The organism is Kiritimatiellia bacterium (genome assembly GCA_018001225.1).
Taxonomy (GTDB): Bacteria; Verrucomicrobiota; Kiritimatiellia; order CAIQIC01; family JAGNIJ01; genus JAGNIJ01.
On the sequence record JAGNIJ010000030.1, the window covers coordinates 1 to 54437 of the forward strand.

Consider the following 54437-nt stretch of genomic DNA (forward strand, 5'->3'; position numbering starts at 1 on the left):
GGCGTAGAGATCAGCACGGCCCAGCCAAGGGTCTGCCCGATGGTGGGCCGAAGGACGTAATGCCACACGTCCGGCGGGATGCTCGCGGCCTCGTCCACCACGATCCCCTGGAACCCATAGCCGCGGATGTTGTCCGGGTTGTCCGCGCTCAAGAACCAGATCCGCACCGGGCCGTGAAGGCCGCGGAACTCTACGCGCGTGGGGGTCCGCCCCGCGACGGTGACGAAGCCCTCGGCGATCTGCCGGAACGCTTCTATTCCCCGCTCGGTAACGTTGTAGGTCGGGGCGATCCAGCCGTAGTCGCCTGCCCGCTCGGTTCCGCCCCGGTCGAGCAGCTCGCCGGCAAGGCACAGGGTCTTTCCGAATCGCCGGCCACAGCAGACGGTGCGGAACCGGTATCCTCGGGCTCGATGGATTTCAAACTGGGCGGCGTGGGGGCGATAGTTAAGAGTGACTGCCATTGGATGATCCCTTCCGCGTCGATGCGAAGACGCGTTTCGTTGGGCAGCAGCGGCATGATGATCTGGCGAAAGAACCGCACCGGCGATTTCTTGAAGTACGTGACCAGGGCATTTTCGAGATCGGCTTGGAGATCCTCGCGGGCCAGAATGCGGTCAAGCGTGAGCAGAGCCGTGATCCGCCCGCCATAGGAGCCTTTCGGCCGACCAGGACCCGGCAGATTGTGGAAGTTATTCATACCGAAAAAAACTATGCTATCGTTATATATTTGTCAAGTAATATCTGTGGTGCCGCCCCCAAGGTCCGCCATGACCGCCGCCCCGTTGCGGGGGCCGCAAGCCCGGAGGGCGGGCGGGGAGCGCCGGTCGCCCATAAAAGGAACAGTTGGCGGCGTCAGCTTGCTGACCCGGTATCTGTTCCTGGCGGCCGGCAGAAAGGGGCGGCGCACCATGGCGGGCGCGGATCGCGCGGAGGCCAGCGAGGGCGGCGTTCCTGGAGGGCAAGCGCCCAAAGCAGTCCGTGGAGAACGACAGATCGAACACGGTCTGCGACGGCGCGACAAAGACGGCCCAGGCCATGAAGTCGAGCCTCCTGGCGGCGGCGGACACGTGGAGCAGCGCGTAGGCGGGGCGGTGGTCGTGGGCGAAGACCGGAGCGGCACCGCGAACGCGGGGCACCACGTACGTGAAGCGAGCGTGGTAGCGGAGTCCCGATGCTGCATCGGGATAGAACGCCGACATGCCGGAGCGGGCGACACAGGGTCCGACGCGACTTGATGGTCGGGATCAGGCCGGCCGGCTCCCGCCCTGGGCGGGACAAGCCGAAAGCCTGCCCCGCGTTGCGCGGGGCCAGCCGCACTCGCGTTCCCGCCGGAGGCGGGCAAGTCCCGTAGCGCGAGCCCGGCCGCGATGGTGCGCCGTGTGGGGGAACTCTTTCCCCCACCTCATCCGCGGAGGCCGGAAGCGGCAGGCCGCAAAAAGCGAAGGACCGAGTCGCGAGGTCCGTTTTGCGGCCGGTCGCTGGAGGCCGACCAACGCGCCTCCCCCTCGAGGGGGAACGGCGCAAGGGGTGGTTAAGCGTCGGGCGCCTCTGCCGGACGCGGAAACCCCATCGGGGCGCGACCGAACCCGCCCTGAAAAACAACCCGACAGGGCGGCCTGCCGCGGGCCGTCGGCGCCTCAGCGCCGATTGTGGGCGGGTTCGCTTAGGTAGTCGCGTCGCGTGTTCCCCCGGAAGGTTCCCCAAGACAGTACCGCATTGAAATGGGGGCGAAGGGAGGGGTTTGGGGAACCGCTAGGGGGAAAACGCGATTTCCGCTTCCGTGCAGAGGCGCCCGACGCGCTACATCCCCCGCCGCGGGGGCTTGGGGGTTTCCGCGCGAAAAGTCCGCGGGGCTTCGGGCGTGGCGATGAATTGCGCGAGGGTTGTATAGGTGCGCGCAAGAAGGGCCGCGGGCTTTCGCGCGTCCGCGACCGACGTCCAGGAGGGCGCGTCCTTACGGCGAGCGGCCCAGCGAGCCGGGGTACTGGCGGCATTCGCACCACCACGCACAGAACGACGATAGAGCAGGTGGCTATCCCGGTCCCGCTTTCGCCTTGGCCTTATCCATCAAACGGTCGAAATCGTCCCGCAGCAACGCTGACTTCGCCACAGCGACGAAGGCCTTTGCAACGGCGATCTCGAGCCGGCCCTGCTTCAGCCGCGCGTTGACCTCGCCCAAGACCTTTCGGATCTCTTCGCGCTCGCGGGTGAGGTGCTTGTCCTTGTCTTGGGCTCGGACCTGCCAGGCGCGGTCGCGGGGGCGGCCCTCCTCGTGGGCCCGGACGTTGGCCTCGTGGACCTGGGTCTTGATCTCTCGCTTGATCTGGTCGATTTCGTTAATGCGCTGGATCAGAAGCTCGCGCAGGTCCTCGTCGGGCAGGCCCTCGGGGATCGTCCAAGGCTCATGGTCTTCGCGGTAACGGGGCTTCGGTGGCCGGGGCGGCCGCGGTTTCCGTGGCTGGTGCAGATGGCGTTCGTTGCTCGGCATGGCTTCAGTTCTCCCAATCAGTGGTGAAATTTCAGGCAAACGGCGCGGCTTGTCAACAGGCCTCGGCAGTTGCAGGGCGGGCCGCGGCCGGGTAGCGGCGGAACGGCCAGCGGAACAGGGCGATCCGCTTATCCGGCCGCCCGATGATCGTGGCCCTGTGCCCGGCACGGGTGAAGCGCCAGCGCTCCAACTCGAGCCAGATGCCGAAGGGCATGGGGCCGCGGGCTGTTTCGACGAGTTCGTCCGGCTGGTGCCAGACCGTAACTTGGATCTTCTTTTTCATCTGAGTCCTCTATCGGGTGGGCGAACGAACAGCAGCCCTTCCCCTAAAGGGGAAAGGGGCTGTTCGTTCGGGGGTGGTGTTGTTCGTTCGCGAACATGTTCGGCTAGATAGCATCTGGTTAATAGTGAACATGTTAAAAGGGAATCTCCCGTTGAACGGGACGAACATGCTCGCCAGTGAACTCAAGAATGCCGTGTTCGATCGCACTGGCCGTCTTGCCGGTGATCCATCGGCGGCGAGTGACACCCAGGGCGTCGTCCGTAGCCGCCTCGGTGATGCCCATCTCCTTGGCACGACGCATGACCTCGGCCGGCGGAAGCCCGGCCTCCCGCTCGGTATCCGTCTTGAACACCTCCGGGAGGCGCCTGTAGCCCTCCTGGGCGCCCTTTTGGTTGAGGCTCTGGACCTCGGCAAGGTCCGGTTCACGCCAGTAAATCTTGCCCGGCTCACGGGCGTGGGCGATGAACCGGTCGAGCGTGGGCTTATCGTCGGCATCGCGCCACCCAAGCCGGCCGCCACGCTTGGCGACGGTCAGGAGGTAGATGCCGGGGATTTGCGTCCTCTGCAGGCCGATCACTGCCCGAGCCCAGTTGGCCCACTCCGCGGAACCGGCTCCGAGGTACGCGAAGTCGCTCCCCTGCCAGGTATCCTTCTTGTCCTTCCCACGGAGGGGCTTGTTCGTGTGATGGGATAGAAGAAGGCAGACCCCAGTATCCATCAGAACCGGGTTGATTTGGTTGCGGAGCCAGAGGGAAACGTCCTTCTGGCTCGATGCGTCTGCGCCAAGGTACGAGAAAGCCGGGTCCACCAGGATAAAGTCAGGCTGATACTGCGCCGCGATCTCCCGGAGCAGGGAGGCGAAGTCGGCCCCGGTCCGGGTGGTTTCGCGGAAAAATACGAGGTTGGCATGGATGAGGGCAATGTCCGCCGCCGCCAGCGGCTCCACCCCCGCACCTCCGGCTTCAAGGGAGTAGAAGACCCCCTGGAAGGATTCAGCGAGGTCGCCCTCGTCGTTTTCCGCCTGAACGATGACCACTTTCATAGGCCGGGCAAAGCGCATACCGAACAGATCTCGCTTCACGGTGGCGTGAATGGCGAACTGCATCAGGAACGATGATTTCCCGACGCCGGTAGGCCCGGCGATCAGGACAGAACCACCCTTACAGAGATACCGGCGCGGAATCAGTTCCCCAGGGTCAGCGTCGGGCTTGAAGTCGAGAAGCTGAGCCGGCGTAATCGGGACCGGAAGCCTGGGCCGGTTCTCGTCCTGCCAGGCGCGGAAGGCTTCAGGCTCATGCCGGAGGAATTCGAGAAGGATTTCGTTGGCGTCCATGGCTCAAAGAACCTTGGGGTTGAAGTACAGGATGTCCTGGCGTTTGCCGTTCTCGCGGCGCCCGCCGGGCATGCGGACAAGCTTGGACCGGTCCCACAGCGAACGATCAGCGCCGATATACACGGCCAGCTCGAAGAACCTTTGCTTGAGAAAGGCCGGAAGCTTACGGGCGGAAAACCAACCGTGGATGGACTTGCCGCCGGAATAGACGGCCATGACCAAAGGCATAAAGGCCATATTCAGACTGGATAGTACGGCGACCTGATCCTCCAACGGTTCGCCCTGGTCGAATTCCACAACGAGGTAGCGGCGATCTTCCAGGGTGCAGGCGTTGTCCAGGCTGCGGGCTGATTCACGGCCCAGGACCGTCTTGCCCGTGGCCGCGCGCATGGGATTGGCGACGATGTAGGCCATGGCGGAAGCGACCGGCAGGACGGATTCGAGGGGCTGGGTTATTGCATGGAAAGGATCGGGGGCTATGCAAACCAATTCGCCCGGCTTATAGAGCCGGGGCAGAACGTCTTCGGAAGTCAGCCCTATGGGGACAGGTTTAAAAAGCGGCGTGGTATAGGCTCGGTCACGACGTTCTTCATGGTCAGGGTCCGGCCACTTGATTGACGGTTCGATGGGCAAATCGGCTTCAATCTTCGCGACGGCTTCGACGATCTCGCTTTCGAAATCTCGGTCATTCCATCCGTATTCATCCGCAAGACGGCAGAGAAAGCGCCGTACGAAGTCCGGGTTGAAGTTTTTCAGGAGCCCGGAGGCAACACGGAAAAGCCAGATATGGCGACCCTGGCCGGCTGCCGGAGGATGGGCCAAAAGTTCAGCCGTATGGCGACTATAGGGGAAAAGGCGGCTCATTTGCAGTACTCCTGGGCTTCAGTCGTTTCCACGGACAACGGCAGGGCTGCGGCCCACACAGGCGGCTGGCACATGATCCATGACACGGCGCGCGGATCAGCAAAGGGGCAATTGGCTTGGGCCTCGACCACAAGCTCGTCGTGGACGGAGAGGACGACACGGTAGCCGGCGTCGTGCAGCCGGAGCCAGGCGGCGGCCATAATGTCACGGGCGGTGGCCTGAACCTTGTTCTCGAGGAGCCGACCGCCGAAGATCTTCTCGCGGCGACCACCGCGGACCGTGGTGCAGGTCATCGTCTTGGCGTCCACGTTGAAGTAGCGGAGATAGCGCCCGGAAGGCAGATACATGAAGTAGGTGCCGCCATCATGGGCTCGGAAGTCCGATTCAAGCGTTCGCCACAGGCGGACGATCAAGGGGTTGGATTGCCGGTATTCCCGGACCACGCGTTCGGATTCGGCCAGGTCGAGTTCAATGCCGCCGAGGACCTTGGCAACTTGGACGAAGCGCGCGGGCCCGCAGCCGAAACCAAGCCCCAGGACCCTGGATTTCGCCAGGAAGTATGTTTTCGGGTCTTCTTTTTTCAGATCCTTTCCGCTCCACCCCATCGTCTTGACGGCATGAACTTGGTACACGCTCTGCCCGGACCGGATCGCTTCGAGGGCTTCTGTGTCGCCGGCCAAGAATAGGGTCACGCGGGCCTCGATCTGCGCGTAGTCGGCGATGATGAACTTGTGGCCGGACGCCGGGACTATTAACCGGCGGATGTCGACGCCCTCGCAGTCTGCACGGTTCAGGTTCTGGGCATTCCAGCCGTTGGAACCGGACCAGCGCCCGGTCTGGGTGGCGCCGAAGTAGAGAAGCTCGTAGGCCAGGCGGCCGTCGGGTTTGATCCGTGTCCGCATGGCCTCGAGAACGGTCTTTGCACGGTTGATGCGGCGATACATCTGCATGGTGCGGACCCAAGGGAATCGCCTGCCGTATTCAGCAGCCCATACGTCGAACTCGGCGCTGGTCTTGGCCGTGGACGGCGGGGCCGGGATGCCGGCGGCCTTGCAGGCGGCGGCAAGGGCGATGGGGCTTGTAGGGGCGTGAGTCTTCGACCAGGGGATCGCTTTCAGAGTTTCATCCAGCAACACGTCGAGCGTGACGATCGCCGAATTTAAGGCCGGGCGATTGATCGCAAGGCCGTAATCCCCCATGTCCATCGTCAGCTCGGACAGCCGCCGCTCGGACTCCGGCCAGCGGTGGGCGTGGTTGCGCCAGATGGCGTGGCAAGCCCCGGCATCGGCGCGAGCGTAATCGGACATCTCGTCGGACAGCGTCAATTGCCGGGAGTCCTGCCCCTTGGCCCGGCGCCGGGGGTTCTTGTCGAGATTGAGGCCGACAAGAGCGCGGGCCGCGCCGGCCAGATCGCGCGGGGCCTGGAGGTAGGCCGCAAGACTGGCGGTGCAGAGCCAACGGGAGGGAGCCACATCGGCCGGAATGATGCCCAGCTCCTGCAGCCGGCGGAATACCGCTCGATCGAACCCGGCGTTGTGGGAGATCCACAGCTTGCCGGAGATCGAGCGCCAGTCGAAGTCCTTCGGATGGCAGGCGCTGGACGTGGAACCATCGCACACCGCGACCAGGTAAGCGTTGAACCTCGGGTCGGCGCAATAGGCATGGTGGCCAAGCATGCGAACGGTGTAGGCCGCCGAGTACTCGGTCTCGAAGTCCACGGCGACAGCCGGTTCATGCGGCGGTGCGGCAGTCACGCGGGTCGTACCCCTTGAACGCCCGCCAGATTGCGCAGGCGTGGAGGAACGTTTCGTAGAGTTCAGGAAGATTTTCATGTTTGCAGACCTCCATCCGGCCGGGTTCGGTTGAGCTGATATAGACGTTGGCCGCCAAGACCTTGGGCAGGGCCTCGGGGCCATAATGGGCGGCGGCGTAGGCGGCGAGTTGCATACCCTGACCATCGTAGGGAGTGACCTTCTCGCCCGGCTTGGTCTTGCGGGTCTTCCAGTCGATGATCCCCTTCCCGTCCTTACCGAACGAGAAGAGCGCGTCCACGCGGCCAGCGTAGCCATCGGCCTTGTTGACCAAGACCAGCTCGCGGGCGGTGAACACGATGCCGGTCTTCTTCACCCATTCCGCAACGGGCAGGATGTAGGGCGCATATTGCGGATCGAAGGGCTCGCCGGACATGGCAAGATCGAGCGCCTCATGGATGCCGGACCCGAGATCCACCGCCGCCTCGACCTGGGCGAAGGCCGCGTCCATGACGCGCTGGGTCCAGTACTCGGGCGTCTCGGCGGGTTGGCGGGGGTTCTCGCCGGCGGCCAGGATCGCTTGCTTGATCTTCCAGGTTTCAAGCCCCGGCTTGGCAAAGATGCCGAGGACGGACGTGACGCTCGGGAAAAGGTGATGCACCTTCGCGTCCCGGATCGTGGTGGGCCGTGTGCCGCGATCGTCGTTACGAAACTGCTCGTGCGCCGGACGGCCGTCGGCGGTGTACCAGTGCGAGGCGGCAGGACTCTTACCTTTTGTCAGGATCGCCATGGTTGTTTCCTCCCGGGGCGGGAGCCCCCGCGGGCCCCCGCCCCTTGCTGTTGGTTCAGAACGGCAGTTCGTCATCCCCCTGGGCGGCGGGAGCGGCAGGAGCCGGAGGCGGCTGGCCGGGGACTGCGGGCTGGAACCCCTCGGGCACAGGGCTGATCGAGGCGATCCCCGAGAAGACCTGGCCGGGATTGCGCGTGGACGGGACGTGCTCCACGGTGATGAGGGCCTTCCGGCCCCTCATCTCCATGTAATCCCAACCCATCCTCGGCGGTTCGCCGAGCCAGGCCTTCAGGAACGCAAAGAGGCTGCTCTTTTCGTTCCCGCTGATGCGGAAGGAGCGGGAGGCGACCTTGTGCGCCTGGCCCGACTTGTCCCGGAACCCGAAGAGGAAGCCGGTCAAGTCAACCTTCTCCATCTCCTCGGACTGGAACTTCCGACGCTCGACGCCGAACACGTCTTTGACGTCGATGCAGGTGGCGATGAACGTCCCCTTCGGGGCGAGGTCGCCGGTCTCGAACATCTGCGCGGACTTGGGTGCTGTCAGTATGGCCATGACTGCTTCTCCTTATGGTTTGTGTTTGGCCTTCCTTCGTGGCGGTCTGCTACGAAGCCCGTTTCCCGAGCGCGTAGGTCAGCAGGCCCAGCGCGTCGGCGGTGGAAAGGGTGATCTTCAGGTGCGGGTAGCGGGCCTGCATGAGGCCCTTGATCGCGTTCTTGCGCTCGCGCTTGTCTTTCGGGAAGGCCCCGAGCGCCTTCATCCAGACGGTCGGCGAGACTTCGATAAGGGGGATCGAGAGCGCCATGATCGCGCCCTCCAGGAGCCCGCAGCCGCGGGCGAACTTGCAGGCGGCGGGGCCGCTGTTGCCGGGGACATAGCCGCCGGTCTTCTCCAGGTAGGCGGTGACATCACGGCCAGTGGCCTTGAGCATCCGCAGATGGTCAATGATGTCGCCGGCCGTGGGCGGCATGTCGGCGCTGTTAACGATGCCGTCGTCGTCCATCCAGGCGATGCCGCCGGATTGGCCGGGATCAATGGCGAGGATCACGATGCGCCCCCTTTCTGGACGTTCTTCCGGGGCCGGCCGCGGCGGGACTTGTAGGGGGTCATGCCCAGCTTGCCGGCGGCCAGCGCCTCGATGTCCGTGCGGCGGACGCGGTAGGACCCGGGGAAGAGCTCGATCTTCGTGATTTTACCCGACTGAAGCACACGCCAGAGCGTGGGCCGGCTTACTCCGAGAAACTCCGCCGCCACGCCCATTCCGAGCAGGAGCGGCCCGATGGCAGGATCCTCGGCCGTTTGAATCGGTTCACCACGCAGGACCTTGAGCGCGGTTTCCTTATGCTCCTCGCTGGCCGTCAGCAGGGCCTGCAAGATACTGTTCGTCAGTTCGCTGTTCATCCCCCACCCCAGTTCGGATCAGGTTTTCACCCTATGGGCGTTTGCCACACGAGCCGGGGGATGACGTGGCGTGGTGTGGCGGCGAACAAACGGCGCAGGAACGGATTAAGAAAAGAGGCGTGGGAAGCGTGGCGGCGTGGGGCGCCACATCAGGCGGGATGTGGCAATAGATGCCACACATGTGGCAAAAAACCCGGACACGGGTCCGGGCATGAATGGCGACGATGTCAGGCGGATTATATGGGTTTCACGATGGAGTCCGGATGGACACCCTTGCGATGGCTAGTACGAACGGAGGCAAAGAAACGCTTCAACTCCGGGTATTTGGCCTCAAGCGCGTGTTTGCGGCGGCGAATGGTTTCATCCGAGCATCGAAGCTGACGACCGATCTCGGCCAGGGAATAGACCTTCCCCCTGGCCGGATCCTTGTGGGACATCAGGAGATTTGCCAAGACCCGCTCATCCGGAGTCATTTGCGGAGGGAGATCTCCACCGGTGATCAGGAGCCCGGATTGCAGGGTACGCTCGGCGACAGCGAGCCGCTCTAGATGCTCCGAGGGCTTGGCTTCCTGAAGCTTGAGCGCTTGCTGGTGATGGCGGGGATTTGTCGCGTGGACGGAAACAGAGGCGATTTCATCGCGCGTTCGCCAGACAAGGCGGGCGTCACGGAAGGTGCCCAAGCCGCGCACGGGAGTGATGATACGATCCGGAACCTGGAACTCCGCCTCCGGCGCGTTCGTAACCACTCGAAGCGTATGCTCGTGACCAACCAGACGCAACCGGTGCTCCTGGACGATGATCAAGTGACGGGGCCAGCCATTGGCATTGTATTCCTTCTGCTTTTCGGGGGGGACAGGATGAGCCTGAATCACATGAGTGCGGCGCCGAATCGGGAGGATGGTATGAAACACGAGGTCATTCCATAGAATAACCACGAGGATGAAGGGATCCGGCTGCAGTCCGGGCAGTCCAAGCTGTTCGGTGCTCATCGCGGCCTCCAAACTGGGGGCCGGACGGGCTTTCGAATCGAGTCCCACTCCAGCGTCCCGAACAGAGGAAAATATACCCACCTGCGGGCGTGGCAACCACAAAAAGAAAATAGCTGTAACCCCTTATACAGAAGTGGAATAAAGGCTTGTTGATACGTGTTGATGGTGTGAATAACTTGGAGCCCTGCAAAGCCGGTTATCCAACAGGCGTAGCAACAGGATGTAACCGAGAGAGCTACAAGGTCGCGCCACGCCGGGGCCTTTTCATCTCGCACAATTTTTTCATCCGAATTATCCTGAACCGTACTGGAGGGTCCTTTGCAACTGACGAGCGACCAGAGACGCTGGGCATCAAAGCGCCGACAGGGCGTCCCCGCCGGAACACTCCGAAAGACACTGATCCGGCAGAAAGGCCGATGTGCTGTCTCCGGGGTCCAGATGATTTTCGATAATGCCGAAGGCACTCCCATCACGGGCGGCCGGGGTTGCCATCCGCTGTACCCGGCCGTTGATCACATTGATCCGGGCAATCCTCATGGCGGGCACCAGATCATGTGCTACGCGCTCAATGACCTGAAGGGCCACTTGCCGACGGAGTGCTTCAAGGCACTCAAGAGAACCAAGGCCTGGCGGACACTGATGGCCAAATGGCGCAGGCAAGCGGGAAGAAACACGCGGGACCGGGTCGCCTTCATGAAGCTGCTGCGGCCGAATGCGAAACCGAAGAAGCAGAAAGAAGAAAAAGACTGAATTTCGCACCACACAAAGGGACTCCTATGAAGCCAATCGGCACCTTCCCATTCGGCCAGCCCATTCTGCCCGTGCGGCAGGAGGACCGGGGCCCGAAAAAGGTCTTTGTCCTGGGCGTCTATGCGAGCGCGGTTCACGCCCGGTGGATCGGGCCAGATGGTAAACAGCTGATTAGTGCCGTCGGGGTCGCGTCCGAACCGGAGATCTTCTGGCGCGGCGACAAGGAACAGGCCGCGGAGATAATTCAGAGGATTTCACTTCCCAAAGGGGCAGGGAGCCTTGCGCCGGCAAACGAGCAACACAACGGGCCGTCAGGCCGGGCGCTAGATGAACTTATTCTGCAACCGCTCGATCTGAAAAGATCAGATACCTGGCTCTGCGACCTTGTGCCGAACAGTTGCATGAATCCCGGGCAGAAGAGAGCGCTGAAGAGGGCTTACGACCCGTTGATGACAAAACTGGGGTTGCCTGCTTACAACTGGCCAGACGTACCTGCGATACTTGCCTGTAAAGAGAGAGTCAAAGAGATCGAGGCGGAGCTTATCGAATCGAAAGCCGAACTCTTGATCACGCTGGGCAACCTACCCCTGCGATGGTTTGCCAGCCTGTATGGAGCCAAGACCACACTGGCTGAATACGGGAAGAAGCAAGGCGAATACGGGCAACTTAATCCAATACGCATCGGGAACCGCAAACTGCATTTGCGGCCGCTCGTGCATCCACGCCAGGCGGGAAGACTCGGTCAGCATTCACGGGAATTGGCAGAACTGCATGCAGAATGGATTGCGCTCTCGCGATCCGCACACACGGTTGAACCAGACGCTCACCGTGCTGTCTTTTACTTGAGAGCCAAGTGAATAGGTACAGCCTGACCTCGATTTCTCAGATGGAAAGTTGCTGGGGGACGCCGGTATACTGGCCATCAATGGACAGCGTCTTGTTGTAGTGATTGCAATGGCAGGCTCCGCCCCCGCGCAGAGCGGCATGGACCGAGGTTCAACCGTTTGCCTTCGGGAGTCGGCCCACTGAGGCAAAGGCTGAACGTGCAGCAGAAGCAGGCCAACAACTTAATGGTGTACAACGGCGGCTCGACCGCGAAGACGGCGCAACAGGCTTTATCGCACAGAGTCTCAAAGGAGGCGCGGCTGACACGACGTGGAACATGGTTATAAACTTCTACCCGAATCAGGGCTATGAGATAGTCTGTTTTGGCGAACACGCAAGACTCGCAATCGATGCGGAGGATGGCTATGGAAATACGTTTTCAAGAATGGGGATACGAGATCCCCGACGACATGCTTGTCCGCTATGGCAGCCCGTATTTCTCACGTCCTGATGCAGGTAGCGCGCTACGAGAACAGCTCTTGGCAAACGCTACACTGGTGAGCTGCCAGGTGCTAACTTTTCAGGAACAGCAGGTTATCTGTGCAAATGAAGCCTTCCCGGAAGCTGCAGTTTCGGACCCCTTGGCTGACTTGCGAGTCTGGGATGAGTGGGAAACAGGCCATCGGGTGTTTCCCTACCCAGGTCGTTTCAGCAGGCTGGGATTGACCCGTCAGGAAGGCAAGACCTCAAGTCCATCGAGTGTGGGAGTCTTAGGCGAGATCTTCGCAGGGCTGTTTGCGCAGGCGTTCATTGCCCCTCAGGTGCTTGTGCGTGTAATCAGGCATTGGCCTGACCTGATCTTCTACTCGCACGACGAGATATACGCATTCGTGGAGTCCAAGGCATTTACCGAGAAGTTGGATGGTCGTCTACTTGGCGATCGGATCCCGGATCGTCTTCTCAAGGATCTGCTTTGTGATTCCGTGGCGCAGCTCAACGCCGATCCCCATTTGGATGTATGGGGAGCGTTCACCGGCATTCTCACAATACAGCCAGATTTCTGTCTCACGGTAACGTTCCTGCGGCTGACGCCGTCCGAAACGCGGAGAGGTGCCAATCCGCGGGACTGTCTCCCTCCGGCTGTAGTGAAGGGAGTTGCGGAGCGGGCCATTGCACAGGCGGCTGCCAAAGCCGACGCCGAGGTTCTCTTGGCACTGGGTGACGGTGGGTCGGGGGCACAAGCGCGGCAACCCGGGGGTGGATCGGGTCACATCAAGAGGCTTTCTAGGGCTGATGTTGAGGCTATCCTGGTGGAAGCGGCAATGCGCGAAGCTGAGGAGGTATTAGCAGTGTCGGGTACCGCTGTGGCTGTTGCGGGTTCTCGGGGAGAGATTGAGCAGGAGGTGCGGCGCCTGGTTCACGAGTCGCGACCTGCTGAGCTACAAAGCGGGCGACGATTCTTCGAGATCAAGCAGGCGGTTGAGGGGTCGGTTCTTGAGAAGGTGCGGATGTTGGGGGAGGACTGCATATTCATGGCGAATCTGTCACACGCCGATCTCCACGAGATCGAAGCTCATTGGAGACCGTCTTGGGAGAAAGCAGCGGAACCCCTCACAATCATCGAAGGGTACCCGGTATGGCGCGGAGGTGGGGCCGCTTACTGTATTGGGCCTCAAAGCCTTGAGCACCGATCACTGCGGATACGGCACGTATAGTGGTGGCCATGATCTACCTCGATTACAATGCCACAACGCCCATCGCGCCTGACGTTTTCGAGGCAATGCGCCCCTTCCTCACCACTGAGTGGGGAAATCCATCGAGCGCGTATGGTTTGGGGGTGACAGCCAGGAACGCGGTCGCGAAGGCTCGAGAACAGGTCGCACAGTTGGTGGGCGCGCATCCTGGCGAGATTCTGTTCACCTCTTGTGCGACGGAGAGCAACAACGCGGCGATCCATGCGGCCCTGATGGCAAGGGCGGAGAAACGTCACATCATTACGTCAGCCGTGGAGCACTCATCGGTTCTTCAGTTCTGCAGGTTCCTTGAGCAGGACGGTTATCGGATTACCTACCTTCCCGTTGACCGTGAAGGCTTGCTCGATATCAGCGACCTCGAAGCCAGCATTGGTGATGACACGGCGCTTGTATCTCTGATGTGGGCCAACAACGAAACGGGAGTGTTGTTCCCGGTAGAGCAGATTGCCGGGGTGTGTCACGAGCATGGGGTGTTGTTTCATTGCGATGCCGTTCAGATGGTTGGGAAGATGAGCGTGAACGCAGAGCGCACAGGGGCGGATTACTTGTCTCTGTCCGGACACAAGTTTCATGCCCCAAAGGGGGTCGGAGCGCTGTACGTGCATCGCAAGGCACCCTTCTGCCCTTATCTGCACGGCGGGCATCAAGAACAAGGCCGGCGCGGTGGCACGGAGAATGTAGCGCTCGTTGTTGGCCTGGGAGTAGCCGCAGAGCTCGCTCTGACGAGGGTCAACGATTACGAGAAGCTGATCCGGCCTCTGCGCGACTCGTTGGAAAGCGACATTCTTGGGGGGGTGGAATGTGCGGAGCTGAATGGTCACCGAACGCTCCGTTTGCCCAATACAACGAATATCAGCTTTCGGGGGGTTAGCTCAGACGCGCTCGTTTTGGTGCTCGAGGGAGAGGGCGTTTGCGTGTCATCTGGGTCAGCTTGTCTTGCCGACTCGGGCGAGCCCTCACATGTCATCAAGGCGATGAAGCCCGAGATTGGAGACGCCAGGCAATCACTGCGGCTGTCACTTGGATACGACAGCCTCAGAGAAGCTGTGGTGATTGCCGCTTCTGCAATAGTCGCATCCGTCAAAGGACTTCTGGAAATGCGCGGAGCGTGAGGGTTGTGCGCGTTACTTGACGTTCTCGCCCCAGCACTGCACTCGCTCAGGATTCCTTCCTGGAGCCTTCACGAATGCCACTCCCTTGGGAAGGTGTGCACTGGAGAACTCTTCCGGCAGCACTTTGCGTCCGAACACGCCGATCATATTTCGCAAGCCCTTCTGTGACTGAGCGCACGCGAAGGAAACAATGACGCCGAGCTGACGAGTGAAGTCATCTACCTCGCCCTCGAAGTCGCTCGGATCCTGAGAAAGCAGATTCACCGTGACGCCTTTCGATCGGCCGCGCCTAATCAGATCAACAAGAGACTCTGAGCGCCGATCACGAAGGACCTTCCTTGCTTCATCGACGATGAGGAGATGTCGCAAGGAGCGGTAGTTCCCTGTCGAAGGCACCTCTGGCTGGTCGAGCAGAAAGCTACTGGTGGCATCCAGAAGTAGAAGGGTCGCGAGTCGCTTCAACTCCTCGGGCAGATTCAGGGTTACGATCCACGACTGCTGGAAAAACTCCGCCGGCTGGAGGTCGGGAGAGAATGATTGCAGGCTCGTGAGTTCATTGAGACGACTGACAATGCTGTCGTCCTCTTTGCCCTCACTACGAAGGCGTTGCTGATAGGTCTCGAGTATGTTCTGCAACCCTCGTTCACCACGACTAGTGATCACCTCCTCAATGGCATCGCGCAATACGTCCCGCTGACGATCCCCGGGGCTCCGACAGCACATTACGAGGCTGTCACGTAGCCGCATCGCAGAAGTCTTGATCTTGTGAGTGGGGGCGTCGGCTGGAGGAAGGAAATCTAGCGGGAGTGCTTCTTTGCCAACTTCGATCCTGCGAGCCCTCCTCGCGAACTTCTGGAGATCGGGGTGAAGATTTGATTCAGTGGTGAACTCGGGTTTAACGTCAATGAAGATGAAAGGTATTTGCGTCTGTTCGATGATCTGTTCAGCCAGTTGCACGCAGGTGAGGGTTTTCCCGCCCCCGGTCGATCCCATAAAGGCGATGTGGGGAGGTGCTCCTTGGGCGTTAAGAATGAAATCAAAGGGCTTGCCGCCGGGGAAGGTCTTGCTTACGGGACCAAGCTTAAGACGAATCTCACCCGACTCTCCGGTTCCCTTTGCTGCAGGGATAGACCCGAGTCCGCTCGTTTCTGGGAGGTAATCTGCCAGGCGGGCAACGAGCTTAGTGTGGCTTTTGTCGCAGTCGTCCAGTTCATCTTTGATGAGACGGAATCCACGCGCCCAGTGTGCTTCAACAAGCGATCTGAAATCTTCGAGCGTGGAGGTCGGACTGAGTTTGCCATCCACGATAAGGGCGCACAGCCAGATATCTGATTCATCGCCAAAGAGGGCTTCGCCGGGGATGGAGGTTTTGAAGTACTTCGTCGATGGCGGAAGTGGGTCTGGGGCTTTTCGCTCAGCCAGAGACCGGCCGATTAGGAGCTGAGCGGACTCGTAGCGTGTTTGAAGGCCAAATGTCGTCCGGAGCCGCGCTTCGAAGTCCGCAGCCTCCTCTGTCGGAGTGAAGTGCGCTTTCCAGACTCTCTCTTTGAATTCAGGGTTCATGTCTACTCTGGAAAATATGTGTCGGGGTGGACTAGCGAAATGCGGTCTGCATCCTCATAGACCACCAAGAACTGCTGGCTGACCTGACCGCGGATTGACTCGACGAGGTCCAGGGTGACCTCCTTATCGTGAGTAAGAATGATCACTTGATCCAAGTCAAAACCAGCCAGGGCCTTGAGTGTACGCGGACGGTATTTGGAGTCTGCGTTGCCAAGAGGTGTGTCAATCACGAGGGGGACACGGCGCTGCGTGATCTCAGCTAACGCCAAGCTGTAGGCAATACCGAATGCGCGCCGCTCGAATCCGCTATTCGTTTCCAACAGCATGTCTGGACTCCCGTCACTGAAAATTAGCTGCGGCGGTTGCCCGGGAGCCAAGCTCACGACGGCGTTACGAAACCTTCGGTCAGCGATGTTGGTGAAGTGTCTTGTTACATACGCCTCGAGCCTGGAGGTCGTCACCGGCTGCAGATTGCCCTGCAACTCCTCCAGGGCGCGGCACACGCGTTCAGCCACGGCCATGCGCTTCTGTTCTGGCCCGAGGCGAGAAAGCTGCTCTCTCAGTTCGCCGATACGCTTGGTCAGCTCATGAAGTTCTGCCTTCAGTGCCTTCAATTCGTTTTCGAGCGCCCCGATTCCGTGGATATCCTGCTGAATCTCCGAGTTCAGGATGTCAAGCTTCTCGCGCACCTCTTGGGTAGCTTGTGGCACGTCCTGCAAACGGTTCTTTCTGCTCTTGGCGTCTTCGAAGGAGTCCCGTGCATCGCGTGCTCGTTTGGCTGCCGCCCGGATCTTCGCTGAGCCCAGGGAATGAGCTTGTGCGAGCAACTGGAGGGCGCGAACGCGGGAGTCGCCCTTCAAGTGTCCCAACAAGAAGGTGTCTGCACAGTTCGCAGGAGGCGGGTTGTAGATGCTTTCAAGGGCTTCGGCGAAGCGGTTTCTCAAGGCTGAGCGTGATTGTGCGGACAGTTCGCCGAGGATTGGGTCTGGGTCCGGCAGTGCTGCATCAAGGACCTTCTCCCTGTTATCGATAGTGCCTCTCTTGAGGCTCTCCCAGTCTTCCCGCAGAGCCTCACTCCTCAGCCGGTTCTGAATGGCGGGCGCAAGTCGGGACGTCGCAAGTGCCAATCCAAGCTGCTTGACCAGATTAGCCAAGGCCTTCTCTGCTTCCGTCAACTCCTTCTCGGCCACGACATAGTCGCGTTCTGCCTGCGCGTACGTCATGTTGTTTATCCCGCCCATGCGGGCCAACTCTTCCTGAAGCTGAGACCGCTGCCGTTCCTTCTGTTCCTTGTCAGACTCCAGCTTCTGAAGGTCGGTCTGCTTCTTGCCGATCCTCTCGTTAAGGACGTCCTTTTCTTTGAGCTTATCGTCGCACTCCTTTTGCTGGTCTGAGCACTTGCGTTTGCCGCCGGTCGTCTGCCGCATGCGGAAGAGGTACTGGTTCATTGTGTCAGACAGTTCTTCGACGACCTTTGTGCCAAACATGACCTCGACGGCCTTCTTGAGACCTCGCTCGCCCTGTGACTCGATGAGCTTCTGAGCCTGCTCGCCATCAAAGAAGAAGGCAGGTGCGACGTGTGCCTGAAAGAGGCTCCTCTCAATGCGTTCATGGGCGAGAACAATCGGATCCTTGTCTGCAGGGCCTCCGCTCTTCAGTTTGCCCCCGATGTAGACATCGACCTCCTCAAAAGAATCACCCTGTTTGGGTTCATTGCGACCTGAGAAGAACCAGCGGCGAACCACACGGACTTCATCCTCGTCCTTGGAATCCCGCCACGAGGGAGTGAAGGTGATATCGATGACCGTTGGCTCGGATGAATCAGCAGTATTCCTGCGAAACCTCGCGATAGCATCGCGATATGTTTTGATGTCCTGATTTGTATCATACCGGGCAAATCCTTCGCAGTGCCGCAGCCCAAAACGACCAAACAAGCCCATATAGAGAGAAAGAAGGAAACTGGTCTTACCATGTCCGTTCAGGGCCCCGACGAGTACAACGGATCGGCGTTCCGAGGGGGCCTTGAAGTCGAATGTGGCGTCAGCATAAGTGCGCCAATTCTGCAGATGTAATCTGGACAAATACACCTATGACTCCTTGGAATTCTTGATGAATCGGTCCAAGACCGCTTCGATCTCTTCGGGCAACCCGAATCGGCGGCCTGAACCCGCATACGAATTCACGAGTTCACAGAGATCCTTGAGAAGATCGATGTCCACGCGATGTTGCTCGCAGATCTTGCGGATGACCTTCTTGCTCTCTGCATCTTCAAAGCATGGAGGGGCTTTCATAGCTTCAGGCACACGTTGTTTCGCTCGGGATTGCGAGCCTAGCCAAGTCGCGGAACAGCGCATCCGACTCGTCCACTGCCCACTGCTCTCTTATCAGGCGCACTTCTGTGGTCGATATCAACTCAAGCCCGAGTTGAGCCTGAATCGCCAACAGCTCGTCCAAGAGCATCTTTCTGGCATCCATTGTCAATGGGCCGAGACCTGGCTGTCCCGTTCGCCGCACTTTATTCCTGTAGTCAGGATTATCCGATACCTCCTTGAGGCGTCGCCGGAACTTAGACAGTGGCTCCAGATGTTGATGTCCAGAAGTGATCAGGGAATCCAACGAGTTGTCCTTCTCGATCACAGTACAGGTCCAACAGCCGAATCGGGCGGAGTTGGTGCCACACGAAGGGGCGTCGTTGGTGCTCATGACGAAGGGACACTCCCCCGCAAGAGCATCTTTGTACAGACTTATGAGTTCCTTGTAGTCTCCTCCCCATGGTGGCCTGCTGTTCAGGAGGAGTGTCCAGACCTCATTGGTTGTTAGATCCTTTATGGGGGTGAAGACATAACAGCCTTTGAAGTCAGTGTGAGGCGAAAGACGACCTTCGGTTGCGGCATCATGCTTTTCTAGGTTTCGGGCGCGTTGCTGCGATTCCGCGCGTCGCACGCCGAGCAGAAGAATCGCTTCGCCGTTCTTGCTGACTTGGTCACGGATGAACTTCGAGGTGGGCCTGATCTTCATCCTGTCCGTGCACCAGCGAAACATGCGATTGGGTGCCGGGTAGCCACGACCGAGAAGATTAACCCAAAAGGAGTCCTCAACCTGTGGCTTAGTCTTGACGATATCAACGGGAACGCGAAGGGCGGGGATATTCTCGGCCATGTGGTCAAGAAGCCGATTCACGAACGCTTGGAATACGGGGGACTCAACGAGTGTGTCATTGCTTACAACGTAGACCTGACGCTTGCGCTCGTCAGGGGGGATTGTCAGTAGGCATTCGAGAACGAGGTGCGCGAGAAGCGACGAGTCCTTCCCTCCAGAGAATCCGACAATCCACGGCCGGGCGTCCGACCGGAGATATTCCTCGCGTATATCGCGTCGAATCTGCTTCAGCTTCGTAGCGAGCTCAGAGATCATCCCTCTCCATTGCACCTGCTTTAGAAATCAGACATATCGTACCGAGGATCGTGGGGCACCGCAAGAAGATTGCGCAACGCAACAGACGATTGCGCTTATCGCGACACAAGCGGCGTAGGGGTGCGAAGGGCGGGAGCTGCTCGGGGCTTTGGTTACAAGTTGACACTAAGGCCGATACGTTGTTACAGGATGAATGATCATGGCGGAGCGGGTTGAATCTGGCGTCTTGGATGCGCTGCATTTCAGCGAACAGGTCAGAGCACTTGCCGGCGGGAAGCGCACGGAGTCAGCAGTTTATGTGCACGTTTCTGCAGAGGGTTTGCTTCCCCTTGAGTTGCACAGGATCGTATTGGCATGTCGCCAGAAAATGCGTATCGGCGACGAGTACAACGTAGTGAAGTTGTCTCGTGGCGAATTCAGACTCTCCTTTCTGAGTTACCCCGATTTTTTCGAGTGCCCACACCCCGCGTTGGCGTATTCTATCAGCGTGGACCTGGCAACGGGCCGCGTTCGGCGATTCTCATATGAGTCCTCTACGAACCGCCCCATCCTTCACCGCAAGGAGGAGATGCTCTCGAAGGACCATCCGCGGCATGCAGAGTTCGAGACGCTAACTAGGTCTGAAGTGGCATGCGGCCTGTTTGAGATGTCAGCGTTGATCGGCATGCAGGGCGCTTGGGCGCAGGTGTTGAAGGAGAAGGGCCTTGGGTATCGAGGTCACAGGCTCGTCTGCTGTCACTCCGGCATTAAGAGCGAGGAGCCGATGTGTCTTCCAGCGATCAAGCGTCACAGAACCGCTATCAGCCGGCAGTCGCTCTCTAAGCCTGTGCAGTTGCTTGTAGAGCATGGGCTGCTGAAGCCCGGAGCGTCCTTTTTTGACTATGGGTGCGGGCAGGGGGACGACCTGCGTATCCTAGCGCACATGGGGGTAAAGGGCACTGGATGGGATCCCGCCTACAGGAGCGATATGCCACGCACGGAGGCAGACTGCGTGAATCTCGGCTTCGTGCTCAATGTCATAGAGGATCAGATTGAGCGGTTGCGAACGCTGCAGGATGCATTCGCGCTTGCTCGCCGAATCCTTGCGGTTTCGGCTCTTACCTCCGAGGCGAGGAATGAGGTTGGCGGTACAACCTACAGTGATGGGGTCCTCACAAGTCGAGAGACATTCCAGAAGCGTTTCTCTCAGGACGAGTTGCGGCAATACATCGAAGATGCCCTTGAGACGGAAGCGGTAGCGGTCGGGATGGGTATCTTCTATGTCTTTCGCTCGCCATCAGAGCGCCAAGAGTTCCTGGCACGCCGTACGCGCCGACCGATCAACTGGGAGGCGCTGTCACGGAGACTATACCCGAGACGATTCGGCGGCAACGCGAAGCTCAAGTACATAGAGAACCGCGAGCTTCTCGACGCGTTCTGGGCCAGAATGCTTGATCTCGGCAGAGTACCCAGGAAGAAGGAGTATCCGAGACTTGTTGATGTCACTCATAGGATCGGCTCAGCCGAGAAGGCGCGGCAACTGTTTATCGAGTTGTATGGAGAGAGAACGCTGCAGGCGGCTTACACAGCCCGGAAAGACGATTGGCTCGTGTTCCTGGCGTTGGCGAACTTGCGGAAGCGCGCTCCCTTTTGTCACTTCTCTCTGCCTCAACAGAACGACATCAAGACGTTTTTTGGGAACTACGCCTATGCTCTCGGCCAAGGGGAACAGCTTCTCCGCATGATCGCCGATCCGGATATCATTGAGGAGCAATGCGGCGAGGCATGCGTAGGGTGGCAGGACGATCAGGCTCTCTATCTGCACCGGGGCTCTCTGGGGGTACTCGACCCGGTACTGAGGGTCTACTATGGCTGCGCAGAGATACTCTGCGGCGAGACAAGCACAGTTGATGTTGTGAAACTCCACAAACGTTCGAGCAAGGTCACGCTGTTGGAATACGACGATTTCGAGGGGAAGATGCTCCCCGAGCTGCAGTGGCGCACGAAGATTAACTTGCGAACGCAACGCATTGACGTTTTCGATCACCGATCCTCGGAGCGTGCACAGGTTCTGTATTTCAAAGAGCGATTCGTACGTGTTGACCATCCGCAGCGCAAGAAGTGGGCATCATACTCGGACAAACTTCGGCGACTCGGATTCAGTGAAGCGATGGGGTTTGGACCGACAAGACAGGAGCTCTCGGAGTTCCTGGCCGCACACGGCCTGACGCTGGGGCTGCGGAGGTGCAAGAACAAGAGTACCCCTCCGCCAGCATGAGCCGTGACTACGAGGTCATACGGCCGCGCGGCTTGTCCAACAAAGCAAGAGGGCTTGCCGCAACTATCGAGCGCTTCTTCAGGGCTTGGTGGTAGTAGCTGAACGGGCGGCCGTAGTACACGAGTTGCCTGTTTCTTCCGGATCCCCCCTTTGGAGGCGGCTCGCGTGCCGGTGTTCGCCTGAGTTGATGGCCTATCTTGCGTATTAGCCTGTTCCGACAGCGATCAAGTCTCTTCAACTGGATCCGCGAGTACTTGTTGTCGTTCAGCAAACGGAAACCGCTCACCCAGCACAACTCGTTCTGGACCTTGTCGTAGTTGTGCAAGCGCACCTTTCCCACGGACATCTGTATCAACCGGTTTGTGATGGACTCCTCGATCGTCTTGTTGGTTGCTCGCGGCAATCTGGGGCGCAGCGCTCCGAGAACCTCGCGCACCGTTGCGTATTGCTTCCTCATCTCGCGTACGAGGGATCGCTTCCTTACTCGAATGTCTCCTCCCACGTTGATCTCGTAGCCGACGAAGCCAATCCAAGGGATGCCCGCAGATGCCGACCAGCTGTAAGGGGGCTTGGACTTCTGATCCCAGAATGCCTTTCCATATGCCGGCGTCGAGGTGGAGTCGTGGGGCAGCAGTTTGAGCCGCCGTAGTGCTCGCTCGTATCGCCTCATGTACGAGCGGCACTTCTGCCTATTCGGGTGCATGATGATCATGTCGTCGCAGTATCGGACGTACAGCAGATCTAGGTCGTCATCTCGCAGCATGGCGTCGTCCGCTTCATGCAAGACAAGGTTGGCGATGAACCCGGAGAGGGCGCCTCCTTGAGCGATTCCGAATCGTGCATTGTTGAACGATCGGTATATCCCTGCGTTCTTCAGTGTCTCCTGCACATTGCCGAAATTGCCATCCGGGATATCGAACTGGTCGAAGTAGGCCTGCCCCTTCTTGACGAGCGGTGCTACATGTTTGTTGAACCGGTACGAAGCCAAATAGGCGAAGAAGACCCTCTCCATCTCGCGGCTGTGCATGACACCATTATGCCTGTCTGCACGCACCGCCATGCGCTTGAACGCCTTCTTGATCACGGAGTGATTAACCGTGTCGAAGAACTTCTGAATGTCGCACTCGGCAACCCACAGACGCTTCTTCCCTTGTCGCCTCCTGTAGTCGACGATCTTCTGGAACGCATCGTGGTGTGTGGGCTTGAAGGGCTTGCCGTCGATCTCTCGGCGAGCTCTGAAGGCGAATGAACAATCTCTGAAACATGGATCGAAGAAGTCAGTGAGATACTGATTGGCCAGGCAGATGGCGATCTTGTCCGCCAGTGGGTAGGCGGAGATGGGGCGGCATGAGTTGCCGGAACTCTTCTTGTCGTCCTTGAGCTTCGGGAATATCTCCGGTGTTGCGATGGGTCTGTAACCGTCGCGAATTAGGGCAAGGACCTCCCGCGTGAAGTCGTCCAGCCTCCTAAGAAACGGCTCTTCAGGGCGCTGCTTCTTGCAGAAGGCGACGGTCATGAGGAGGGAACAAACGTTCTTGTCGGTCGAGTTCAGAGGTTGCCCATTCTCGCTACGACGCGGGTTCTGTCCGAGCTTCTTCCATTGCCTTCTGTTGGGTAACAGACTGCAGAGCAGTTCCTCGTCCGGACGTAGCGGATGCGTGTCGGGCTTGAACTTCGGATTCCCGGTGGCTTGGTATACTAGGTGTGCTCTGTTGCGCGTCTTGGCAAGCTTTGCCCGGAACCTGCAAAGGTATGACAATACCCTGTCTTCGGTGAGGTAGTTCTCCGCAAACTTCATCTGCCGTCCTTGCGTTTACAGGGGTGAAAGGCAGCACCTGTAGTTGATATGCCATACGTTCCAGTTACGGAACCATCCTAGCTCTTGCTGGCCAAGAACCACGGCAGCTAATATGTAGGGTCAGCTTGGCGCATTCCCTCTTCGGTACTGCCTTCCACCCCATTTCTCATCTTGTATCCTTGTTTCTGGGCAAGGTACACAATCGTCCCCATGCTGACTTCCCCCCGCGAGTCCATGTAGCACGACAGCAGAAGCCTCTTGCTTCCTTCCTCGTCATGCCGTGAACCGTCGAGGCGGCATAGCCTGAGAAAGTAGGCTTCACCTATGTCGTAGGTGAAGGAATCAGCAATAGCGAAGGCGACGCTGACCCACATATCGAACGTCGTGGTTATGGAGAGATTGCGTTTGGCCAGGTACTTCGTGATCGATCTCATGAGATTGCGGTTGGATGCGGAGTTCTTCCCATCGGAGCAGTTGAGCCGGGATCGCTCCACGGCAGGGGCATGGTGCGCGGCTGGTTGGCTGGTCCTCTGCATCGCGCGCTCAGGCAGTGGAGCTTGTAGCACGTCAACGTCCACGATTGGCATCGGCTCCACATCGCTCTTCTGGATCAACTCAGGATCGCTTGAGAGGAAGCACAGTCGTGTGACATCGCTTCCGCTTGGATCCAGCAGGACGTTGTAGTCCTCTCGGAAGCGAGCCGAGAGCTTTCTGAAGGCGGCCTTGTGGCGCAGCGGGATAGCGATGCTGTTGTCCGAGAGGTCATAGCGCAAAGGCACCAAGCCTTTGAGTCCAGCGGAGGATGGGGATGTCCAGAGAGCCAAGACGGAAGGCTCGCACTGGAGCTTACGCTTTGCATCAAGAAGGGCGGCACCTTCAAGATGGTCGACGTCGAAGACAACCAGTTCGTTGTACTGCTTGATGCAGTCCGTGCGCCGCTTCTCCAAGAACGTACCGCAGAATGTCACGCTCGGCAGCCGCTTCTTCCCTATATCGTACTTGTCCTTTGCGCCTACCGCCAAGTACACCCTCAGCTCGGAGATCAGAGCGTTGTAGGTGCCTCCCTTTATCATCTGCAGAACGTCGCCTATTGCATGCTCGGCCGTGATACTACCCCATGCACATTCTAGGAAGGACGCCCTTCTGCGCAGCATTCTCGTTGAGCTTACCATGGCAATGCCCGCTACCCATGCCAGTACCAATCTCCGAGGGAACGCATGCTAGCACAGGCCTTGTAAATTCTCAAGCTTGTAGCATTGAACGTGTGGTGTAAAATGGCCTCATTCGCACATGGTAGATAGAGCACCTCTTGGTGCATGCTATTCTCGATCCTAGACGACCTGCTCATACAGGATATGCCCCCCCCCTTATCAACCCTACGCCTGTCGGACGAAGGCGGCCGCGCAATCTCGCTTCCGTTTCCAGTCGCGGGCAGTCATGGCCATGAGGTCCAGCCATGCGGAGGCATTCTTCCGGTGTCACGTTAGCGGCATACGCCGCCTTGGAGTCAGCTATCAGCATCATCGGCATGGTGGCTTGTGCGGTCTTCCGGAAATTCTCACTTTCTTGCTGGAAGTAGTGTTTCAGGACGACGTCCGCGGCAACGTGGCTAGTGACGCGGCGGACCAGCTCAACGGGGATCCTGGCGGCCAGGGCAAGGGAGGCCTCAGTCGCGTGAAGATCATCCCGATCGCGGACGTTGGTAGAGCAATAGCTGTGGGCTCGCCACACATGCCTTGCCGCGCGTATTATGCTACGCGCCAAGCGATGGGACTCCTGATTTCAACTGTTTGGGCGCCGCATCGTTCCAGCCTTGCCGCCGTCGCGTCCATAATGGCGCTCCCCGGCGGAACAAATATTACAAGCCCTTCTCGCCCACGGGTCAACAAAACCCGGTAAGTATTCTTTCGGAACCGGTATGGATCTTTGACGAGTCGATTGGGCCTTGGCGTCCTCATACGCCAACCCATTTCTTGACTGTCAGCCGATTCCTTCCACCAGAAGTCATCCCCCCAGCACACAATGGGAAGGTCCAGTTCCAGACCCTGACAGTGGAATTCCTGAGCGGGCTTCACGAGTTGGCAGCAGGATCTAGGGTCGGCTGGATCTGCGTTGAACCACTTGGCCGTTGGGAAGAATCGGTCGAATCGAATATCGAGCCCGAACGCAGAGAGATTCTTCGCCTTTGAACTCGCCAGCAGGCCGAAACGGCGTAGCGGCTCTCCCGCAAATCTCGCGCGCGCATACCCCCTTGCCCATTCCAAGTCGCGCGTCAGCAGGATTGGGAACGCTTTCTCCAGCAGGCTCTCCCCGAGCGACGCCAGCACACCTTCAGGCTGTCCGGGCGTATCCAGCAACCCATTGACCCATTTATGGAGATCTTCTGCGGCATGGCTCCGTATCGTCGTATCAAGGCTTAACCGCGGCTCTTCGCGACGCGGAACGCCCTCGCACGGCCCCGGCTCGATCAGCCCGGGGGGCGAATGGAGGGTCCAGTTTTCCCGGCGCCGGCTTCCATCAATCGCCGCGAGCCACCCTTCGATGCCGCATTCTTCTCCGGTATGGATCTCCTGTCCCGAACCAATGAGGCCCAGAATGACACACCCGCTCGGTATTCTGTCCGCTACGGAAACCAACATTTCCGGCTCCGAATGGCGGACGGCCAAATTGCGCTTTCGATAAAAGTCCTCCACTTTGTCGGCGGTCCACGCCCGCTGTGCTTCGTCAAAGATCAGGAGGCGCTCACTCGGGCAGACATCCAGTCGCTGAATCGCGTACTCCCGGATAAATCGGTGCATGTCTTGAACAAACGCCCTGCTGTGCAGTGCGTCTTGGAGCACGGCGACCAATGGAGCGTTTCCTGAAAGAAAGGCGGCTGGGTTGCAGTGTTCCTGATCAGGGCCGAGACTGGCCGGAAGCCGGTCATTGTGCACTACCTGCAGTCCGACAAGGGTTTTCCCTGCGCCGGGAACTCCCGTCAGCAGCACCAGGTGGTTGCGACCATCTTTACGGGCTTGGTCGAAGACATCGAGCACGTAGTTTACCGTGTCGGGTATACCCATGCTACGGGCACGCCGAATGAAAGGAAGTGGAAGCTGTTTATAAAGAAGGCGAGCCGCGTCCACAATGCCCGGCAGCGGTTCGTAACGACCTTGAAGCCATGCAGTCAGCACCACCTTCGGGGGCCTATGGGAGAACTTCCGTGCCAACCCACTTACAAGGGCAAGGAAATCCTCGGGCGTGGTGATAGTGACCCCAGCGGTCTGTAGGCGAGGTCCCTTGCCCAGATACAGCAAAATCGGAATAACCGGCAAATCGCGACACGCGGAATGGTACTCGTGGAGATCACGCGCATACGCGGCAACCTGATCGATGTCACCGACATGCACCCTGTCTGTGTTCTTGAACTCGATGACCAGAACAGCGGCATCTTGCAGCAGAATCACATCAGGTCGTCGTCCACCTTCGCGCGGAAGCAAGTACTCCAGGATTGACCCATGCCCAACCGTGGAAGCGTCCAACGAAATCAGTTTGCGTCCATCGGCTTGCAGGATCTCCACGGAACGATCCCATGCCTCCACCTGCTCAGCCGATCCCTCTCCAACAAACATCCGCAGCGCTGACACCACAGCGGCCTGCGGTGCTGCAACAAGTTCTCCAAGAACAGAAGCCCACCCTGCTCTTTGCGAATTGGCAGGACCAATGATCGCGCTCATGAAGCGTGTTTGTAGCAGATTGAGCGGAGAAACGCCACTCTCCGGATGCGGGGAAACCGCTGATTCCGCGGATTTTCGCGGATAAGAAAGCGGCGCGGGCGGGACCCGCCCGCCGGCGGGCCATGAAGGCTACTCCAGGATATTGAGAAGCGACCGGGCGCAGAAAACCCGATCGCGGCGAGCCTCTGCTTTAACCGGACTCAACACGCCCTTCTTTACAAGCAAATCAACGGCGCGCGCGGCCGTGTTGTAAGAGGTCTTAAGGGCTTTTTCCAGACCGCGGATGGTCACAAAGGGATTGCCGGCAATGCAATCCAGCACCCTGACCGGAGCCGGAGAGGCGACGCCCGAGAGCTGCTCGCGCCAGGCGGCGAGAAGCTGGTTGATACGCTCGGACCGCGAAAGCGCATCCTCCGATTGCCGGGCGACGCCGTTCAGGAAGTATATGAGCCAGCCTTCCCACGCGCCATGCCGCGTGACGCTCAACAACCCATCGTAATAGTCGCGGCGGTTGGCTTCGAAGAAGGCGCTAAGATAAAGAAGCGGCACGGGCAGGATGCCGCGTTCAATCAGGAAGAGCGTGATCAACAGACGGCCGACGCGGCCGTTTCCGTCGAGGAAAGGATGGATAGCCTCAAACTGGTAGTGTGCGAGGGCAATCTGGACAAGAGGCGGAAGCTTCCTGTCGTGCAGGAACGTCTCCCATGCTCCGAGACAGTTCATCAACTCGTCGGGAGGCGTCGGTATGTACGAGGCTGTAGAGATCGTGCTTCCCGGCCGACCGATCCAGTTCTGTGTGCGGCGGAACTCGCCGGGCGTGGCATGGCCGCCGCGAACTCCTCGCATCAAATGGCTATGCAGCTCGCAAACAAGGCGCAACGAAAGCGGGAGATGTTTCAGGCGCTTCATGCCGTGTTCCAAGGCGACAACGTAGTTGGCCACTTCGCGCAGATCATCGGGGCTGCGATCCACGACCGCGCCGGCCTCGACGGCCAACAATTCGCCCAGTGTCGCCTGGGTGCCCTCGATCCGACTGGACAACACCGCTTCACGGCGGATGAACGGGCGGATAAGGATATGCGGATTCGGCAGTCGCCGGCCTTCCCCGGCCAGGCGGCCAAGAAGCCGATCGGCATCGGACAAGGCGCTAACCAGTTCATGCGACCATGTTATGGCCGGAGGCAAGGGATCGGGCACGAACGCCCTGGCATCTCCGGCAAGCTTCACCCAACGGCCGGACGAACCGGAAACAGCACTCTTCCCTGTTTTCATGGATGGAAACAATAGAACGCCTTATTTCCATTTGCAACAGTAAATTGAAACAAGGATGCGGGTGTATCTGGATAAGTTTTCGGGTACACGAGCGCGGCGTCATCAGCTTACACCTATGCGGCCAGCTCCCGGAGGCGAGTTTTGTCCTCATCCGTGGCGGTTCCGGCCGCCAGCCTGGCGGAAAGCATGGCGAGTTCTTCGGCCGGCTTCATCCGCTCCGTATGATCAATATGCACGGCTGGTCCCGCGTTATGCATCCGCGCAAGGGTCGATGCTACTCGGAGACTACAAAAAGCGCCTAGATGGGCAGCGGCTCCGACAAAATCTCACGAAGCTAAAGAAGATATTGACATTATTACCGATAAGGCGTTTATTACTCACCAGTAATAAAGGGCTCTCCAGTGAATGACCAAGTCATACATTCAGAGACGGAACTGCTTGAAGCTCTTCGCAATGTATTCGACAAGAGCCCGTTTCGCATCGCAATCCATCAAGCTGCGTTGACCGCCCATGGTACCGACCTGACTGTGCATGTGGAATACGAAGGCCATTCGGCCACATTCGCTGCGGAGTGCAAGCTCAACCCCACAAGCCAAGCTCTGGGCCAAGTTCTGGCTTTGACCAGCGGTAAGCAACTCCCCTTACTCGTCGCCGTTAAGTTGTCCGAGTCGCTAGTTGAGCAATGTCGGCAACGCGGAATCAGCTGCCTGGATCTCAACGGTAGAATCTGGATCAAAGCACCGGGTCTCTTGATTGATCGGACTATTCCTGCATCTCAAATCCGATACCGCCTGGCCGAACCGGAGATTCAATTCTTCTCGACAAAAAGTACTCGTCTACCGCGCGCCCTGCTAAGCTACCCGAATAGGACATGGCGCCAACGCGATCTGGCCGAACTCACCGGCCTCAGCCAGGGTCTCTTATCTCGCCTGCTGAACCATGCCGCAGGCCAGGGATGGGTCACGGGCCGACGCGGCGACTGGGAACTCGCCCGTCTTGATCTGCTTCTTGACGCATGGGTAAGAGCTGACGTTTGGCCCAAACGTGTTACTCGACACCAATACTCAACGATATCCAATGATTTCCCAGGCTTGGCCCGAGGGCTTGTGGAAAAGACCGTAGGAGATATCGCGTTTACCCAATGGTTCGCCGCGGATTTACGGTTCCCATACACCCAACCACCCCTGCTATCCGTTTATCGACGTGAATTTCTCAATGCTGAAGAGAAGGAATTCCTGCATCTTCGTGAGGTGGCCGACGGTGGTAAACTCTGGGTACTCGTTCCAAAAGATCCCGGGGTCTTCCAGACGATTCGCAGAATTGACGGGTTTCCCATCGTCTGTGACGTCCAGATATACCTCGACTTGTTACAGGTTGGGCTGCGGGGACCCGATCAAGCCAAGGCCCTCCGTGAATGGGAAGGGTTCTGCACCTCGTGAAATACGAACACTACAGCCAGTACAAGCCTGAAGACACGGAACGCGCCGAGTCCGCCCTTCTCAGCGCATGGGCCGTGCTGGAGGAGTTCCGCGATGACCTCGTTTTAGTCGGCGGCCTCGTGCCACGCTACATCTGCCGGGCCAACCCCGACGAGCTTCAACCGGTAACCATGGACGTCGATGTCGGCGTAGCCTTGAGTTTAAGCAGCGGCATGTACGATACCACCACGAAGCGACTAAGCGACGCTGGCTTCAAGTGGGAGGACAAGCGCTTTCAGAAGACGTTCGGCAGGACGAAGCTCTACCTTGATCTTCTCACAGACCGACCCCACAGGGATGCGCCGGACTCCGCCATGGTAGACGATGTGCCAGTCAGCGCTGTCTATGGTCTTCAACGGGCTCTTGAGGCATACCGGGAAGTCGAGATCACTGGTCGCGATCTGTACAATGCGGTTGTCACCGAAAAGGTTAAGGTGTGCGAAGTCGGGCCGTTTGTATGTCTCAAGCTCCAAGCATACGGCAACCGGCATCAAAGCAAGGATATCTTCGATTTTGTCCGTGCTGTCAGAGACTACGACCGTGGTGGTCCAACAGAGGCCGTGAGTCTTATTCACGCGGAACGGGGTCGCAACCTCGCCTATGACATCGCCATCAATGTTCTGGCCGGCCATTTCACAAGCCAGGAATCCAAGGGCCCAGCCCAGTATGCGGACTTCTGTGTAGGTGGTGTCCAGCTACAGACAGAAGATGGGCGGTTTATTCAAGCCCGGCGCATTAACGAAGCCATGGACGTGGCGCAGCTCCTTCTAAAAGGGGCTTCGTAAGGCCGCGCATACGGTGCCGCCGAGTAGCACGCGCCGCGGCATCGGTCATTCATCCTGCGCACGACCACCCCCGAACGACGCCATGATCTCGTAGAAGCTTTTCGGCCTTGATCTCGCGCCGGGTAGAGGCCCGGACGGCACGAGCGGATCCAAGCAGTCGGCCTGTTTCGATGCCCAAGCGAACCAACGGGCGGCCTCCGATCCCTTACCGGTGGCAACACCCTTTGCGCGCCAGTTCTCCATCCTCGCCTTTATGTAGTCGCGCAAGGTCCGGCTCTTAGCCCAGGACTCCGCATTGGCGAGCAGGCGTTCAACCAACTCTGCTTCCCGGAGTTCCGCCTTCTCCCGCTCCCAGCGCTCCGCGTCAAGTTTCTGGCGTTCCTCTGCCGCCCTGGCGGCCCGCTCATCTGCTTCGCGCCGGGAGATGCCGGCCTGCTCCAAGCCCGAGATGAACTGCTTCAGCACATACTCCAGGGAGAACCGCTTGCCTTCGCGCCATGCCCGCCGGCCCTTATCGTTTGACCAGTCGGTCTTCAACACGAAGTGGCCCCTTACATACCGGGGATACCGTTGAAAACAATAGGGAGCAAAACGCCATTTAGGGTCCTGCCGTTCCTCTCTGGTCAGTTTGCGATCCTCCCGCTCGATCCGTTCCTCGATCGCAATAGCGACCTCACCACCCTCAACGGTCACAATCGTTCTTGGCCGCTCGCCGTCGGTCACCCGGACAGACCACCCGCGTGATTCACACTCCTTGAGAAGCGTGTCCATCGCCCGATACGCGCGTTGCCGACTCCTCTTGGTACCCATGATATCCAGGCAGCCGGCGCCCGGCCGGAAGCGCCCGTAATCGTCCTGGGAGCAGTCCTTGAGCACATGGCGTGTCTGCCGGATCAACGGATGCCACCGCGTGATCTTGTCCGGGATCGTGATTCCGAGCTGTTTCGCAGGCCGATCGTCAGGCACATGTCCCGCGGATGGCTCGATGGCGATCTCCCAATCCTGCTCCGGGTTCGGCAACGGCTCCTTCAGCGCAGCCCGATCCTCCGGGCCCTGGTTCCAGAAGCCTTGTGCAGGGCTCGGGATGTTGTTCCCTCGGCATAACCGGGAAAGGCGGCCATACGTGACCCCAAACGACCGGGCCACATCACGCTTCGGCTCGGTCCACACGCGTTCGTACAGACTGACACGACCGATAGTCTTCACACGCGCCTCCGGGTTCGCTGTCTTTCCCGCCGGGCATTGAGGCACCCGCAGGCCAGGCTCCCGGCATCACACCTTCGCTGCCAGCTTCCGCAGGCGCTCCTTGTCGGCGTCCGACGCCTTGCCGGCGGCCAGTTTCGCGGCAAGCGCCGCCAACTCTTCGGCAGGCTTCACCCGCGCCTTTTTCCCGGTCAGAACCTTGGGCATCGCGCCGACCAGCGCCGCCTTGAACTGCTCCCGGTCCGGCCGGAAGTAGTGTTTCAACACCACTTCGACGGTCGCGTGTCCGGTCACGCGGCGGACCAGTTCAACGGGCACCCCGGCGGATAGCGCGAGGGTGACGAAGGTCGCCCGCAACGCATGCCAGTCCCGGATACTCGCCGCCCGCTGACCCTTGCGCCGCTTCACCTGGGTCATGGACCGGATATCCTTCTTGATGCTCTTCTGCTGTGTCCGCAAGAACTTCTTGCCGATCATATCCTGCACTTCGTGGAGATCGTAGGAGACCGTGCATTTGGCATGCCCGCTGGCGGCCACGATCTGGCGCACCGACTGCCCGTCACAGTACCGCCGGAACACATCCAGAATCCGGTCCCGGCGCGGCCCTTCCCCGATATTCGCGACGATCGCAGCCTCGCCCTGCGCCCGGACCTCGGAAGCCGGCACGGGCTCTTCGACAACCTCTTTCTGCTTCTCTCCCTCGGCAAACGCCCGGGCCACGATCTTCTTGAACTGCCACGTCAGGCTGTCGGGATTGCGCTCCAGGAGCTCCGCGGCCTCGGGGAAGACCAAATCGCGGCCATTGTGTTGCCGGGCCTTCAGGACGGCCAGAAGCGGCTTGAAGATGGGAATCTCCACGCTCGCACCCGTCTTGGAGGTCTTCACCGTCAGCATGCCGTTATCGAGATCGACCGCCGACCACCGAAGTCCACACACATCGCCGCGCCGCATCCCCGTGCAAGCGGCCGTCACGATGAGCGGATACATGAACTCATCCCCGCGCGCTGCATCCAGCAGGGCCTTGAGTTCCAAATCGCTGAACGGCTTCCGGTGGACCATCTCGCTCTCGCCGGCCGCCCGGCGCCCGACGAATCCGGCAAAGGGATTCGCCGCACCGACGGGGAGGAACCGCTCGAAAGCCTTGTTCAGGAGCTTGGCATGGTCCCGGACCGTCTTCCGGGCGAATGCCTTCTGCATGGCCGTCATGTAGGCCCCGGCATCCTGCGGCGTCACCTGGTAGAGGTAGGCCATCTCCGCGTCGCGAGTGAGCATGAAGCCGGCGAACCTTTTGAACGCCGCGTCACACCCCTTCAGATACGCCTCACTTGCCGGGGTCTCCCGGCCGAGCCCCCGCCAACGCACGGACAGCTCGTTCAACCTGACATATTCAACGGCCTTTCCCGTCTTGGCCTCGATAAGCCGTTCCGTGAGGTGTTCAGCACGACCCTTACGCCCCTCCTCCGCCGTGTGGACAGCCAGGGCGATCTCCGCCTTCGTCCGGCTCACCTCGAAATCCGAATCGCCCTTCTGGCGCAGCGACGCAGGAGGAACTCCCTTCCAGCGCACGTTCAGATTCACGACCTTCCGCTTGCCGCAATGGTCCGTGTACTCGCCGTACCAGTAAGGCCGCAGGCCCCCGCCTCTCTGCTTCCTCAACATCAAGCTCATGGCGTCGCCCTCCGTGTTGAAAAGTCGGGGACATCATGAATCAATCTGGATACCCAAGCAAGCAATTTACACACACATTCACACACACAGGCCTATATTATATCAAGAAAACATAGGAAATACAGCATTTCAGAGGTTCGGCGTCAGGCTCATAACCTGAAGGTCGTTGGTTCAAATCCAACCCCCGCTACCAATCTTGTGAAGTGAAATAGCCCGCCGGAGCTTCGTGCGAAGGCGGGTTTTCTGCCGCCGATTTGCAGGCGGAAGGTTGCGGCGTTACGACGCGCGATCGGACGACTCGGCAAGGGCTGCTGCGCCGGAAGACTCGCGGACAGCGCCGGGGCTACGCCGATCACCGGCACCGCTCAAGCGGCCGGGACAAACCCCGCCCTACTTCCATGCCGAGCACTCCCGGCAGGTCCACTTCGACACCAACAAGGCGATCATCCGCGTCGGCAAGGAGGCCCGCTGGCCGGCACCAACGCCGACGCAGATCATGTAGACCGCGGTTGCCTGACCCGGTTCAAGGCTTGGCCGCGCAGCGGGCGTGGAAGGCACGAGCGATGTCGCCGAGGCGGGCATCGAGGATGGCAAAGACCTTGTTCCGTATGGCCGGGGGGACGCCACCGTAGAACGCTTCGGCGAGGCCGCCGGTGATGCAGGCGAGCGTGTCCGTGTCGCCGCCGAGCGAGACGGCAATCCGGATCGCATCCTCGAAGTCCGTCGAGTCCAGAAATGCCCGGATCGCCTGCGGGACGGTCTCCTGGCACGTCTCGTTGAAGGCGTAGCCGGGCCGGATTTCGTCCGTGTGCCGACTCAAGTCGTAGCCGAATGTGTCCTCCACGTACGCGCGGATGTCGTCCTTCGTTCTCCCCGCGCGCCCGAGAAAGATCGCGCCGGCAACGGCTTGGCCGCCCTTGATGCCCTCGGGGTGATTGTGCGTCACCGCCGTGAACTCGCGGGCCTTGCCGAGGACCTCCTCGAGGCTGTCATAGGCCCAGCCGGCCGGGCTGATCCGCATCGCGGCCCCGTTGCCGAAGCTGTGGTATGGACGGGGATCCGGGCCGGAGGCCCATGCGGCGAATCCCCCGCCGTACCCGCGCTTCGGGTAGAGCAGGAAGAATTTCTTGAGGTTCTCCGCGTAGGGGGTCCCCGTGAGAATCGTGTCCGCCAGCGCCACGGTCAGCACGGTGTCGTCGGTGAAGAAGCACTGCGGCGAGAACAGGGGGAACTCCTTGGACTTGATGTTGTTCCACTCGTACACCGAGCCGATGATATCCCCCGCGATCGCGCCGAGCATGGCCGCCTCCTCTCCCTGTTTATAAGCCGCACGCCGGCGCTTGGAAAGAAGCATCGCCATGCGGGCCGGATCACGCGGCGACGGGGGAAGATAACAACGCTCCCTGGCGACGAAACCGGGACAACGCCGCCGTGCTGCGGGTGGGCACCACGTCGGACTGGCCCTCGATCGCGCTCTCCCTGGCCGGCGTGGAGTTCCCGGCCAACGAGTCCAACGGCGCGGTGCTGGACCTGGGGCCGGGCCTGTCCAGTCCTTCGATGCCGATGGAGGCGTGGAACTGGCTGCTCGACTGCCGGTTTTCGAACAACCGCGGCGGGACCCTCCTGCGCCTGGCGGCGGACGACCGCTACCTGCACCTGCGCGGGACGGATTTCCTCGACAACGACTGCGCGGAGCTGCTGGTGCACGACTCGGGCGGCCTGTCGGACGCGGCCCAACTCGTGGTGCAGAACGGGCTGTTCGTCAGCAACGCGGGCTCGATCGCCGCCCGGGGGCGCGGCCACCTGCTCCTCCAGAACTGCACGCTGCACGGCAACGCCTGCGACATCACGGCCGGCGGCTCGGCCACGGCCAGCCTGCATACCGCCATCCTGTGGGCGCACGGGGGGGCCCTGGCCGAGGAGGCCGCGGGCCGTCTCGACGTGCAGTACTCCGCAACCGGCCTTCCCGCGCCCCACCCCGGCCCGGGCCACCTGACCAACGATCCTCACTTCGCGGACGCCGCGGGGCGCGACTTCCATCTCCACCGGCTCTCGCCGTGCCTGGACGCCGGGGATCCCGCGACCGAGCACCGGAACGAGCCGGAGCCGAACGGCGGCCAGGTGAACCTGGGCCGCTACGGGAACACGCGCGAAGCGGCCTGCTGGCGGGACTGGATGGGGCCCTCCATCGCCTGCACCGGCCTGACCGTTGTCCTGGAGTTCCCCACGCACAGCGGTTCGTGGTATCGCGCCGAATTCGCCCCGTGGCCTTCCGGGCCCTGGACCGAAATCGATGACCGTCAGGCCGACGCCGACGGGGTACGCCTGACCGCGCCGGCCGCGGGCGACCGGGGCTTCTTCCGGGTGTATCACTACCGGCCTTGAGCCCCCGCGGGAAGAGGAACCGGATCACGGCCGGGAAATGCTGAACCCCATAAACGGCCGCGAGGAACAGCACGTTCCCGCGGCACCCCGGCGCGCGGGCTGGAAAGCGGGGCTCGCGGTGGTATGATTTCTCCATGATCGATTCCGCGGTGTTTCATTTCCTGGAGCAGCTCAAGGCGAACAACACCCGCGGGTGGTTCATCCAGCACAAGGCGGAATACCGCGCGGCCCGGGCGGCGGTGGTGGAAACGATCGATCACGTGATCGCGGGCCTGGCGCGATTCGATCCGCCGATCGTCGAGCAGGACCCGGAGGATTGCCTGTTCCGGATCAACCGCGACGTCCGGTTTTCGCGGGACAAGTCGCCGTACAAGACGCACTTCGGCGCGTTCATCACCGACCGCGGGCGGAAGGTGGACCGGGCGGGCTACTACCTCCACGTCGAGCCCGGCACCTCGATGCTGGCGGGCGGGCTCTACCTGCCGCCGGCCCTGCCCCTGCGGGCCGTCCGGCGGGCGATCCTGTGCGACGGGCGGACCCTGCGCCGGATTGTCTCGCGGCCGAAGTTCGTGGAGCTGTTCGGGGCGACGCTGCCGGGCCGCCGGCTCAAGACCGCGCCGCGCGACATCCCGCGGGACCATCCCGACCTGGATCTGCTCCGGCTCACGAGCTTCGAGATCGTGCTTCCCCTGAAGGACGCCCGGCTCCGGAAGAAGGACTTCGTCGAGCATGCCGTCGGTGTGTTCGAAGCCATGCACGACTACATCGCCTGGCTCAACCGGGCGCTCGACACCTTCGCAGCGGACCCGCGCGCCTGACGGGAGGAAGCGGAACCACGGAGACACGGAGGGGGAAAGGCCCGCGGATCACGCGGATTGACGCAGAGGAAAAAAACGAGGAGAGGATGGGGGGAGAACAGAGGCCCCTTTGTTCTTGCAACGGACGGGCCATTGGGGCAGGGTGCGCGCGAAGGGGATCGTTCCAGGTCGGCATAACCATTTGCGCGCAGGCGCCATACAAGGAGGATCGCGGTCATGGACATGCAAGCGATTCAGACGTTTATCAGCACCACCCTCTCGCAGCTCGCGGTGAAGATCCTGGCGGCCATCGCCTTCTGGGTGATCGGCCGATGGCTGATCGGCCATATTGTCGCGCTATGCAGGGCGGCGATGAACCGGAGCAAGATTGACCCGACGCTGACAAAATACCTGGGCTCGATCATCGCCATCGTGCTGAACGTCACGCTGGCCCTGGGCATTCTCGGTTACTTCGGGATCCAGACGACGTCGTTCGCCGCCATGCTGGCCGGCGCGGGCGTGGCCATCGGGGCGGCCTGGAGCGGGATGCTCGGCAACTTTGCCGCCGGCGCCTTCATGCTCGTGCTGCGCCCGTTCAAGGTGGGCGATTTCGTGCAGATCGGCGGCCTCGTCGGCACCGTGCAGGAACTGGGCCTGTTCACCACCACCCTCGTCACGCCGGACAACGTCAGCACCCTGGTCGGCAACGGCAAGGTGTTCAGCGATACGATCCAGAACTTCTCGATCCGGCCGGTGCGGCGCGTCGAACGCACGGCGCAGCTGGCGGGCGGCGTGGACCCGCTGGACGCCATCGCCCGCTTCAAGGCGGCGGTGAGCCAGATCCCGAACGTGGCGAAGGATCCGGCGCCCGAGGTCAGCCTGCTCGACATCAACCTGCTGGGCACGGTGATCGCGGTGCGGCCCTACTGCCACACCGACCACTACTGGCAGGTCTACTTCGACACCAACGAGGCGATCATCCGCGTCGGCAAGGAGGCCGGCTGGCCGGCGCCGACGCCGACGCAGATCATGAAAACGACGGCCGCCTGACGCGATTCCGCGCGATCCAGGACCGCTTCCCCCGCGGCCCAAGGCCGCGGGGGGCGTACGCCGTTCACAGCAAACGCGGCGCGCCTCATCGTCCCGGCGTAATATGACGGCCCCTTTCGAAGTGCTCGACAGCCGCCCGACCCGAATGGGCGAACTGGTTCTCCAGCGGCGACGCGTGGCGGCGCTGGGCGACTCCACGGCCTTCGAGGTCAAGCTGAACGGCGAGTACCTGATGTCCAGCCTGTTCCACGAGGCCGAGGAGGAACTGGCGCGCCTGGCGCTGGGCCGGCTGACGGGTCGCGATTGGGAGGTCGTGGTCGGCGGGCTGGGCCTGGGTTACACGGCGGCCGCGGCGCTGGCGTTCCCGGAGGTGGCGCGGCTGACCGTCGTCGAGGCCCTGACGCCGGTCATCGCCTGGCACCGGCAAGGGCTCGTGCCCCACGGCCGGGCGCTGTCCGGCGAGCCGCGGTGCGCTTTTCTACAGGCGGATTTCTTCGCGCTCGCGCGCGGCGAGGGATTCGACCCGGCGCGGCCGGGGCACCGGTGGGACGCGGTCCTGCTGGACATCGATCACAGCCCGGCGCGGCGGCTGGCCGATGCGCACGCCGATTTCTACACGGAGGACGGGCTGCGGCGGCTGACCCGGTTCCTGCGGCCCGGCGGCGTGTTCGCGCTGTGGTCCAACGACGAGCCCGACGCGGCTTTCCTGGCGCGGCTGCGCCGGGCGTTCGGCCAGGCCGAGGGGCGGACGGTTTCCTTCGCGAACGCGTTGACGGGCGGACGGTCATCCAACGGGATCTACCTGGCCCGCGCGCCATGCCCTCACGGCAGGGAGATGCTGAAGCCCATGAACTGGGCGGCGAGGAAGAGCGCATAGATGGCGATCATCACCGCGGCCTCGGACCGCACGAACCGGCGGCCCGTGGTGACGAACATCTGGAGAAGCACGCCGGCCACGATCGTCAGCGGCAGGTCGCGCTGCACGATGATCGGCTCGACCGGCAGCGGCAGGGCCAGGCACAAGGCCCCCGCCGCGACGAGCCCGGTGAAGATGTTCGAGGCGTAGATCTCGCCCAGGGTCACGTCCGCCTGCCGGTGAATCACCGCCCCGAGCGCGATCGCCAGTTCGGGCAGCGAGGTGCCGAACGCGTAGAACGTCACGCCGATAAGCAGGTCGTTCATGCCCAGCCGCCGCGCCATGGCGCTGCCGTGCTCGACGACCCAGTTGGAGCCGAGAACGATCATCCCCACCCCGGCCAGGAAAAAAGCGATGTCGAGCCATGGGCGGGCAACCGCCACCGGCTCGCCACGTTTCCGCTCGCGCCGCGCCTCCTCGAGCATGCCGTGGAAGAACGGCACGTAGGCCGCCAGCAGGATCAGCCCGTCCAACCGGCTGATCTTCCCATCCATCGCCAGCACAAGCATCAGGGCCGCCGAGAGGATCATCCAGCTCGACTCCCGGTCCCGGATGGCCGGGCCGACGACGATTGGGCGCCACAAGGCGCAGAGGCCGGCGACGAACGTCAGGGTGACGAAGTTCGAGCCGACGATGTTGCCCACCGCGGCGGCCGCCTGCCCCCGCAGGGCGGCGAAGAACGACACGCAGAACTCGGGGAGCGACGTCATCACGGCGACCAGCAGGACGGTCACCACCAGCGGCGAGACCCGAAGCCAGGCCGCCAGCTTCGGAATGCGCCGCAGCACCATCTCCGTGCCGCCCCAAAGGAGCGCGATACCCAGGCCGAAGAAAAGGATCGAAGTCGTCATCTCCGTCCCTATTAACCGAACGACCGCCCGGCGCAAAGCAATTATGGAGTAATGCGTCAGTCACGTAGCCCGCGGGCGTCGCCAGCGACGCCCCTACAGCCCCTCTGCATCACTTAAGGATTACATTATGAAGGCCCGCGCGCGATGGGCTCACGGCCCGACCAGGCGCACGCGGTAATAGACGCGGGCCAGGCCGGCCGCCGCGTCGGTCGCGCCGCACACGCCGCCCGTCGCCGTCAGCGGGCCCGGCAGGTCCAGCCACGCTCCGCCGGGGGCGAGGTCAGTCCGGCACTGTATCCGGTACTGCCGGCCGGGCACGGACTCGAATTGCAGGTCCCACGCGCCGCCTCGCGGCATCGGCCGGCGCATGACCAGCGCGCTGGCGGGATCGCCCGCGTCCGTACCGGCCAGGGTCTCGTGCAGGTCGGACATGCCGTCCAGGTCGGAATCCGCGCCGGGCAGCCCGACGCGGCGGCCGGTCAGCGTGACGAAATGGAAGCCGTAGTTGCCGTATACATCCAACTCGCCTTCCGCGGCTTCGCCGAGGAAGTGGGCGGAGAGATAGCGGTCGTTCCCCGAGACGCTGTCGCTGGCAATGACGCCCGACACGTGCAGCGAACCCAGCGAGGCGGCGCCCAGCGCCGCGTTCAGGCTGGCCCACGGGATCGCAACCTCCCAGCGATCCGTCTGCCGGTTGGCGTCGTCATCGGAGGATCCGGTCGGCACCGCGCCAGCGCCATCGAACTGCGACAGGCGGGCGCCGGGCACGGGCTGGAACATCGTCGCGCCGGAGGACAGGTAGAACACGCCCTGGCCGAAATCGCAGCCGTTCCCAAGGTTGAAATGCGGGAAGATGCCGTCGCCGTATTCGTCGCCCAGCACGATGGCCACGTTCGCCGCGGGCACAAGCCCCAGGTTGTGGAGCCGGTCCAACCCGGCCGGCGCACCGCGAAGGTTCCACAGGTTCTCCACGCCGCCAGCCAGCGACCCGGCCGCCAGGAAAAGGATCATGCCGTTGTTGTCGCCGGCCAGGTCGCATCCCGTCGCGCCGAGGTACAGGTTCGTCGCATCGGTGTTGACGTACACGTTGCCGAAGCTCCCGAAGCCGGCGGTCGGCGAGGTCGCTAGCGCGCCGCCGGAGAGATCGAGATCGAAGGATTCCCCGGCGCTATTCTGGCCCGTGGCGGAACGCGTTGCGATCGCGGGCGAGCCGGGCGCGCACTGGACGGGCGCCGGGGCCGCGGGCGACGCGGACCGGATCGTCAGCGCCCAGTCGCCGCCGCCGTTATCGTCCCACACCCCCTGCCCGTCCGTGAACGCGAAGTCCAGCCGGCGCGCGCCGTCGGGGACCGCGACGGAACAGGTCCAGGCCGAGTCGCCTTCCCGCGTCATGGCCAGGTCGCGGACCTCCTGCCAGCCGTCCCGGCCAATATGAACCTGGAGCGCGGCCGCCTCCCGGAAGGCGTTGGTCCCCGGGACGTAGCGGAGCGTGATCGTCGTGTTCTCCGCCGCATCGTCGGGCGCGATGCGGACCGAGCCGGCCGGATACGTCAGGTTCGCCCCGGGGCGGACCTTGGACAGCCGCCCGGCCAGCCGGGTCCAGACCGTGACGGAGCCCGACGGATTGCGGACGCGGTGGGACGCCGGCCATTCAAGAGCCCGCGCGGAGGTGAGATAGTCCTCCACCTCGCTCATCGTCGCGTACCAGACGTCGCCGCGGTCGCCGAGCGCGGCGCAGAGCGCGTCCATGTAGGCCCAACTGTTGTTCGACTGGCTGTAGTCCAGTTCGTAACTGTGGCCCCAGATGAACAGCAGGGCCATTCGTTCCTCCGCGCGCGCTGCGAACGCATCGGCCAGTCCCTGCGCGGCCGAATGATGGCATGTCGGGTGCCACTTGAGCGGGTTCGGCGGGAAGTACTCGAGCGCGTACGAGTCCAGCGTCGTCCGCGCGCTCTTCACGCCCAAGTTCGCCAAAAGGGAGATCACGCGGTTGTTGAACGCGCCGAAGGGGTACGAGAGGCTGCGGATCGTGTACCCGGCGGCGGCCCCCAGCGCGGCGCGGTCCGTTCCGACCTCCCACTGCACACCGCCGTCGTCGAGGCCGTCCAAGTACGGATGGTGCACGGCATGCGAGGAAACCTCGTGCCCGGCGTACAGCGACGGGATTTCGGCGGTCGAGACGAACGTGTCGGAATTGAGCGAGCCGGAGTTGAGGTGGAACGTGCCGCGGATCCCGTGCGCGTTGAAGAGGCCGACCAAGCCGCGGTCCTGCACGTGGCCGTCGTCGTAGCTCATCACCAGGGCCTTCCACCGCCCGCCGGGGAACGCGAAGCGTGCCGGGTCCAGGGCCGGAACCTCGCGCTCCACCGCCCCGTTCACGCGTACGGCGCTCGCCTGGTCCACCAGCGTCGGCGCGGGCCCCGCGTCGATCACCACGGTGTTCGCGGCGCCCCCGACGAGCGCAACGCGGAAGTTGCCGTCGTTGGAATGGAAGTCCGCCTTCACGGCGCGCTCCGACCACGAGCCCGGCGCCACGAACTGGAACGCCGCGTTGGCCCCGTCCGGCTTGTCCGACCATTCCGAGCCGAGTGGCGACAACGGCCCGATGTCCGGGAACGTGTATACCAGGCGGCCCTGCGTCACCGTCGCCAAGGTCGAGTTGTTGTTCCAACCGTTGAGCGTACCCGCGAGTGCCACGGACCGGCCCTCGGCCGTGGAACCGGACGGCGGCAGGTTGGTGATGGTGATCGTCAGGCTGGTCCCCGCGGCCCGGTTCGCGAACAGCAGCCAAACAGGGAGCAGCCAAGGCAGGCCGGGCAGGATGTGTTTCATGCGCGCCACCCTACGCCCCGCCAAAAAACGCGTCAGTGACGCGCATCACCAACGGTCAGAACGGCGCGTCGCGGTACTGTATGCTGGCGGCGAGATCCTTGTCCCGCACCACCCGGTCCAGCCAGGCGCGGTCAATGATCGGGAAGCCGCGGTTGAAGTCCACGACTCCCTCGGCCTTCAGCCGGGCGAACAGGCGCGTGACATGCTCGCGGCTCAAGTTCAGCAGCGAGGCGATTTCAGGCTGCCGCAACTTTTTGCGGATGAATATTTTACCCATCCTGTCTTCTCCACACTGGCCGCTCAAGGTCTGGAGGTAAAGGGCCAGGTCGTTGAGCCCGCTGCCGCGCGCGGCCTTGTCCACGAGGTAGCGCGCGATCTTCGAGAGGGCCAGCACAACCTGTCCCCGGAAGGCGGGCACGGCCAGGAACCGGCGCACGAAATCATCGCGGCCGATCTCGAGGAGGGTGCAGGCCGTCGCGGCGCCGGCACTGGTGTAGTAGGTATCGAGCATCGCCTCGCCGAAGCCGAACAACTCCCCCGCCCGCACCACGGCCAGCCGCACCGGCTCGCGGGCGCCGTCGCCAAGCTTATGGAGAACCACCTCGCCCTTCAGGACGGCGTGTACTTTCCGGGACGGCTCGCCCTCGTCGTAGATCGGCTGGAATTTCCGGTACGAAACGCGGCGGCACAGCGGCGCGAGGTCGCGGATTTCCCGCTCCGTGCAGCCCGTGAAAAACTCAACCGTCTTAAGGTCCGCCGGGTCCGCCATCGCGCGCTCCCTGATCCGGAAAGGGCCCCTTGAATTCGGCGATCCGTTTCATCCGCTCCAGACCCTATCAGAAGGCTCCCCGGAAGCCCATGTTTGTACTATAATCAGGCGACATGGGACAGGATTTGCATTCAGGGCGGCGGCCGGACATCGCGGCGCGGCAAGCCGCGCGCGCGACGGCGCTGGTGGCGCAGGTGGCCGAAGCCGTGGCGCGGGGCCAACCGGCTGACGCCACGCTCCAGTTTTTTTTTCGCGCCCACCGGGAGTGCGGCTCGCGCGATCGCAAGTTCATGGGCGATCTCGTGTTTTCATTTTTCCGCTGGAAGGGCTGGCTGCCGGAATCCCCCCTGGAGACGGCCTGCGCACTGGCGTGGGCCCTCGACGCGGGCAGCCCCCACCCCTCGGCCACAGCCCTGTCCGGCGGCGAACCGCCGCCGCCCTCGGGCCGGCTGACACTGGAGGAGAAGGCCATCCTGGTCGCCCGCCGGTTGAATCTCGATGCGCCGCCCCGACCGGCGGACCTCCTGCCCTCCTGGGTGCCGGCCAGCCTGGCGGGCCACGCCGACCGCTTCATCGAAGCCATCCAGCGGCGCCCGCCCGCCTGGGTGCGCGTCCGGCAGGGCCACGTCCCGGCCGTGCGCGCGGCCCTCGAACGGGAGAAGATCCCCGCTTCGCCGCAGGCCGTGGTGACGTGCGCCCTCGCCCTGCCGGGTTCCTCGCCCCTGCAGCGACTGGCCCCGGACCTCCGGACGCGCTTCGAAGTGCAGGATCTCGCCTCGCAGGCCGTCGGGCTGCTGGCCGCGCCGCAGGCCGGGGAGAACTGGTGGGACGCCTGCGCCGGCTCGGGCGGCAAGGCGCTCCACCTGGCCGACCTCATGGGGAACCGCGGCCGGATCGTGGCCTCGGACATCCGGGCCGACGCGCTGGCGCGGTTGCGTCAGCGCGCCCGCCGGGCCGGTTGCGCCATCATCCGCATGTCGCCCGCGGCAGAAACCGGCGGCCCTCCCTTTGACGGGGTGCTGGTCGACGCCCCCTGCTCCGGGCTCGGCACATGGTCCCGGAATCCCGACGCGCGCTGGCGCACGGCGGCCGGCGATCCCGAACGGCGCGCGGCGGTGCAAGCGGACATCCTGGGGCGCGCCGCGCAGCGGGTAAGGCCCGGAGGCCGCCTCGTGTATTCCGTCTGCACCCTGACCCGCCGCGAAACGCTGGATAGCACGGATGAATTCCTGCGGGCGCATCCCGAATTCCGGCTTGAGCCGGGCGCCCATCCGCTCTCCGGCGCGGACACGGATGGCCGGTTCTGGATCTGGCCATGGGACGGCCCCTGCGACGGGATGTACGCGGCCCGCTTCCGGCGCGGCTGAAGCCTTCACGCTTGCGGCGGGAGGCGTTTGTGTTAACGTTTTCCCTCATGAGATTTCGCGGCGGGGAGACACGGTAACATGCTGGGATGGCTCTTTTTGGCCTGCTGCGCCGCCCTGGCGGCCGCCTATTTCATCTACGGGCGTTTCCTGGAGCGGAACCTGGACATCCGCGCCGACCGCGTCACGCCCTCCGTGACGCTACAGGACGGCATGGACTACGTGCCGACCCGGACGTCCGTGCTGTTCGGGCACCATTTCAGTTCCATCGCCGGGGCGGGCCCGATCGTCGGGCCCATCATCGCCGGCCTGGCCTTCGGCTGGTTCCCGGCCCTGCTGTGGATCCTGGCCGGCTCGATCTTCATCGGCGGCGTGCACGACTTCACGGCCCTCGTCGCCAGCCTGCGGCATCGCGCGCGTTCCATCGGCGAGCTGTGCCGGGACCTTTTGAACCCCTCCGCGTACTACGTGTTCCTGGTCTTCATCTGGCTCACGCTGATGTACGTCGAGATCGTGTTCATGGATCTCACGGCCTCGACCTTTGCGCCGGCGACCCAGCCGGAGACCGCGGACCTCCAGTTGCACCAGGGCGGCGTCGTGGCCACCGCGTCCGCGCTGTACCTGCTCCTGGCCGTGCTCTTCGGGTTGACCGTGTACCGCTTCAAGGTCTCGATCGGCCGCGCCACGCTGGTGTTCGTCCCCCTCGTGTTCCTGGCCCTGTGGGTCAGCCACCTCCTGCCGCTGCGCGCCGACCGCCTCCCGGAGGTGTGGCTGCTCGGCAGCGCGAAGAACACCTGGCTGGCGGTCCTGCTCGTTTACTGCTTCTTCGCCTCGATCCTGCCGGTGTGGGTTCTGCTCCAGCCGCGCGACTATTTGTCCTCCTTCCTCCTGTACGCCTGCGTGGGCGGCGGGGTCGCGGGCCTGCTGGTCTCCTCGGCGCGCGGGACGGTCGCCATCCAGTACAACCCCTTCACCGGGTGGTCGAACCCGGAGCTCAAGGGCCTGTTCCCGGCCCTTTTCATCACCATCGCCTGCGGGGCGGTCAGCGGCTTCCACTCCATCGTCGCGTCGGGCACCACGTCCAAGCAGTTGTCGAACGAGAAGTCCGCGCGCACGGTGGCCTACGGCGGCATGCTGGTCGAAGCGGTCCTGGCCCTCGTCGCGCTCGCGGCCGTCATGATCATGGCGGACAAACCCGCGGGGCGGAACCCGGTGGCCATCTTCGCGGGCGGGCTGGGCGAGTTCCTCTCCGCGCTGCACGTCCCGCGCCAGGCCGCGGTGACGTTCGGCCTGCTGGCGGTCAGTTCCTTCCTGCTGACGACGCTCGACACGTGCACGCGGCTGGCGCGGTTCATCTTCGAGGAGCTCTTCGGCTTGAGCGGGCGAACGGCCCGCTACGCGGGCACGCTGGCCAGCCTCGCCCTGCCGGCGCTGGTGGTCTTCCGCCAGGTCGCCGGCCCCGGCGGGAAGCTCATGCCCGCCTGGCAGGCGATATGGCCGGCCTTCGGCGCGACCAACCAGCTCCTGGCCGCGCTGGCCCTGCTGGTGGTCTACGCGTGGCTGCGGCGGAACGGGAAGCGGACGGTCTACGTCCTGCTCCCGATGCTCTTCATGTGCGCGTCGACGCTCACGGCCCTCACGCAGTTGGCGGTGCTGAACCTGTTCCGGAAGGGCAGCCTGCTGGTCGGAAGCCTCTGCCTGTTCCTCGCCCTGCTCGCCGCCGCGCTGATCCTGAACACCGGCTGGAACCTGCTCCGCCCCCGCCCCGCGCCTGTCGGATTCGCGCCGGACACGAAGTAATACCAGGGACAGGTGCGAGGCGGTACGAACGGCGTCGCAGAGCGCCTGCGAGCCCTAAATCTACCCGCCTTCACCCGGATTTGGTATCAGAACTGGAAGTAGATGTACGGCGCGCTGTTGTTCACGGCGGTCAGGACGATCACGATGACCAGCAGCGCCAGCCCGGCCACGCGCAACGGCCACGGCCAGCGGCGCACGCGGGCGTTGAGATCCAGGTATTCCTGGCTGAACTCGACGAACATGTTGCCCAGGAAAATCGCCCAGAAACCCCAGAGGATCCAGGGCGTCGGCGGGACCGGCCCCTCGCGGAAGCCGAACAGGATCTTCAGCATGCGGCCGATCATCGGGACGCTAGGCGCCCGGAAGAACAGCGTGCTGAACATGGTACAGGCGTAGGTGAAGATCGTCGCCGCCAACAGGCCGGGCGTCAGCCGGCGCGACGGGCTCTTCCAGCCGATCCTCTTGCGGAACCCGCGCCAGAGGTAGTAGAGCGCCATGAGCACGGCATGGAAGCCGCCCCAGAACACGAAGTGCCAGCTCGCGCCGTGCCACAGGCCGCAGAGCAGCAGGACGATCATGCCGTTGAGCAACGCGCGCCCCCCGCCCTTCCGGAAGCCGCCGAGCGGGTAAAAGAGATAGTCCCGCAACCAACTGGTCAGGCTGATGTGCCACCGGTTCCAGAAATCCGCAATCGAGGAGGCGAACAGCGGCCGCCGGAAATTCTCGACGATGCGGATGCCGAAGAGGCGCGCGGAGCCGATGGCGATGTCCGAGTAGCCCGCGAAGTCGAAGAAGATCTGGACCGAGAACGCCATCAGGGAGCTCCAGACCGTGAAGGTGGAGTAGCCCCCGGGATTGGCGTAGACCGCGTCCACGAGGATGGCGAACCGGTCGGCGATGACCAGCTTCCGGAAGAAGCCGAAGATGATGCGCGTCAGACCGGCGCCGATGTCGTCCCACGTCGGCCGCTGGTACGTGGACAGCTGGTGGATCAGGTTGCTGGCGCGCTCGATCGGGCCGGCGACGAGCTGCGGGAAGAACGAGACGAAGAGGGCGAAATTCACGAAATCCCGCTCGGCGGGGATCTGCCGGCGGTAGAGCTGGATCGTGTAGCTCATCGTCTGGAAGGTGTAGAACGAGATGCCCACCGGCAGGATGATGTGCATCGGCACCCAAGCGATTTCCAGCCCGAGGAGGCGGCCCAGGCCGACGGCATTGTGCATGAAGAAATCGCCGTACTTGAAGAAACCCAGCATGCCCAGGTTGCCGGCGACGCTGGCCGCGAGGATCAGCCGTCGGGCGCGGGGGCTTTCCGCGCGCGCCAGGCCCAATCCGCAGAAGTAATCGAGGAACGTGGAGATCGCCAGCAGCGTTCCGTAGATCGGGGTCTCCCAGCAGTAGAAAAGGTAGCTCATCACGAGCAGGAACCACTGGCGGCCGCGCAGCGGCAGGCGCAGGTAGGCGCAGAAGACCACGATCAGGAACACCGCGTATGTGAAACTGTTGAAGAGCATGGCGCTACGGGGTTCCGGTTACGAACGCTTGCAGGTGATCGCAGAGCTGCTCGGCAAAGCGCTGGTGGTTGGGCGGCTTGAGGTGGCTGCTGGTCAGGAACTCGTCGTTGGGCAGGGCGTCGCGCATATCCCACAGGGGCAGCGTCATGGCCGCCGCCTGCGCCCGCAGGTCCTCGATGAACGCGGCGTCCCACTTCGCGCGCGCGTCCTGCAGCAGGGCGCGGCGCGGCTGGGCCACGATCACGACGGGCACGCCGATTTTTTTCAACCCGTCCAGGAACTCCCCGAGCATCCGGCTGGATTCCCCGGCGTAGGTGAACTGGATATCCCCGGCGGGGGGCGGGGGCAGTTCCATCGCGGGCCGCCAGGCCGTGCCTTTCAACTGCCAGGGACGGTAGTTTACGGCGGGAGCGTAGAACATCGTGTGGATGCCGGGCAGGCGGACATCCAGCCAGGACCACAGGTATTCCTTGAGCCGGTACAGGGCCACCCGGTCGTACACCGCGAAGGCTAGCGTGTCCTCGATCCGCGCGTGGCGCTTCAGGAACGATAGCGGCAAGCCCCCCAGGATGGCCGGGCGGCCGGCCAGGCGCGGCAGGTCGGTCCGGCAATGCAGGAACCCGCGGTGCGCGTGCTCGAGGCTGTAGTCCGCGAACCCGGTCACGGCCAGGATCAGCGACGGGGGATTCAACTGAAGGTATCGGGCCAGGAGCACGTATTCGATCGACGTCATGCCATCGGACGACCAGTTGAGCACCTTCCAGTCGGAGCGCCCGTTCACGCGGCGCTCGTTGAGCAGCGCCTCCAGCCGGGCGGGATAGGTCTGGCGGCCGAGGTACTCGCCCGCGTAGGCCTGCGAGTTGGAGATCAGCACCACGGTCGCGCCCTTCGGGCCGCGGCCGACGTCCCGGATGTACTCCGGCCAGCCGCGGAACCGGTAGGGATTGCGGTTATCCTCCAGGCCGCCCGGCACGGCGGGCAGCAGGCGCCGAGCCAGGACCTCGCCAAGCCCCAGCACCAGCACGGCAACCAGAATGACCCATGGCCAGCGTCTTTTCATGACAGGAATGGAAAGCCGGTACGCTAGGGGAAGCCGTCCCGGTTGGCAAGTCCCGATGCTTTACAGGGCGGTGCGGCCCACGTATAACAGGCGCGCGGCAAGGCGGATCGAATGAAGGACCTCACCTCCAGCAAGGCGGCGGCGCTCGCGGCGGGCGGCTTCCTGGCGCTCCTGTTCACGCTGGTTTTCCTGCTGAACGCCTGGGTCTGCGACGACGCCTACATCACCTTCCGGAGCATCGACAACCTCCTGCACGGGCATGGCTTGCGGTGGAATGTCGCGGAACGGGTTCAGTCTTTCACGCATCCGCTGTGGATGATGCTCATGACCGCGGCCGCCGGGCTGACCCGCGAGTTCTTCTTCACGACGATCGGTGTGTCCCTGCTCCTGGGCCTGGCGACGCTGCGGGTTCTGCGGGCCGGGGCCGTCCTCGTGTTCCTGCTGGTCAGTTCCAAGGCGTTCATGGATTACTCCAGTTCCGGCCTGGAGAACCCGCTGTCGTATTTGCTGCTGGCCCTGTTCTTCCGGGAGTTCTTCCGGGAATCCCCGGCGGACGATGGGGACGACCGCTGGCGAATCGGGCGCCTGGTGCTGCTGGCCACGCTGGCCTACCTGAACCGGCACGACACGATCCTGCTCTTCCTCCCGGCCCTGGGTCTCGTCCTCGCTCAAGGCCTGCGTCGCCACGGCGCCCGCGCCCTCGCGCCCGTGCTGCTGGGCGGCCTGCCCGCCGCGGCCTGGCACGTATTTTCCGTCGTGTACTACGGCTTCTTTTTCCCGAACACCTACTACGCCAAGCTCGCGGGCGCGGGCGTCGCCGGCTCCGTCCTGCGCCGGCAGGGCTGGGCCTACCTCGTCAACAGCCTGAACTTCGACTTCCTCACGCTCTTCGTGACCGCCCTCGGCCTCGGCACGCTGCTCCTGCCGCGCGCCCGGAAGGCGCCGGGGCTGTGCGCCGGGCTGGGCGTGCTGCTGTATTTCGTCTACGTCATCCGGATCGGCGGGGATTTCATGAGCGGACGTTTCCTCGCCCTGCCCTTCCTGCTGGGCGCCTGGCTCGTCGCGCGGGAAATCACGGCGCGCCGGCTGGGCTGGATCGCGTTCACGCTGCTGGCGCTGTATAACGTCATCGCCCCGCGCGCGCCGATCAAGACCAGCCGCGCGTACGCCCGCTGGGACCCCGACGAGCACAACGGGATCTCCGACGAGCGCGCCTATTATCAGGATGGCTCCTCGCTGCTGTTCTACTCCCCCGCCTGCCCGCCGCCGGACAATGCCTACACGCGGCTGGCGCTCCAGGCGCGCGGGGCGCCGGACACGACGTTCGTCTCCGAGACCATCGGCTTCGCGGGGTTCATCGTCGGCCCGGAGAAATACGTGATCGACAAGCTGGGCCTCACCGATCCCCTGCTCGCGCGCCTGCCGATCTCGAGGCGGAGCCTGGCGAACTTCCAGATCGGCCACTTCGCGCGGCGGCTCCCGCTCGGGTATTTCGAGTCCTGCGCGGACGGGGTCAACCGGATCCAGGACCCGGGCGTGCGGGCGTACTACGACGGGCTGCTGCTCATCACCCGGGCCCCGCTGTTCGCGCCGGGCCGGTGGAAGGCCATCCTGGAGTACAACCTCGGTTCCAAACGCCGGTACAAGCAGGATTACCTGGCCGACTAATTTCCTGTTGACCGCCCAGCTTAAACGTATAATAGTCGTCCAGGATATGGAGGTTTCCATGAACTTGCGCGTGGCGATCGCCGTGCTGCTCTGCGGCCTCACCGGGGCCGAGGCCGCCGTCACCAATTACGTCGACAATTTCAACGATACCGACGCGCGGGAGCATAACTGGATGTACTGGGGCGTCCCCACGGGCGGGGGCCCCACCCAGGATTACGCCGCGGTCTGGATGGCCAACGGCGGCGTCGGGAATTCCTCCCGCCTGACCCTCGATCTGCAGGATGCGCGCGAGGTCTACAGCAGCTACTGGCCGCAGTACCTGGTGGACGACTACCGGGACGCGGACCAGGAACTGGATTTTCGCAACCACTCGGTCAGCGCCATCTTTAATTCGCATAACGTGGTCGATGTGTTCAACGGCGGCACGCTCCACTTCTTCATCGGGGAGTGGCAGGACAGCGAGCACTATTCCTTCTACTACCACGACACGGCCTTTACCGTGAACGTGCCCCAGGGCGACTGGTCCCAGTTCACCACCATCGACATCGGCACGGGCGACGAAGACTGGACCCTGCTGGCGGGCTCCAATCCCGTAACAGCCACCAACCTGTTCGACAACCCCCAGCAGTACGGGTTCGTGATCGTCGGGGCCGGCAGCCAGCCGACGTTCAACCTGTCCATGGACGACTTCAGCGCGATCCAGACGATCCCGGAGCCGGGCGTGCTCGCGCTGCTGGGGGCCGGGCTGACGGTGTTGTATCTATACCGCCGGCGCCGCTGACGCGGCTTCCTTCTTGATTTTCCCCGGGGCCGGGCCATCATGGCCCGGTCATGGACACCCGCGAAAAATACTTCGCCGCCGACAAGTACCGCAACGTCGAGGGCATCCTCGGGATCGTCCGGGACGGGCTCTGCCACCGGTGCGGGGCCTGCATCGGGGTTTGCCCCGTCGGCACGTTCGGCATCGACGACCACGCCTACCCGAAGCAGGTGGACAAGTGCATCGAGTGCAACATCTGCGTCCGGGTCTGCCCCGGGCTGGCGGTGGACTACCCCGCGCTCGGCGAGGCGATGTTCCCCGGGCGCTACCAATTCGGCAGCCTCATGGGGCCCTTCCTTTCCACGTACGTCGGCCACGCCGGCGAGCCGGAGGTCCGGAAACTGGGCGCGAGCGGCGGGGTGATCACCCAGGTCCTCGCCCACTGGCTCGAGACCGGCCGGATCAAGGGCGCGCTGGTGACGGTCGAGGACCCCGACGAGCCCTCGCGCGGCAAGGGGATCATCGCCCGCACGCGCGAGGACATCCTGCGCTCCGCGCAATCCCGCTACTGCTCCGCGCCGTCGTTCTCCGCGCTCTACGACATCCGCAACGAGGAAGGCCCTTTTGCGGTCGTCGGGCTCCCTTGCCAGATCCACGCCCTGCGCAAGCGCCAGCTCATGGACCCGCGCTGGAAGCAGCGCATCCCGATGGTCATCGGCCTCCTCTGCCACTACAACCTGCCCTTCGAGTCCACGCAGGCCTCGGGGCGGATGCTCGCGCCGAAGGACCATAAACTCGCGCACACGAACTTCCGTCAGCGCGACGAGCGCGGCTGGCCGCACAACACGCTGGAGATGACGTTCACCGACGGCTCGAAGTGGCGCTCGCCGTACGGGCCGGCCCAGATCTTCAACATCGTCGCCCGCGTCTCGCCGCTCGGCCGCTGCCTGATGTGCCTCGACGCGGCGGCGGAGTTCTCCGACTTCTCCATCGGCGACCCGTGGATCCGCGACGAGCAGGGTCGCTGGAAGTACGACGAGCCCGGCGGCTGGTCGTCCATCCTCGTCCGCACGGAAACCGCGGCGGATTGGCTGCGGGACGCGGAACGGGCCGGCAAGCTGGTGATGAAGCCCATCCCGCCCGCCGAGGTCGAGCGCGGCCAGCACGCGATGATGATCGAGAAGAAGCAGCGGACAGCCTTCCGGCTGCGGCTCCGGAAGAAGTTCGGCAAGCCGGTCCCGGCCTATCCCATGCCCCTGCCGGAAACCTCGCCGGAGCAGAAACGCAAGGAGATGGCCTTCTGGTTCACGCGCATCCTCCCGGCCTTCCCGCGCCTCGCGAAGCTGGCGCTGAAGATCGGGCTCTCGCCGATCGGCGGGTACTTCGTCCGCCGCCGCATGAAGGCCCGCCAGCGCGCCGCCGCCAGCGGGAAGTACCTGGTCAGCACGTCCGACTTCGGCGACGCGAGGGAGAAAAAACAGGACTGACACGGCCGGGACGGCTGTGCCACGCTGCAGAAGAGCAGGATCAAAGAAAGAGTAGTGCGTGACACGGGCGTCCCGCCCGTGCACCCCCGTGAAGGAACTGCTCGGCGTCTTCAAGCCCCTGAACAAGGATTCCGAGATACATCGCCATCACCGCAACCTACCCCACTGGCAACAACCCGACTGCACATATTTCATTACCTTTCGTCTTGCGGATTCGTTGCCCCCAGAATGAACTGAAGCTGCTGGTGGCCGAACGGGAGTCCTGGCTGCGAGCGCACCCCGAGCCATGGACCCTGTCGACGCAGGAGGAGTATCACACTCTGTTCACCGAACGGATCGAAGAATGGCTGGACCAAGGGTATGGCAGTTGCCTGCTCGGTCACCCCCAAACCGGGTCAATCGCCGAACAAGCTCTCATCCACTTTGACCTGACGCGATACGCTCTCGACACCTATGTGATCATGCCCAATCATGTTCACGCGCTCATTCAACCGGCGGAGAACCAGACCCTGCCGACTATCCTGCACAGTTGGAAGTCGTACTCCGCCCATGCCATCAACGACGCCTTGAATCGGAACGGAACGGTGTGGATAGACGAGTATTTTGACCACGCGGTCAGGTCCGGAGATCAACTGGAGCATTTCCGCCGGTACATTCTGGAGAATCCCTCCAAGGCGGGATTGAAAACAGGGTTCCGGGCGGGATCGGGATCTGGAATCAGGCTGAACGAGTGATGCGTTTTCACGGCCGGGACGGCCGTGCCACATTTGCAAAGCTGACCTTCTGCACGCTGATGCACTTCACGGGACACACCTCGAGGCAGGCGTTGCAGCGGATGCAGTCCTCCTGGTGAATCCAGTAGAGGAACGGCGGCGAGCCCGGGAGAAGATGCTCGTCGCGCCGGTCCCAGCCCGTGATGCGATCCTGGCCGTCTTTCCGCAGGGCGCGCGCCTTGACGATGCAGTCGGGCCGCGGCTTGACCTCGACGCACTGGTCGCAGTAGATGCAGCGGTCCATGTCGATCTCGTACTTGTAGTGGCACAGGTAACACCGGCCCGCTTCCTCGCGCGCGGGGCCGGGCTCCAGCCCCGTCTCGACCTCCGCCTCCAGTTTCCGCGCGCCGACCGGCAGCTCCGGCATCGGCCGGCGGGGCACGGCGTCCATCGCCCGCGTCCGCGCGGCGTCACGGCCGGACTCGATCCGCACCGCGTCCTCGATGCGCGGACCGCCCATGAGGAAAGCGTCCACCTCGCGGGTAATTTGCCTGGCATGACCGATCGCCTCGATCAGGGTCGTGGCGCCGGTGGCGTAGTCGCCGGCCAGGAACAGCCGCGGATGGGGTTCCGCCGGGGCCCAACCCCGGTCCGCCTGCTGCCCGGTGGCCAGCAGGACGAGGTCCGCCTCGACGGCGAATTCGCTGCCGGGCATTTCCACCGGGCGGCGGCGCCCGTCGGCGTCGGGCTCGCCGGGTTGCGTGCGGGTGAACCGGACGGAGCGGACAGAGCCGTTCGATCCGTCGAAGGCCACAGGCGCGACTTGTGTCTCCAGCGGGATGCCCTCCTCGGCCATCTCCTCCAGTTCGCCGGGCGTGACGCGCATGTCGTCCACGGTCCGCCGGTAATACACGCCCACCTTCTCCGCGCCCAGCCGCAGCGCCACGCGCGCGCAGTCGATGGCGGTGAACCCGCCGCC

General features: G+C 62.6%; 44 protein-coding genes. 17 read left to right on the forward strand and 27 right to left on the reverse strand.

The genetic code is table 11. The annotated features are described in order from the left end of the window. From KA248_10600 to KA248_10650, 11 genes are all read right to left on the reverse strand, one after another. Nucleotides 1–461, reverse strand: a 461-nt coding sequence (locus KA248_10600; GenBank protein ID MBP7830355.1) for a hypothetical protein, incomplete at its 3' end; no start/stop codon positions are given. A gap of 1571 nt (nucleotides 462–2032) precedes the next feature. Beyond that, nucleotides 2033–2488 carry a hypothetical protein gene (locus KA248_10605; GenBank protein ID MBP7830356.1) on the reverse strand — a complete coding sequence of 152 codons (456 nt, stop codon included), beginning with the start codon at nucleotides 2486–2488 and terminating at the stop codon, nucleotides 2033–2035. A 52-nt stretch (nucleotides 2489–2540) separates the two neighbouring features. Continuing rightward, nucleotides 2541–2771: a hypothetical protein gene (locus tag KA248_10610; GenBank protein MBP7830357.1), complete on the reverse strand. Its 231-nt coding sequence runs from the start codon at nucleotides 2769–2771 to the stop codon at nucleotides 2541–2543. A 133-nt stretch (nucleotides 2772–2904) separates the two neighbouring features. Then, entirely contained in the window at nucleotides 2905–4104 is a 1200-nt protein-coding gene (locus KA248_10615) for an AAA family ATPase (GenBank protein ID MBP7830358.1), read from the reverse strand. 3 nt (nucleotides 4105–4107) lie between these two features. Beyond that, complete coding sequence (locus tag KA248_10620) at nucleotides 4108–4968, reverse strand: hypothetical protein (GenBank protein ID MBP7830359.1); 861 nt, start codon at nucleotides 4966–4968, stop codon at nucleotides 4108–4110. Next, nucleotides 4965–6800 (reverse strand): hypothetical protein, encoded by a 1836-nt coding sequence (locus KA248_10625; protein MBP7830360.1) that lies wholly within the window; start codon nucleotides 6798–6800, stop codon nucleotides 4965–4967. The genes KA248_10620 and KA248_10625 overlap by 4 nt, the downstream gene beginning before the upstream one ends. Then, nucleotides 6700–7509, reverse strand: coding sequence for a hypothetical protein (locus KA248_10630; GenBank protein ID MBP7830361.1), 810 nt, complete (start codon nucleotides 7507–7509; stop codon nucleotides 6700–6702). Before KA248_10630 ends, KA248_10625 begins: the two co-directional genes overlap by 101 nt. Nucleotides 7510–7564: 55 nt before the next feature. Continuing rightward, nucleotides 7565–8062: a hypothetical protein gene (locus tag KA248_10635; protein MBP7830362.1), complete on the reverse strand. Its 498-nt coding sequence runs from the start codon at nucleotides 8060–8062 to the stop codon at nucleotides 7565–7567. Between the two features lie 49 nt (nucleotides 8063–8111). After that, nucleotides 8112–8555, reverse strand: coding sequence for a hypothetical protein (locus KA248_10640; GenBank protein ID MBP7830363.1), 444 nt, complete (start codon nucleotides 8553–8555; stop codon nucleotides 8112–8114). Next, nucleotides 8552–8908 (reverse strand): helix-turn-helix domain-containing protein, encoded by a 357-nt coding sequence (locus tag KA248_10645; GenBank protein ID MBP7830364.1) that lies wholly within the window; start codon nucleotides 8906–8908, stop codon nucleotides 8552–8554. The genes KA248_10640 and KA248_10645 overlap by 4 nt, the downstream gene beginning before the upstream one ends. A gap of 236 nt (nucleotides 8909–9144) precedes the next feature. Next, complete coding sequence (locus KA248_10650) at nucleotides 9145–9897, reverse strand: hypothetical protein (GenBank protein ID MBP7830365.1); 753 nt, start codon at nucleotides 9895–9897, stop codon at nucleotides 9145–9147. 438 nt (nucleotides 9898–10335) lie between these two features. Between KA248_10650 and KA248_10655 the strand changes: the two genes are divergently transcribed. The 4 genes from KA248_10655 to KA248_10670 all read left to right on the forward strand — a co-directional run bounded on the left by KA248_10655 (nucleotide 10336) and on the right by KA248_10670 (nucleotide 14338). Further along, nucleotides 10336–10647 carry a hypothetical protein gene (locus KA248_10655; protein MBP7830366.1) on the forward strand — a complete coding sequence of 104 codons (312 nt, stop codon included), beginning with the start codon at nucleotides 10336–10338 and terminating at the stop codon, nucleotides 10645–10647. A gap of 26 nt (nucleotides 10648–10673) precedes the next feature. Beyond that, complete coding sequence (locus KA248_10660; GenBank protein MBP7830367.1) at nucleotides 10674–11504, forward strand: hypothetical protein; 831 nt, start codon at nucleotides 10674–10676, stop codon at nucleotides 11502–11504. 387 nt (nucleotides 11505–11891) lie between these two features. Then, the gene (locus KA248_10665) at nucleotides 11892–13187 is read left to right on the forward strand and encodes a hypothetical protein (protein ID MBP7830368.1); all 1296 of its coding nucleotides are present in this window, start codon (nucleotides 11892–11894) and stop codon (nucleotides 13185–13187) included. A gap of 8 nt (nucleotides 13188–13195) precedes the next feature. Then, entirely contained in the window at nucleotides 13196–14338 is a 1143-nt protein-coding gene (locus KA248_10670) for an aminotransferase class V-fold PLP-dependent enzyme (protein ID MBP7830369.1), read from the forward strand. Nucleotides 14339–14350: 12 nt separating this feature from the next. Here the strand turns inward: KA248_10670 and KA248_10675 are convergent, their stop codons facing one another. From KA248_10675 to dndC, 3 genes are all read right to left on the reverse strand, one after another. Continuing rightward, nucleotides 14351–15901, reverse strand: a complete 1551-nt coding sequence (locus KA248_10675) for an ATP-binding protein (GenBank protein MBP7830370.1) — start codon at nucleotides 15899–15901, stop codon at nucleotides 14351–14353. A gap of 2 nt (nucleotides 15902–15903) precedes the next feature. Beyond that, on the reverse strand, nucleotides 15904–17988 hold the full coding sequence (locus KA248_10680; protein ID MBP7830371.1) for a hypothetical protein: 2085 nt from the start codon (nucleotides 17986–17988) through the stop codon (nucleotides 15904–15906). 208 nt (nucleotides 17989–18196) lie between these two features. Beyond that, a complete protein-coding gene (dndC, locus tag KA248_10685) occupies nucleotides 18197–19315 on the reverse strand; it encodes a DNA phosphorothioation system sulfurtransferase DndC (protein MBP7830372.1) in 1119 nt (372 codons plus the stop codon). 199 nt (nucleotides 19316–19514) lie between these two features. Between dndC and KA248_10690 the strand changes: the two genes are divergently transcribed. Continuing rightward, nucleotides 19515–21572, forward strand: a complete 2058-nt coding sequence (locus KA248_10690) for a DNA phosphorothioation-associated putative methyltransferase (protein ID MBP7830373.1) — start codon at nucleotides 19515–19517, stop codon at nucleotides 21570–21572. Between the two features lie 7 nt (nucleotides 21573–21579). Here the strand turns inward: KA248_10690 and KA248_10695 are convergent, their stop codons facing one another. The 4 genes from KA248_10695 to KA248_10710 all read right to left on the reverse strand — a co-directional run bounded on the left by KA248_10695 (nucleotide 21580) and on the right by KA248_10710 (nucleotide 28358). Continuing rightward, a complete protein-coding gene (locus KA248_10695; protein ID MBP7830374.1) occupies nucleotides 21580–23370 on the reverse strand; it encodes a hypothetical protein in 1791 nt (596 codons plus the stop codon). A 107-nt stretch (nucleotides 23371–23477) separates the two neighbouring features. Next, a complete protein-coding gene (locus KA248_10700) occupies nucleotides 23478–24524 on the reverse strand; it encodes a hypothetical protein (protein MBP7830375.1) in 1047 nt (348 codons plus the stop codon). Nucleotides 24525–25118: 594 nt separating this feature from the next. Next, on the reverse strand, nucleotides 25119–27086 hold the full coding sequence (locus KA248_10705) for a DUF2075 domain-containing protein (protein MBP7830376.1): 1968 nt from the start codon (nucleotides 27084–27086) through the stop codon (nucleotides 25119–25121). Between the two features lie 129 nt (nucleotides 27087–27215). Further along, complete coding sequence (locus tag KA248_10710; GenBank protein MBP7830377.1) at nucleotides 27216–28358, reverse strand: Fic family protein; 1143 nt, start codon at nucleotides 28356–28358, stop codon at nucleotides 27216–27218. Between the two features lie 401 nt (nucleotides 28359–28759). Between KA248_10710 and KA248_10715 the strand changes: the two genes are divergently transcribed. After that, nucleotides 28760–29797 (forward strand): hypothetical protein, encoded by a 1038-nt coding sequence (locus KA248_10715; protein MBP7830378.1) that lies wholly within the window; start codon nucleotides 28760–28762, stop codon nucleotides 29795–29797. Next, nucleotides 29794–30621, forward strand: a complete 828-nt coding sequence (locus KA248_10720) for a hypothetical protein (GenBank protein MBP7830379.1) — start codon at nucleotides 29794–29796, stop codon at nucleotides 30619–30621. Before KA248_10715 ends, KA248_10720 begins: the two co-directional genes overlap by 4 nt. A gap of 45 nt (nucleotides 30622–30666) precedes the next feature. Here KA248_10720 and KA248_10725 read toward each other — a convergent pair whose 3' ends face one another. The 3 genes from KA248_10725 to KA248_10735 all read right to left on the reverse strand — a co-directional run bounded on the left by KA248_10725 (nucleotide 30667) and on the right by KA248_10735 (nucleotide 34792). After that, nucleotides 30667–31827 carry a hypothetical protein gene (locus KA248_10725; GenBank protein ID MBP7830380.1) on the reverse strand — a complete coding sequence of 387 codons (1161 nt, stop codon included), beginning with the start codon at nucleotides 31825–31827 and terminating at the stop codon, nucleotides 30667–30669. A gap of 66 nt (nucleotides 31828–31893) precedes the next feature. Further along, nucleotides 31894–33492: a tyrosine-type recombinase/integrase gene (locus KA248_10730; GenBank protein MBP7830381.1), complete on the reverse strand. Its 1599-nt coding sequence runs from the start codon at nucleotides 33490–33492 to the stop codon at nucleotides 31894–31896. 523 nt (nucleotides 33493–34015) lie between these two features. Continuing rightward, the gene (locus KA248_10735; GenBank protein ID MBP7830382.1) at nucleotides 34016–34792 is read right to left on the reverse strand and encodes an ADP-ribosylglycohydrolase family protein; all 777 of its coding nucleotides are present in this window, start codon (nucleotides 34790–34792) and stop codon (nucleotides 34016–34018) included. A 131-nt stretch (nucleotides 34793–34923) separates the two neighbouring features. On the opposite strand from KA248_10735, the gene KA248_10740 reads away from it, so the two are divergent. The 4 genes from KA248_10740 (at nucleotide 34924) to KA248_10755 (ending at nucleotide 38601) form a co-directional block, all read left to right on the forward strand. Further along, entirely contained in the window at nucleotides 34924–35877 is a 954-nt protein-coding gene (locus KA248_10740) for a hypothetical protein (GenBank protein ID MBP7830383.1), read from the forward strand. Between the two features lie 134 nt (nucleotides 35878–36011). Beyond that, nucleotides 36012–36695, forward strand: a complete 684-nt coding sequence (locus tag KA248_10745) for a DUF2461 domain-containing protein (GenBank protein MBP7830384.1) — start codon at nucleotides 36012–36014, stop codon at nucleotides 36693–36695. 216 nt (nucleotides 36696–36911) lie between these two features. Then, a complete protein-coding gene (locus tag KA248_10750) occupies nucleotides 36912–37724 on the forward strand; it encodes a mechanosensitive ion channel family protein (GenBank protein MBP7830385.1) in 813 nt (270 codons plus the stop codon). Nucleotides 37725–37827: 103 nt separating this feature from the next. Next, the gene (locus KA248_10755) at nucleotides 37828–38601 is read left to right on the forward strand and encodes a spermidine synthase (GenBank protein ID MBP7830386.1); all 774 of its coding nucleotides are present in this window, start codon (nucleotides 37828–37830) and stop codon (nucleotides 38599–38601) included. Here the strand turns inward: KA248_10755 and KA248_10760 are convergent. The 3 genes from KA248_10760 to KA248_10770 all read right to left on the reverse strand — a co-directional run bounded on the left by KA248_10760 (nucleotide 38547) and on the right by KA248_10770 (nucleotide 43092). Continuing rightward, nucleotides 38547–39491, reverse strand: a complete 945-nt coding sequence (locus KA248_10760; protein MBP7830387.1) for a sodium:calcium antiporter — start codon at nucleotides 39489–39491, stop codon at nucleotides 38547–38549. The two genes, KA248_10755 and KA248_10760, sit on opposite strands and share 55 nt — an antisense overlap. A 150-nt stretch (nucleotides 39492–39641) precedes the next feature. After that, nucleotides 39642–42323, reverse strand: coding sequence for a polysaccharide deacetylase family protein (locus tag KA248_10765; protein ID MBP7830388.1), 2682 nt, complete (start codon nucleotides 42321–42323; stop codon nucleotides 39642–39644). A gap of 55 nt (nucleotides 42324–42378) precedes the next feature. Next, nucleotides 42379–43092, reverse strand: coding sequence for a Crp/Fnr family transcriptional regulator (locus tag KA248_10770; GenBank protein MBP7830389.1), 714 nt, complete (start codon nucleotides 43090–43092; stop codon nucleotides 42379–42381). A 113-nt stretch (nucleotides 43093–43205) separates the two neighbouring features. Between KA248_10770 and KA248_10775 the strand changes: the two genes are divergently transcribed. After that, nucleotides 43206–44459, forward strand: coding sequence for an RsmB/NOP family class I SAM-dependent RNA methyltransferase (locus KA248_10775; protein MBP7830390.1), 1254 nt, complete (start codon nucleotides 43206–43208; stop codon nucleotides 44457–44459). Nucleotides 44460–44537: 78 nt separating this feature from the next. After that, entirely contained in the window at nucleotides 44538–46256 is a 1719-nt protein-coding gene (locus tag KA248_10780) for a carbon starvation protein A (GenBank protein ID MBP7830391.1), read from the forward strand. 86 nt (nucleotides 46257–46342) lie between these two features. On the opposite strand, the gene KA248_10785 is transcribed toward KA248_10780, so the two are convergent. Next, entirely contained in the window at nucleotides 46343–47770 is a 1428-nt protein-coding gene (locus tag KA248_10785; GenBank protein MBP7830392.1) for an MBOAT family protein, read from the reverse strand. A gap of 4 nt (nucleotides 47771–47774) precedes the next feature. Beyond that, complete coding sequence (locus KA248_10790) at nucleotides 47775–48830, reverse strand: hypothetical protein (protein MBP7830393.1); 1056 nt, start codon at nucleotides 48828–48830, stop codon at nucleotides 47775–47777. 111 nt (nucleotides 48831–48941) lie between these two features. Here KA248_10790 and KA248_10795 point away from each other — a divergent pair, with 111 nt between their 5' ends. The 4 genes from KA248_10795 (at nucleotide 48942) to KA248_10810 (ending at nucleotide 53479) form a co-directional block, all read left to right on the forward strand. Continuing rightward, a complete protein-coding gene (locus KA248_10795; protein ID MBP7830394.1) occupies nucleotides 48942–50498 on the forward strand; it encodes a hypothetical protein in 1557 nt (518 codons plus the stop codon). 58 nt (nucleotides 50499–50556) lie between these two features. Continuing rightward, nucleotides 50557–51279 carry a PEP-CTERM sorting domain-containing protein gene (locus KA248_10800; protein MBP7830395.1) on the forward strand — a complete coding sequence of 241 codons (723 nt, stop codon included), beginning with the start codon at nucleotides 50557–50559 and terminating at the stop codon, nucleotides 51277–51279. A 50-nt stretch (nucleotides 51280–51329) separates the two neighbouring features. Beyond that, nucleotides 51330–52745 (forward strand): Coenzyme F420 hydrogenase/dehydrogenase, beta subunit C-terminal domain, encoded by a 1416-nt coding sequence (locus KA248_10805; protein ID MBP7830396.1) that lies wholly within the window; start codon nucleotides 51330–51332, stop codon nucleotides 52743–52745. Nucleotides 52746–52990: 245 nt separating this feature from the next. Beyond that, entirely contained in the window at nucleotides 52991–53479 is a 489-nt protein-coding gene (locus KA248_10810; protein ID MBP7830397.1) for a transposase, read from the forward strand. Between the two features lie 7 nt (nucleotides 53480–53486). Here KA248_10810 and KA248_10815 read toward each other — a convergent pair. Next, on the reverse strand, nucleotides 53487–54437 hold a 951-nt coding region (locus tag KA248_10815), incomplete at its 5' end, for a 4Fe-4S binding protein (protein MBP7830398.1).

Excerpts from the sequence above, each read along its gene's own strand:
- KA248_10710 (MBP7830377.1), bottom strand. The coding sequence starts at position 28,358 with ATGAAAACAGGGAAGAGTGCTGTTTCCGGTTCGTCCGGCCGTTGGGTG.
- KA248_10705 (MBP7830376.1), bottom strand. The coding sequence starts at position 27,086 with ATGAGCGCGATCATTGGTCCTGCCAATTCGCAAAGAGCAGGGTGGGCT.
- KA248_10765 (MBP7830388.1), bottom strand. The coding sequence starts at position 42,323 with ATGAAACACATCCTGCCCGGCCTGCCTTGGCTGCTCCCTGTTTGGCTG.
- KA248_10750 (MBP7830385.1), top strand. The coding sequence starts at position 36,912 with ATGGACATGCAAGCGATTCAGACGTTTATCAGCACCACCCTCTCGCAG.
- KA248_10670 (MBP7830369.1), top strand. The coding sequence starts at position 13,196 with ATGATCTACCTCGATTACAATGCCACAACGCCCATCGCGCCTGACGTT.
- KA248_10605 (MBP7830356.1), bottom strand. The coding sequence starts at position 2,488 with ATGCCGAGCAACGAACGCCATCTGCACCAGCCACGGAAACCGCGGCCG.
- KA248_10775 (MBP7830390.1), top strand. The coding sequence starts at position 43,206 with ATGGGACAGGATTTGCATTCAGGGCGGCGGCCGGACATCGCGGCGCGG.
- KA248_10675 (MBP7830370.1), bottom strand. The coding sequence starts at position 15,901 with ATGAACCCTGAATTCAAAGAGAGAGTCTGGAAAGCGCACTTCACTCCG.
- KA248_10780 (MBP7830391.1), top strand. The coding sequence starts at position 44,538 with ATGCTGGGATGGCTCTTTTTGGCCTGCTGCGCCGCCCTGGCGGCCGCC.
- KA248_10695 (MBP7830374.1), bottom strand. The coding sequence starts at position 23,370 with ATGAAGTTTGCGGAGAACTACCTCACCGAAGACAGGGTATTGTCATAC.
- KA248_10795 (MBP7830394.1), top strand. The coding sequence starts at position 48,942 with ATGAAGGACCTCACCTCCAGCAAGGCGGCGGCGCTCGCGGCGGGCGGC.
- dndC (MBP7830372.1), bottom strand. The coding sequence starts at position 19,315 with ATGATCTCTGAGCTCGCTACGAAGCTGAAGCAGATTCGACGCGATATA.
- KA248_10785 (MBP7830392.1), bottom strand. The coding sequence starts at position 47,770 with ATGCTCTTCAACAGTTTCACATACGCGGTGTTCCTGATCGTGGTCTTC.
- KA248_10770 (MBP7830389.1), bottom strand. The coding sequence starts at position 43,092 with ATGGCGGACCCGGCGGACCTTAAGACGGTTGAGTTTTTCACGGGCTGC.
- KA248_10735 (MBP7830382.1), bottom strand. The coding sequence starts at position 34,792 with ATGCTCGGCGCGATCGCGGGGGATATCATCGGCTCGGTGTACGAGTGG.
- KA248_10625 (MBP7830360.1), bottom strand. The coding sequence starts at position 6,800 with ATGAAAATCTTCCTGAACTCTACGAAACGTTCCTCCACGCCTGCGCAA.
- KA248_10700 (MBP7830375.1), bottom strand. The coding sequence starts at position 24,524 with ATGCTGCGCAGAAGGGCGTCCTTCCTAGAATGTGCATGGGGTAGTATC.
- KA248_10635 (MBP7830362.1), bottom strand. The coding sequence starts at position 8,062 with ATGGCCATACTGACAGCACCCAAGTCCGCGCAGATGTTCGAGACCGGC.
- KA248_10665 (MBP7830368.1), top strand. The coding sequence starts at position 11,892 with ATGGCTATGGAAATACGTTTTCAAGAATGGGGATACGAGATCCCCGAC.
- KA248_10650 (MBP7830365.1), bottom strand. The coding sequence starts at position 9,897 with ATGAGCACCGAACAGCTTGGACTGCCCGGACTGCAGCCGGATCCCTTC.
- KA248_10630 (MBP7830361.1), bottom strand. The coding sequence starts at position 7,509 with ATGGCGATCCTGACAAAAGGTAAGAGTCCTGCCGCCTCGCACTGGTAC.
- KA248_10745 (MBP7830384.1), top strand. The coding sequence starts at position 36,012 with ATGATCGATTCCGCGGTGTTTCATTTCCTGGAGCAGCTCAAGGCGAAC.
- KA248_10620 (MBP7830359.1), bottom strand. The coding sequence starts at position 4,968 with ATGAGCCGCCTTTTCCCCTATAGTCGCCATACGGCTGAACTTTTGGCC.
- KA248_10760 (MBP7830387.1), bottom strand. The coding sequence starts at position 39,491 with ATGACGACTTCGATCCTTTTCTTCGGCCTGGGTATCGCGCTCCTTTGG.
- KA248_10690 (MBP7830373.1), top strand. The coding sequence starts at position 19,515 with ATGGCGGAGCGGGTTGAATCTGGCGTCTTGGATGCGCTGCATTTCAGC.
- KA248_10790 (MBP7830393.1), bottom strand. The coding sequence starts at position 48,830 with ATGAAAAGACGCTGGCCATGGGTCATTCTGGTTGCCGTGCTGGTGCTG.
- KA248_10655 (MBP7830366.1), top strand. The coding sequence starts at position 10,336 with ATGATTTTCGATAATGCCGAAGGCACTCCCATCACGGGCGGCCGGGGT.
- KA248_10615 (MBP7830358.1), bottom strand. The coding sequence starts at position 4,104 with ATGGACGCCAACGAAATCCTTCTCGAATTCCTCCGGCATGAGCCTGAA.
- KA248_10610 (MBP7830357.1), bottom strand. The coding sequence starts at position 2,771 with ATGAAAAAGAAGATCCAAGTTACGGTCTGGCACCAGCCGGACGAACTC.
- KA248_10800 (MBP7830395.1), top strand. The coding sequence starts at position 50,557 with ATGAACTTGCGCGTGGCGATCGCCGTGCTGCTCTGCGGCCTCACCGGG.
- KA248_10805 (MBP7830396.1), top strand. The coding sequence starts at position 51,330 with ATGGACACCCGCGAAAAATACTTCGCCGCCGACAAGTACCGCAACGTC.
- KA248_10645 (MBP7830364.1), bottom strand. The coding sequence starts at position 8,908 with ATGAACAGCGAACTGACGAACAGTATCTTGCAGGCCCTGCTGACGGCC.
- KA248_10755 (MBP7830386.1), top strand. The coding sequence starts at position 37,828 with ATGACGGCCCCTTTCGAAGTGCTCGACAGCCGCCCGACCCGAATGGGC.
- KA248_10730 (MBP7830381.1), bottom strand. The coding sequence starts at position 33,492 with ATGAGCTTGATGTTGAGGAAGCAGAGAGGCGGGGGCCTGCGGCCTTAC.
- KA248_10660 (MBP7830367.1), top strand. The coding sequence starts at position 10,674 with ATGAAGCCAATCGGCACCTTCCCATTCGGCCAGCCCATTCTGCCCGTG.